Raw genomic sequence first — 42400 nt, forward strand, 5'->3', positions numbered from 1 at the left:
ACGCCGGGCCGCCCCCCCGGGCGGGCCGCACCCCCCACCTCGCGCCGGGCTCCTCAGGCATGCCCGGCACCTGGCACCGAAAGCAATGGATGGGAGAACCATGAACGCCGGTCTACTGGTGAGCGGAGCGGTCGCCGCTCTGTTCGCCTCGGCACTGCCCGCGCAGCACAGCCCGTCGGGGATCACCGACCCGCCACCCGACAAGATCGTCATCGACGTCGCGACCGTCAACGGCTCGGGATGCCCCCTGGGCACCGCCGCCGTCGCCGTCTCGGAGGACAACACCGCCTTCACCGTGACGTACAGCGACTACCTCGCCCAGGTGGGCGGCGGCTCCTCGCCCACCGCGTCGCGCAAGAACTGTCAGCTCAACCTCGTCGTCCACGTCCCCCAGGGCTTCACCTACGCCGTCGCCAGCGCCGACTACCGCGGCTACGCCTCGCTGCAGGCCGGCGCGAGCGGTACGGAGAAGGCCTCGTACTACTTCCAGGGATCGCCGAACACCGCCTCGCGGACGCACACGTTCCGGGGCCCGTACGAGGACAACTGGCAGGCCACCGACCAGACCGACTGGGCCCAGCTGGTGTGGGCGCCCTGCGGGGTGCAGCGGAACTTCAACATCAACACCGAGCTGCGCGTCAGCGCGGGCGCGTCGGCCCCCGCGGCGACGAGCTACATGACCATGGACTCGACGGACGGTGACATCAGCACGATCTACCACCTGGCGTGGAAGGAGTGCCCCGGACGCTGACCGGGGGAACGGACCACCGTGAAGGCCCCGGCCGGGCAATCCCCCTCCCGGCCGGGGCCGTCCGGTCCATCGGACCGGCGTCAGTGTTCCTTGTCCGGACCGTCCGCCGTTCCCTCGGCGCCGGGCTGCTCGGCCGCCGCCGGATCCAGCAGCCGCATCAGGAAGTCGCGCGTCCGCTCGTGCCGGGGGTTGCCCACGACCTGCTCCGCCGGGCCCTGCTCGACGATCACTCCGCCGTCCATGAAGACCACCCGGTCGGCGACCTCCCGGGCGAAGCTCATCTCGTGCGTGACGACCATCATGGTCATCCCCTCGGCTGCCAGCCGGCGCATGACCGCGAGGACGTCGCCGACCAGTTCCGGGTCGAGCGCCGAGGTCGGCTCGTCGAAGAGCATGACCTCGGGGTCCATGGCCAGCGCGCGGGCGATCGCCACCCGCTGCTGCTGACCGCCGGACAGCTGCGCGGGAAACGCGTCGGCCTTGTCCGCGAGACCGACCCGCTCCAGGTTGCGCCGGGCCACCTCGGCTGCCTTCGCCTTGTCCCGGCGCAGCACCCGCCGCTGGGGCAGAGTCAGGTTCTCCGTCACGTTCACGTGCGGGAAGAGGTTGAACTGCTGGAAGACCATCCCGATCCGGCGGCGTACCGCGTCGATGTCGACGTCGAGGTCGGTGACCTCGGTGCCGCCGACGAAGACCTGGCCCTTCGAGGGCTCCTCCAGCAGGTTCACACAGCGCAGCAGCGTCGACTTCCCGGACCCCGAGGGGCCGATGACGCAGACCACCTCGCCCGCCGCGATGTCGAGGTCGATGCCGCGCAGGACCTCGTTGTCGCCGAAGGACTTGTGGAGCCCGCGGATCTCGATCTCGGGGCGGCCCGTGTCGCTCATGCTCCCGCTCCCCGCCTGTGTCGGCTTCTTGGGCATCCGTTCCTCACTTCGCCCTGTCGGCGCGGGCTTCGAGGCGGCGCACCACGAAGCTCAGCGGCACGGTCACCAGCAGATAGCACAGGCCGGCGACCAGGATCGGTGTGGAGTTGGCCGTCTGGCTCGCCAGGTCCCGGCCGAACTTGGTCAGTTCCCGTTCGTTCAGCGTGACGCCGAGGAACAGCACGAGCGACGAGTCCTTGAAGAGCAGCACCAGTTCGTTGGTCAGCGGCGGGATCACGATGCGGAACGCCTGCGGGATGATCACCGAGACCATGGCCCTGGCGTGCGAGAAGCCCAGCGAACGGGCCGCCTCCATCTGCCCCTTGGGCACCGCCTGGATGCCCGCCCTGATGGTCTCCGCCATGTACGCGGCGGCGACCAGGCCGAGGCCGAGGGCGACCTTCCCGTACGTACCGCCCGGGATCTCCGTGCCGGGGAAGGCGAGCGGGACCGCGACACCGACGAAGATGAAGATCAGCAGCGCGGGCAGTCCGCGGAAGATCTCGATGTAGACGCCCGCCACCCACCGGTAGGGGGCGACGGACGACAGCCTCATCAGCGCGATGACCAGGCCGAGGACCAGGCCGAAGGCGAATCCGGAGACGGTGTAGACCACCGTGTTGCGCAGCGCGGTGGTGATGATGTCCGGGAACAGTTCCTCGGCGAGGTCCTGCTGCGCGAACTGGTTCTGCAGGCGGTCCCAGTCGGCCAGCAGGCCGATGACGACCAGGACCCCCACGAACACCGCGTACTGAATGCCCTGCGAGACCCGGCGCCGCTGGCGCCGGGTGAGACGTGAGGTCACGAGCCGTCCTTGGGCAGCGGACCGATCCACTGCTCGTAGAGCTTGTCGTACGTGCCGTCGGCGCGGGCGTCCTTGATCGCCTTGTCGATCGCGGCACGCAGCTTGTCGTTGCCCTTCTTCACCGAGAAGCCGTACTGCTCACCGGTCTCGATGTTCTCCCCGAGGACGAACTGGGCGGCGTTCGCCTTGTCCTTCAGCCAGCCCTGGACGACCGGGTAGTCGATGACGACGGCGTCGACCTGACCGGTGCGCAGGCCGTTGAGGACGGCGTCGGAGCTCTCGAAGGCGACGGGGTCGAAGCCCTCGCTCTTGGCGTAGCTCTCGCCGGTGGTCTCGGCCTGCGCGCCCAGCTTCTTCTTCTGCGACTTGATGTCGGCGAGCGTCTTCACGCCGCTCTTCTTCGTCGCGAGCAGCGCCTGGGTCGCGTCGAAGTAGGGGACGGAGAAGTCCACGTTCTTCTTGCGCTCGTCGGTGATCGTCATACCGGCAGCGGCGAGGTCGCACTCGCCGGAGTTGAGGAAGGCACCGGTCTTGAAGTTCTCGAACGGGGTGTCGAGGATCTTCTGCTCCACCTTCAGGTTCTTGGCCACGAGGTCGATCAGGGCGACGTCGAAGCCGACGATCTTCCCGTCCTGCTCGAACTGGAAGGGCGGGTAGGGCAGGTGCGTGCAGGTGGTCAGCTTGCCCTTCTCGACCACGGGGACGCCCCCCGCCGCCTCACCGGGTCCGTCGTCGGAGGAGCCACAGCCGACGGCGAGGAACATCCCGGCCGCCACGGCACCTGCGGTGGCGCGGAAGCGGAAGCTGCTTCGGTGGGTGCGGTGGCCGCGGGCCGTCCCGAACACGGTGACCTCCAGTGGTGTGGGCTGGCGACCGCCGGAGCACGGCCGCCCGCCGAGATCGTAAGCCAACCGGGCCGTGCCGTGTCGCAGCGGTCCATGACGCGTTCCCTGCCCGGCCGGCGAGCGGTCACAGGTGCCGGTCCCCGTGGCCCCTCCCTGTCGCCTACGCTGAGCCGCGGCAGGGCCGGACGGCAAACGGAACGAGCGGCGAGGGGGCGGGGATGCGCGAGCGCACGCACCGGGCCCTCGCGGCGGCCCTGCCGTCCGTGCTCCTCGGCGTCCTGTCGCTGCTCCTGTCGCTCGCCGGTACGGCTCCGGGCCCGCAGGGCGCGTCGCCCGGCCCCACCGCCCGCGCGATCCCCGCGGCAGCGCAGCAGGTCCCCGCGGTCACCCGGGCGGGAGCGGGCGGCGGCGAGACCGTACGGGCGGTGCCGCCGGCGGCGCCCGGGCCCGAGAAGGCGGTGCAGCACGACGCGGCCGCCGAGCACTCGGTGCGACTGTCCGGCGCTCCTCCGCTGCTGACGGGTCCCGTGACCGCCGTGCAGCCCCTCCCCCTGCGCGGGGGCCTGACGGCCGGACCGCGTCAGGAGCGCGCTCCGCCGCGCGACGCCTACGACCCGCGGCACACCCGCGGACCTCCCTCCACCCGGCACAGCTGACGTTCCCGCGCCCGCTGTTCCGGGGCGCCGCGGCCTGCCCGCGCCACCCCGGACACGAGGCGCTCTTCCCTGTGTCCCCGTCCGCCGGCGCGGGGGTGCGCCACCGAGCGGCGCGCCCCGGTCCCGCGGACCGTTCGTGGAGCCTTCATGTCATCTCGCCGTACCACGTTGTGGCGTGCGCTGATCGCGCTCGCCGTCGTCGCCGTATCCCTCGGCGTCGCTCTCACCACCCCGGCCCGCCTCGGCCTCGATCTGCGCGGCGGCACCCGGATCGTCCTGGAGACCCGGGACTCCCCCACCGTCCGTGCCGACGCGGCGGCGACCGACCGCGCGCTGCAGGTGCTGCGCCGCCGCGTCGACGGTCTCGGCGTCGCCGAACCGTCCCTCGCCCGCTCCGGGGAGCGGCGCATCGTCGTCGAACTGCCCGGGGTGCGCGACCCCCGCAAGGCGGCCGATGTCATCGGCCGCACCGCCCAGTTGACCTTCCACGCCGTCACCGGGGCGGCGCCCGGACCGGCGAGCCGCCCCGCAGCGGACGGGTCGCGCGTCCTCGCCGACCCTGACACGCCCGGCGGCCATCTGCGGCTCGGCCCCGCTGCGCTGACCGGTGACGGCGTCGAGGACGCCGAGGCAGTGCTCGACACCCAGACGGGTCGGGGCTGGAGCGTCGATCTGTCGTTCCGCGGCGACGCGGGTGAGACGTGGGCACGTCTGACGGGCGATGCCGCCTGTGCGGGGCCGGCGGATCCGGCCCGGCGGGTGGCGATCGTGCTGGACGACCGGATCGTGTCCGCCCCGGGCATGCAGAGCAGCGTGCCGTGCGGGACGGGCATCACCGGCGGCTCCGCACAGATCAGCGGCGGCTTCGGCGCCGCCGAGGCACGCGACCTGGCCGCGCTCGTCAAAGGCGGTGCCCTGCCCGTCCCCGTGACGACGGTCGAGCAGAGCACCGTGGGACCGACGCTCGGCGCCGAGGCGATCCGGGCGAGCGCGCTCGCCGCCGTGATCGGACTGGTCTGCACCGGGCTGTTCATCGTCGTCGTGTACCGCCTTCTGGGCCTCATCGCCACCGTCGCGCTCGCGCTGTACGGGCTCGTCTCGTACGCCGCCGTCGTGGCACTGGGCGCGACCCTCACGCTGCCGGGCCTGGCCGGGTTCGTCCTCGCGATCGGCATCGCCGTGGACGCCAACGTGCTCGTCTTCGAAAGGGCCAGGGAGGAGTACACGCGGCCCGGGGGGCGGCGGACCAAGGGCCCCCGCGATCTGCGCCCGCCCCTGCGGACCGGATTCACCAAGGCGTGGAGCGCGGTTGCCGACTCGAACGTGACGACGCTGCTCGCCGCCGGTCTTCTCTTCGTGTTCGCCACCGGCCCGGTCAAGGGCTTCGGCGTCACCCTCGCGATCGGTGTCCTGGCCTCCATGGTCTCCGCCATGCTGATCACCCGGCTGCTCGCCGAATGGGCCGTGCGCACGCCCTTCGTGCGCCGGCGGCCGGCGCTCACCGGGATGGCGACCACCGGGCGGTTGCGGGCGCGACTCGCACGGCGCACGCCCCGGCTGATGCGGCACCGGCGGCGCTGGCTCGGCCTGTGCGCGGGTGCGCTGCTGCTCGCCGTCGGCGGGATCGGGGTGCGCGGGCTGGAGTTCGGCGTCGAGTTCACCGGCGGGCGCAGTGTGCAGTACGCGGCCGAGCGGCCGGTGGACGCGGACGCCGCGCGCGCGGCCGTGGTCGAGGCGGGCTTCCCGCAGGCGGTGGTGCAGAAGACCGGCGAGCACAGTGTGTCCGTGCGCACCAAGGAGACCGGTGACCGGCAGCAGGAGCGGATCCGCGAGGCGCTGGAGGGGCCGGCCGGGCGCGTCACGGTGGAACGGGACGATCTGGTCGGCCCCAGTCTCGGCAGCGAGTTGCGCACGCACGCGCTGATCGCCCTGGGCGTCGCGGTGGCGGCCCAACTGGTGTACCTGAGCGTGCGGTTCCGGTGGACCTTCGCGACGGCTGCGGTCGTCGCGATGGTGCAGGACGTGCTCCTGGTGGTGGGGCTCTTCGCCTGGCTGGGCAGGCCGGTCGACAGCGTCTTCCTGGCGGCGCTGCTCACCGTGGTCGGCTACTCGGTCAACGACACGGTCGTGGTGCTCGACCGGCTGCGCGAACTGCGCCGTACCGGCACGTCACTCCCGTGGGCGGACCTCGCGGACCGGGCGGTGGCGCAGACCCTGCCACGCACGGTGAACACGGGCATGGGGGCGCTGTTCGTGCTCGTCGCGCTCGCCGTCCTCGGCGGCGACTCGCTGACCGACTTCTCCGTTGCGCTGCTGGCCGGCGTGGTGGTGGGAATGGCGTCCACGGTGTTCACGGCCATGCCGGTCACCGTGATCCTCCAGTCCCGCCGCCCGGAGCGGTCCCGCCCGGCCGGGCGGGCGCGCGGCGGGCGCCCGGCTCGCGCCGGCGACCGCAGCGGCGCGGTCGTCTGACGACCGGTGATCCATCGGCCGCGGCCCAGCTCACGGGCCGCGGCCGATCGGGGCCGGAGCCGACGGGGACGAGGGGGACGACGTGGAGAGGGGGCGGCAGTTCCGCGCGCCGTCCCTCCATGGGTCCGTCCATGGCGTCGTCCATGGCGTCGTCCATGGCGTCGTCCATGGCGGACGGCAAAAGACAAAGGCAAGGAGGTGTGTTTCCCGCTCCTTGCCACTTTCAACCTATAGCGCACGGGGGGCCTTGCGGCAAGACCCGGGTCGTGCCGCAGAATCTCCGATCGAAGCCAGAACCTTCGGAAATACGGAATTCACGAAGTACCTGCGCTTTTGTCGATGTATGGGTCGGGTGCGGGGACGGGGCGCCCCTGTGCGGGCGCTCGCTCCACCGGTCTGCACGGAGCAGCCGGCCGAAACGCAAGGTGTCGAATTGGGGGGCATGAATGATTGACGTGATCATTGCCGGCGGCGGACCGACCGGCTTGATGCTGGCCGGAGAGTTGCGGCTGCACGGCGTGCATGTGCTCGTACTGGAGAAGGAAGCGGCGCCGACCGGGCTTTCCCGCGCGCTCGGCCTGCACGTGCGCAGTGTGGAGGTGATGGACCAGCGCGGCCTGCTGGAGCGGTTCCTCCCGCTCGGCCGGAAGTTCGCGACCGGTGGTTTCTTCGCGGCCCTCGGCACGTCGTGGCCTGACCGGCTGGACACCGCGCATTCGTACGTCCTCGGCATCCCGCAGAGCATCACCGAGCGCCTGCTGACCGAACACGCCACCGAGCTCGGCACCGAGATCCGGCGCGGCTGCGAGCTGGTCGGGCTGAACCAGGACGATGACGGGGTGACCGCCGAGCTGGCCGACGGCACGCGGCTGCGCTCGCGCTACCTCGTCGGTTGCGACGGCGGCCGCAGTACCGTGCGCAAGCTGCTCGGCGTCGGCTTCCCCGGTGAGCCCTCCAGGGTCGAGACGCTGCTGGGCGAGATGGAGGTGGCCGCGCCGCAGGAGGACATGGCGGCCGTGGTGGCCGAAGTCCGCAAGACCCATCTCCGGTTCGGCACCATGTCCCTCGGGGACGGGACGTACCGCGTCATCGTGCCCGCCGAGGGGGTGGCCGAGGACCGCACGGTCTCGCCGACCCTCGAGGAGTTCAAGCAGCGGTTGCGGGAGTTCGCCGGCACCGACTTCGGCGTGCACTCACCGCGGTGGCTGTCCCGCTTCGGCGACGCCACCCGGCTCGCCGAGCGGTACCGCGTCGGCCGGGTGCTGCTGGCCGGCGACGCTGCCCACATCCACCCGCCGACCGGCGGGCAGGGGCTCAACCTCGGAATCCAGGACGCCTTCAACCTCGGCTGGAAACTGGCCGCCGAGGTGGGCGGCTGGGCGCCTGAGGGACTGCTGGACAGCTACCACACCGAACGGCACCCGGTGGCCGCCGCCGTGCTGGACAACACCCGCGCACAGATGGAGCTGCTGTCCCCCGAGCCGGGCCCACGGGCCGTGCGCCGGCTGGTCGAGGAGCTGATGGACTTCGAGGAGGTGAACCGGTACCTGATCGAGAAGATCACCGCGATCGCGGTCCGCTACGACTTCGGCGAGGGCCACGAACTGCTCGGCCGGCGGCTGCGGGACGTGACGCTGAAGCGGGGTCGCCTCTACGAGCTCATGCGCGGCGGCCGCGGGCTGCTGCTCGACCAGACCGGCGGGCTGTCGGTGGCGGGCTGGTCGGACCGGGTGGACCACGTGGTCGACGTCAGCGAGGAACTGGACGTTCCAGCGGTGCTGCTGCGGCCGGACGGTCATGTGGCGTGGGTCGGTGAAGACCAGCAGGATCTGCTCGGCCGGCTGCCCACGTGGTTCGGCGCTGCCGTCGGCTGAGGGCGGTTACGGCTCGACGGGGCGGGACCTGTCACCGGCGGGGTGCGGCGCCGTATCCCGCCGGCCCGGGGCCCTCGCGCGGCGGGGCGGCCGCGGGTGAACTCCCGGGACGTCAGCCGGTGGACAGGCCCTCGGCCGTGAGCGCGAGGGCGTCGAGGACCGGGCGGATCAGCGGATGGCTCTCCGCGCCGCGGCGCACCGCGGCGAACACACGGCGTGTGGCGGCCGGTCCCGACACGGGCCGGACCACGGTGTCGCTCAGCTCCATCCCGCGCAGTGCCGAGCGCGGCACGAGGGCGACTCCGGCTCCCGCGCCGGCGAGGGCGACGACGGCACGGAAGTCGTCCGACAGGTGTACGAGCCGGGGCTGGAAGCCGGCCAGTTCGCAGGCGAGCAGCACCATGTCGTGGCACGGGTTGCCGGGATAGGGGCCGATCCAGTCGCTGTCGCCGAATTCCGCCAGCTCGACCTCGTCGCCGCCCGCCAGCGGATGGTCGGCGCGCAGCACGGCGTCGAACGGCTCGGCGTACAGCGGGACCCTGGCCAGCCGCCGGTCGTCCGCGCCGGGAGCGCCCCGGTACTCGACGGCGACCGCGAGATCCGCCTCGCCGTCGAGGACCAGCGGCAGACTCTCGTCGCCCTCGGCGTCCCGTACGCGCACCCGGATGCCGGGGTGGTCGGCCACGAGGCGCCCTATGGCCGGTGCCACCACCTCCGCGATGCCGGTGGCGAACGCGGCGACGGTCACCTCGCCCGCCGCCCCGCCCGCGTACGCGGCGAGCTCCGCCTCGGCACGCTCCAGCTGGGCGAGGACGGTGTGGGTGTGGGCGAGGAGGATCTCGCCCGCGGCCGTGAGGGTCACGCCCCTGCCGCTGCGGATCAGCAGGGTGTGGCCCGTCTCCTGCTCCAGCGCGTTGAGCTGCTGGGAGACGGCGGAGGGGGTGAGGTACAGCGCGGAGGCCGCGGCGGTCACCGTACGGTGGTCCGCCACGGCCCGCAGGATGCGCAGCCGTCGGGGGTCGATCACCTGGCCATTTTGCCAGCCCGGGCGCCCCCTCCGGTGTCAGCCCTTCAGCGCCCGGCGGGCGTCGGTGAACGCGGCGACGGCACGCTCGACGTCCTGGGTGGAGTGCGCGGCGGACAGCTGGACACGGATGCGTGCCTGGCCCATCGGCACCACGGGGTACGAGAAGCCGATCACGTACACGCCGCGCTCCAGCAGCAGCTCGGCCATGCGGCCCGCCTCCGCGGCGTCGCCGATCATGACCGGCGCGATGGCGTGGTCGCCGGGCAGGATCTCGAAACCGGCCTCGGTCATCTTGGTGCGGAACAGCTTGGTGTTGGCCGCCAGCTTCTCGCGCAGGTCGCCGGCCGACTCCAGCAGGTCGAGGACCTTCAGGGAGGCGGCGGCGATCACCGGGGCGAGGGAGTTGGAGAACAGGTAGGGCCGGGAGCGCTGGCGCAGCAGCTCGACGATCTCGGCGCGGGCGGCGACGTAGCCGCCGGACGCGCCGCCGAGCGCCTTGCCGAGCGTGCCGGTGACGATGTCGACGCGGTCCATCACGCCGTGCAGTTCGGGGGTGCCGCGGCCGCCGGGGCCCACGAAGCCGACGGCGTGCGAGTCGTCGACCATGACCATGGCGTCGTAGCGGTCGGCGAGGTCGCAGATCTCGGCGAGCGGCGCGACGTAGCCGTCCATGGAGAAGACGCCGTCAGTGACGATGAGGCGACGGCGGGCGTCCTGCGTCTCCTTGAGCTGCTTTTCGAGGTCGGCCAGGTCGCGGTTGGCGTACCGGTGGCGGCGGGCCTTGGACAGCCGGATGCCGTCGATGATGGAGGCGTGGTTGAGGGCGTCGGAGATCACGGCGTCCTCGGGGCCGAGCAGGGTCTCGAAGACTCCGCCGTTGGCGTCGAAGCAGGAGGAGTAGAGGATCGTGTCCTCCTGGCCGAGGAACGCCGACAGACGCTGCTCGAGCTCCTTGTGGATCTCCTGGGTGCCGCAGATGAAGCGGACCGAGGCCATGCCGTATCCCCAGCGGTCGAGCGCGTCCTTCGCGGCGGCGACGACCTCGGGGTGGTCGGCGAGACCGAGGTAGTTGTTGGCGCAGAAGTTGAGCACGTCGCCGGGGGCGCCGCCGGCCGTGACGGCGACGGACGCGCTCTGCGGGGTGCCGATGACCCGCTCGGGCTTGTAGAGACCGGCGTCGCGGATCTCGTCGAGGGTGGCGCGGAGGTCGTCGCGGACGGACGCGTACATGAGGGTTCTCCTTGAAGCGGTTACTCGGTGCGAGACCGGGACTCAGACGGTCCAGTCGAGGATGATCTTGCCGCTGCGGGCGGTCGCGGCCTCGTCGAAGGCCGCGTCGAAGTCCTGGTAGCCGTAACTGCCGGTGATCACGGGGGTCAGGTCGAGGCCGCCCTCAAGAAGCACCGTCATGGCGTACCAGGTCTCGAACATCTCGCGGCCGTAGATGCCCTTGATCGTGATCATCGAGGTGACGATCTTCGACCAGTCGACCGCGAACTCCTGCGCGGGCAGCCCCAGCATCGCGATCCGGCCGCCGTGCGTCATGTTGTCGACCATGTCCCGCATGGCCTCGGGCCGGCCGGACATCTCCAGGCCGATGTCGAAGCCCTCCTTGAGGCCCAGCTGCCGCTGGGCGGCGGCGATGCCGGTCTGGGAGACGTTCACCGCGAGGGTGGCGCCGACCTTCCGGGCGAGCTCCAGGCGGGACTCGCTGACATCGGTGATCACCACGTTGCGCGCGCCCGCGTGCTTGGCGACGGCGGCGGCCATGATGCCGATCGGGCCCGCGCCCGTGATCAGTACGTCCTCGCCGACGAGCGGGAAGGACAGAGCCGTGTGCACGGCGTTGCCGAACGGGTCGAAGATGGCGGCGACGTCCAGGTCCACCGCTGTGCGGTGCACCCACACGTTGGACGCGGGGAGCGCGACGTACTCGGCGAAGGCGCCGTCGCGGCCCACGCCGAGACCGATGGTGCTCCGGCACAGATGGCGCCGGCCCGCCAGGCAGTTGCGGCACTTGCCGCACACCAGGTGGCCCTCACCGCTGACCACGTCGCCGACGGCGATGTCCGTCACGTCGGCGCCGACCGCCGCGACCTCGCCCACGAACTCGTGGCCGAGGATGCGCGGCGTGGTGACGGCCTGCTGCGCCCAGCCGTCCCAGGACCTGATGTGCAGGTCCGTGCCGCAGATGCCGGTGCGCAGCACCTTGATGAGCACGTCGCCGGGGCCGGTCTCCGGCTCCGGCACGTCCATGAGCCACAGCCCGGGCTCGGCGTGCTGCTTGACAAGTGCCTTCATCAGGGCGGCTCCAGGCATGGGGACGGGGACTGGCCGGATACCGAAAATACGGCCCCGCTCAGTGGACGCGCTCCAATCTGCCCAGCTCGGAGCGTCGCGTCCATCGAGGTTTTCTTAAGCGGGCCCACAGTCCAGCTTCATGCGCCTGCCGTCGTCCCCGGCGAGCCGCGTGCGGTGCCCGGGAGCCGCCCGTCCCCCGCCGGGCGAGCCCCGCTCACGTCTGGGGCTGCCGATTGCGGCGGCGAAGGCGGTCGAGGAGGGTGCGGGGGTGCGTCGCGGCAGTGGCAGTGGCAGTGGCAGTGGCGAGGGTCGGCGGGTCTTGCGGCCGGGGGCCGCGTGCCGCGCCCGGCGCCCGGCTGGGCGCGGCAGGCCCACAGGCGCAACGGCGCCGCTGGGCCCGTCCGGTGACTCGGCCGTCGGGCCTGCGGCCGGCCCGGGCCTCGGAGCGGGGCCGGCCCGACGTGCCTCGCGCACTGCGTCGGCCAGGCTCACCCGGTGCCACAGGATCTCGTCGGGGTGGTCCGCGCGCAGCAGGCGGTCCACCAGGTCCCGGCCTGCCGGGGACTGGGGTCTGCCGCCGGGCAGCAGGTCGGGCCGGAGCACCCGCAGGTGGGACCGCTCGTAGGGGTCGGGGACCACCTCGGCGAGGGACACCGGGTCGAGCATCGCGGCGACGGCGGCCGCCCGCACCCAGGGGTCCGCGGTGGACCGCAGCAGGAGTCCCAGCTTCCGGCCGCGCCAGTTCCGCGGGCGGCGGTCCTCGCCCGCCTCGAGCGCCGCTCGCACAGCGGGTGGCATCCGCCCGGTGAGCAGCTCGGCGTGGTCGTGGGCGAAGTCGCGCAGCTCGCAGGCGAGATACAGCCAGACGACGGCGTGGTAGCGGTTGAGACACAAGCGCACCGGGACGAAGTGGCCCGTGCGGGCGAGGCCGGTGAAGCGGTGACGGCTGATCGCGAGGAGCTCGGCGGCCTCGCTGGTGCCGACCGTCCTGACGCGCTCCCGCAGCGTGTCCGGGAAGCCCTCGGCCGCCCGGAGCCGGTCGATCTCGGATCGGGCGATCCTGGGCGGCCCCCCGCTAGCATCCGCTGTCGAGCGCACCTTGCCCAGCTGGACGGCGAGGGCCAACTCACCGCTTTTCAGGCCCATTTCCTCTGCCGCCCGGCTCAGCGCCAGGCCGTGCGCCGCCGCCTGGGCCGTGCCGTGCGCCGCCGCCTGGGCCGTGCCGTGTGCCGCCGTGCCGTGAACCGCCGGAAGCCGAACTCCGCAGCGTGGCCCGTGCGTCGCGTCCCCTGGCGCGTACGACGGCGCGTGCTGTGTGGTCATGATGGTCTCCCCCGTAGAGCGTGCATACTCCCGGTGATGACCGTAGCCCGCCGCCGCGACCTCCCGCAGGGCCTGTGGATAAACCTTGTCCGCGCAGGTCAGACGGGGTTGCCCGGCTGACGCGCCTCGACACCGAGGTGCTCGCCGACCCGGTTGACCATCAGCGTCATCTCGTAGGCGACCTGGCCCACGTCGGCCTCGGCGTCACTGAGCACGCACAGGCAACTGCCATCGCCCGCCGCTGTCACGAACAGCAGTGCCTCGTCGAACTCGACCATGGTCTGCCGCGGCTGGCCGGCCCGGAAATGACGCCCGGAACCGCGGGCGAGGGAGTGCAGGCCGGAGGAGACCGCCGCCAGGTGCTCCGCGTCCTCACGGGCGAGGCCCGTGCTCGCGCCGGTGACGAGGCCGTCGTTGGAGAGCACGAGTGCGTGCCTTATGTGGTCGATCCGCTCCGTCAGGTCGTCCAGCAGCCAGTCGAGTCCCTTGTCCAACGCCATGGCCGGCCCCTCCCCGCTCGTACGCCCCGTGGTCTCGTTCGTGCGTAAGCCTTTCGCACGTGTGCGCCCACGGCAAGGCTGCGCCCGCTGCGAGGTGCCTCGCCGGCGACCGCCGCGTGATGCCGCACGGGCGGTCATCCGATCGAGTCCAGCATGCGTGCGGTGTGCACGCGGCCCGCGTACTCGACGACCCGGACCAGGACCTCCTTGCCGGAGTCGCGGTCTCGCGCGTCGCACAGGACGACCGGCGTGCCCCGGTCGAGATCGAGCGCGCGGGAGACCTCGTGGGCTCCGAACGACCGCGCCCCGGGGAAGCAGTTCACGGCGACGACGAAGGGGATGCGGCGGTGCTCGAAGTAGTCGACGGCCGGGAAGCAGTCGGTGAGCCTGCGGGTGTCGGCGAGGACGACCGCGCCGAGCGCGCCCTGGGACAGTTCGTCCCACAGGAACCAGAAGCGGTCCTGGCCCGGGGTGCCGAACAGGTAGAGGGAGAGCCCCGACCGGATCGTGATGCGGCCGAAGTCCATGGCGACGGTCGTGGTCGTCTTGCGGGCGACGCCCTCGGTGTCGTCGACGCTGCTCCCGGCCTCGCTGAGCTGTTCCTCCGTGCGCAGCGGCCGGATCTCGCTGACCGCTCCGACCAGCGTGGTCTTGCCGACGCCGAAGCCGCCCGCGACGAGGATCTTCAGCGCGAGGTCGGCGGATTCCCCGGCGTTGGTGTCAGTGGTGGTGGCGGACATCGGTCGTTCTCCCGGGACGGACGGGCAGGGATGGAGTGAGGTGGCACGAGGACGGGCGGGCGGCGCGATCCCGGCCGGGAACGGAAGTGGCCGACGAGTCGGGCGGGACGGCCGGCGCGGGCGCACCGGGTGGGCGCGGGATGCGCGTATTCCGCTGGCGGCCGCGGCGGCGGCCGACGATGATCCCGGCATGCGCGCCTTTCTGGAGACCTGCCGTCTGACGCTGCGGCCCTTCCGCGAGTCCGACGCGGACGACGTGCTCGCCGTCGACAACGACCCCGAGGTCATGCGCTACATCAACGGCGGTGCGCCCACGACCCGCGAGGAGGTGCTGCGCGAGAGGATGCCGGCTCTCCTGCGGCACTACGCCTGCCTGGACGGCCCGGAGGGCGTGGAGGGCCGTGGGTACTGGGCGGCGCAGGACCGGGCCTCGGGTGCCTTCCTCGGCTGGTTCGAGTTCCGCCCGCTGCGCGCCGACAGCTGCGACGAGGTCGAGCTCGGCTACCGCCTCGGCCGGCGGGCCTGGGGCGGTGGGCTGGCGACCGAGGGCTCGCGGGCACTGATCCGCCTCGGCTTCACCGAGCTCGGGGTGCTGCGGGTGACCGCCAACACGATGACGGTCAACGAGCGCTCGCGGCGCGTGATGGAGAAGGCGGGGCTCCGCTACGTGCGGACCTTCTTCGATCAGTGGCCGGACGCCATCGAGGGCTCGGAGCTCGGAGACGTCGAGTACGCGGTCACCAGGGCGCAGTGGCTGGACGGGCGGGGCGGCTCCGGCTGAGCGGCCGTGCCCGTTCGCGTACCGGCCGCCGCCGTCACAGGGCACGCAGGCCCTCGATGACCTCACGCAGGATCCTTTCGTCGGGCAGCTGTGCCGGCGGCACGGGGCGGCTGACCCTCACGTGCCCGGCCTCCAGGAGGTCGCCGAGGAGCACGCGCACGACACCGACGGGCAGGTCGGCTTCGGCCGCGAGCTCCGCGACGGACTGCTTCTCGCACCGGCACAGCGCCAGCAGCGTGCGGTGCTCGGGGCCGAGGAGCGATTCCTCTTCCGAGCCGGTCGCGGCGTCGTCCACGACGACCAGGGCGATGAGGTCGAAGCGGACATGGTTCGGCCCGGGTCTGGTCCTCCCGCCGGTCATGGCGTACGGGCGCACGAGCGGTCCCGCCTCCGCGTCGTACCACCGGCTGCCGGTGGGCTCGGCGTCGCCGCTCATGGGGCGCTGACGCGCGCCGGTGTGCGCAGGTGTTCGCCGACACGGTTGACGAGGCGGGCCATCTCGTAGGCGATCAGTCCGATGTCCGCGCTGACGGCGGTGAGCAGGGCGAGACAGGATCCGTCCCCGGCGGCCGCCACGAACAGGAAGCCGTCGTCCATCTCGACCATCGTCTGCCGAACCCCGCCGGCGTGGAAGTGGCGTCCCGCGCCCTTGGCGAGGCTGTGGAACCCCGAGGCGACGGCGGCCAGATGCTCCGCGTCCTCGCGGCACAGTCCCTCGGACGCGCCGACGGGCAGCCCGTCGTTGGACAGCACCAGCGCGTGCCGGACCTCGGCCACGCGCAGGACGAGATCGTCCAACAGCCAGTCGAGGTCGCCGAATCGGTGAGGGGCCACGGCTGACTCGTGCTCGGTCATGCTCGGTCTCCTTCGCTGCCGGGATGGGCCTGACGGCCGGGGTGGAGGTCTCGGGCCGGGAGGATCTCGGCGTCCCGGGCCCGCACGAACGCGCGGTCCCGCTCCCGCAGGTGCTCGGGGCCCGAGGGCCGGGGCGGTTCGGTGGCCTCCGGGCGCGGAGACCCGGGCGCCGCGCCGCCGCCCCTCGCCCAGCCGTTGCGGTAGGCGTTCATCCGGTCGCGCACGACGTCGGGACTGCGGTCGGCAGCGCCGTCGGCGGGCGGGCCGCCGGCACGCGGCGGATCCGCCTGCGGCGCCTGACGCAGCTGGGGCGCCAGGTGCGACTGGCGTACGCGGCGCGGAAGTTCGCCCTCGGTGGACGGCGTCGCGACGTCACGCGGACGCAGCGGACGGACGGCGGCCGGCGGCGCGGCCGAGGGCCGGCCGGGGGCCCCGGCCCGTGCCCCGGGCCCGGCCGGGACGTCCGCCGTGGACCGTACGGGGTGCGGTACGGGCCCCGGCTGTTCGGTGAAGCGGCCGGCCGACTGCTCGCCCGCCCTCGGACCGTCGGCGGGGAGCCCGGGCGTCCGCCGCTCACCGGGCGGGGCGCCGGCCGACTGCTCGCGTGCGGTCGCCTGTTCCCGGCCCCCCGCGCGCGAGCCCGCACCCGGTGTCCGGCCCTCCGCGCCCGCGGGCAGGGCCCCCTGAAGCAGCGCGGTCGGCAGCAGCACCACCGCGGTGCTGCCGCCGTAGGGCGAGGTGCGCAGCTGCGCCTTGATGCCGTGACGGGAGGCGAGGCGGCTGACGACGAACAGGCCGAGGCGGTCGCTGTCGAAGAGGTCCAGCGCCTCGGACTCCTTCAGTCTCCGGTTGGCCTCGGCCAGGGCTTGTGCCCCCATGCCCAGCCCCCGGTCCTCGATCTCCAGCACGTAACCGTTGCCGACGGGTTCGCCGGTGATGCGCACCTTGGTGTGCGGAGGGGAGAACTGGGCCGCGTTCTCCACGAGTTCGGCGAGCAGGTGGGTGATGTCGGCGACGGCCGCGCCGAGGACGGCCGTCTCGGGCAGTTGCCGGACCTCCACGCGCGCGTAGTCCTCGATCTCGGAGACGGCCGCGCGCACGACGCTGGTCAGCGAAACGGGCCTGCTCCACGCGCGGCCGGGTGCGGCGCCGGACAGGATGATCAGACTCTCGGCATGGCGGCGCATCCGGGTGGTGAGGTGGTCGAGGCGGAAGAGGTCGCCGAGTTCGCCGGGGTCGTCGGCGCGGCGCTCCATGGCGTCGAGCAGGGCCAGCTGGCGGTGGACGAGGGTCTGGCTGCGGCGGGCGAGGTTGACGAAGACCCCCGAGATGCCGCCGGCGAGTTCGGCTCGTTCGACGGCGGCGCCGAGCGCCGCCCGGTGCACGGTCGCGAGGGCCTCCCCGACCTGTCCGATCTCGTCGTCGCTCGCGGCGCCGGGCGGAACCTCGGCCCGGATGTCGATCTGCGCGCCGGTGCGCAGCCGGCTCATGGCCTGCGGCAGTTTGCGGCGGGCGATCTCCAGTGCGGTGTTGCGCAGGGAGACCAGTTCAACGACGAGCGCTCGGCCGATGCGCACGGAGATGGCGAGGGACGCGGCGACGGCGGCGAGGCCGAGGAGCACGGCCGCCCCCGCCGGTGTCAGCAGCCCGGCCGCGACGGGGTCGGCGTCGCTCGTGGCGCTGCGGCGGGCGTCGGTCGCGATGCCGCGCAGCCCGTCGCCGACGGCGGTGCGCGCGTTCGCCCAGGCGTCCACGGACACGGCCGTGGCCGCCGCACGGCCGGGACGTGCCGCGGCCACCCGCTGCTCCGCGTCGGCCAGTTGCCGGTAGGCCGGCCGGCCGGAGAGCGCGTGCCAGGCCGCGCGCGCGGGGCCCCGCAGGTCGGCGGCCGCACCGTCCGTGAGTGCCGTGCGGGCCGCCGCCGCCCCGATGAACAGGCGCAGCCGCTGTGCGTCGAAGCCGCCGGTGAGCCGGGCCGAGGTCACGAGAACGTCCTCGCGGGCGAGCATCTCGCCGGCCCGGTCGAGTTCGAGCAGGACGCGGGCGTCGGACGCGCGTCCGCTGTCCTGGACGCCGGCGAGAGCACCGCCGACGGCGAGGCCCGCGGTGACGACGTCGTTGTAGGTCTCGTACACGGTGTTCCAGGCGTTGCTGCCCTCGGCGGCCCTGCGCGCCGGTCCCAGCTTCTCCGCGAGTGTGACGAACGTGTCGAGGCGGGCGGCCACTTCGCCCGGCGTCTCGCCGCCCACGGCGACCGTGTTCCCGTCGTCGAGGCGCAGCCGGCGCGCGGTGTTGTCGGTGTGCCGGGACGCCGACCGGAGTGCGGCGTCGCGGTCGGCGGAGGGGGCGGCGACACGGTGGAGTGCGGCGCGGCGCTCGGCCTGCACGGCGGCGACGAGGGCGGCGACCGGTTCACCGATCTGCTCGTGCATGTGCTGCGACTGGCGCAGGCGCGCCACGTCCTGAGCGGTCGTCACGGTCGCGAAGCCCCAGAGGGCCAGGAGGGACAGCACGGGCACCATCAGCAACGAGATGACCTTCGCCCGTACGGTACGGGGCCGCGGCAGGAGGCGTCTTCGGCCTGCGGGACGGGCGGGAGGCCGCGGCGGCCCGGACCGTTGCCCGGTGTGTTCGACCGCGGGCGCCCCGGCGTGTGCGCGCCGTCGGCGGGCCGTCGGCCCGATGGGCGGCGGGGTCGGGGGCCGGGTCTCGTCGCCCGGGCTCCTGCGGGGTGTGCGCATGTCCTCCTCGTTCCGGATGCGGGACCGGCGGCTGTGCCGTCGGCCGGTCAGGCGGTCGCCGTGGTGCTCGGGGCGGCGGGGGGTGCGGTGTCGGGTTCGGCGGCCGCGGAAGGTGCGGTGCTGTGCGGTGCGGTCCCCGTGGCCGGGATCCGCCGGCCTTCGTCGGATTCCTCGTACCGGCCGGCCGCGGCGTAGGCGGCGCGTTCGCCCGCGGTCGGGGTGAGCGCCACGAAGGCCGAGGTGACGAAGAGGTAGGAACCGAGCCCCACGGCGAGCGGGAAGATGAACTGCATCGCTCCGGAGCCGGGCAGCCGTCCGGCGGCGGGCGTCACCTCCACGGAGACGGCGAGCATTCCGGTGTAGTGCATGCTGCTGACGGCGGCGCCCATGACGAGCGAGGCGACCGCCACGGCGAGGGGCGACTTGATGTTGAGGGCCGCCCACAGGGCCGCCGTGGCGGCGACCACGGCGATGGCGACGGACAGGGCGACCAGCAGCGGGTCGTAGCGCACGCTCCCGTGCAGCCGCAGGGCGGCCATCCCCAGGTAGTGCATGCTCGCCACGCCGAGACCGGTGGACAGGCCGCCGACGAGCAGGGCCCGTAGCCGGTCGCGGCCGTAGCCGACGCAGAAGACGCCGGCGCCGACGACGAGCACGGCGACCAGCAGGCTGAGCACGGTCAGCGGCACGTCGTAGCGGATGTCGGTGCCGCGGACGGCGAAGCCGAGCATGGCGACGAAGTGCATCGTCCAGATACCGGTGCCGATGGCGGACGCGGCGGTGATCAGCCAGTTCCGGCGGGAACGGCCGGTCGTGCCGAGGGCACGCACGGTACAGCGCAGCCCGAGGGCGGCACCGATGACGGCCATCAGGTACGACAGCGCGGGGGTCAGCACGCCGAAGGCGGCGTGGTCCAGGTGTCCCATGGCCCAGGGACGCTAGCCCTTCGGGGGACGTGCGCCGGGCGCACTTCGCAAGCTGATGGAATATGACGGACAGATGTTCCTGAACGATCGTGCACCGTCCGAACATGTGCGCAGAACGGCCGGGTGACGTGTCGCCCCTTGGTGGCAGATCATGGACGCATGGCCGACGACCACACAAAGGTTCAGGAGTTCTTCGGCGCGCGTGCCGCGGGCTGGGACAGCCGTTTCCCCGACGACGGACCCGCGTACGCCACCGCCGTCGCGGACCTCGGCCTGCGCCCCGGCGACCGGGTGCTCGACGCCGGCTGCGGCACCGGACGCGCGCTGGAACCGCTGCGCGCCGCCGTCGGCCCGCGCGGCAGCGTCATCGGCATCGATCTGACGCCCGAGATGCTGCACGAGGCGGACCGGGCGGGACGCGGGCGCAGCGGACTGCTGGTGCTCGCCGACGTGGCGCGCCTTCCGCTGCGCTCCGGATCACTGGACGCCGTGTTCGGAGCGGGGCTGATCTCCCACCTGCCGGAGCCGGCGGAGAACCTGCGCGAGCTCGGCCGGGTCGTGAGGCCGGGTGGCGCGCTCGCCCTCTTCCACCCCATCGGACGCGCCGCGCTCGCCGCCCGCCACGGCCGCGCCGTCACCGACGACGACCTGCGGGCGGAGCCCAACCTCCGTCCGATTCTCGCCGGTTCGGGCTGGCGGCTGACCTCGTACACGGACCGGGACGACCGCTTCCTGGCTCTGGCGGTGCGTGAGGCCGCGACCTGAGGGCACCGGGAGCGGCTCGGCGGCACCACCCCGTTCGGACACACGCTCCATCCCGTTCGAACCGCGTGCGAGAGTGGAACACTTGAGGAGTCGGCGGCATCCGCCGCTCCCTCTCCCAGGGGAAGGTGGTCCGAGTGTTCGCCCGGTTCCGCAAGTGGTTCCTCGCCCGTTCCGCGCGCCCGGCCCCGCCGTCCGGCCACGCGCGCCCTCCTCAGCACAACGTCTTCGAGGCCGCCGCGACCTATGTGGCGGCGAGCGTCGAGGACGACTGGGACCGGATCGACGAGGCGGCGGGCTGGGTCGCGCCCGACGCGCTCGTCTTCGGCATCAACGAGCTCGCCTGCCGCGCGGTCATCGCCCTCGCCCGTGAGCGGAACGAACCCGTGGAAGCCGTCGCACGAGGCCTGCTCGGGCTGCCCGGAGCGGAACCGTCCCGGCCGATTTAGTTCCGCCGGCCCTCGACGCACGGGTTACCCACTGGTTAAGGTGCGCCGACGAACGATCGGACGGGGAGGTTGCCGTGGCCGGGGCGGAAGAGGCCGTCGACGACGACGCGCTGTATGTGCTGACCGCGGTACTGCTCACACCCGCGCAGTTCCCCAGCGTGCTCGGCGACGACTATCCCGCTGCCTGCGAGGCCCTCGGCCTCGAACCGTACGCCGAGGGGTACGGGCTGGTCCTCGGGCAGGACGCGGACGGCGCCCGCTGGACGGTGGTGGTCGACGACGTGTCCCTCGTCGCCGTGGCCATCGCCTCCTGGGACTGCGGCATGGAGTACGACCTGTCGCCCGACGAGCGTTCGATGGTGGCCGCGCTGCCGGGCTGGCCCCTGGCCGTGGCCGTGGCCGCGCCCAACCTGCCCGCGCCGCACGACCCCGCCCCCGAGGAGGGCGACCGGCCGCCGCTGACGCCGCCGGACACGCGGCGCTGGGGTCCCGCCCAGCGCAGGCTGGGCGCGGACGAGATCGCCTTGCAGTGGGCACAGTGGCGCGAGCGGACCGGCCTCGACGGACCGGACGCCGCCGATTCCGCCGGGCCGCCAGGGCCGTCCGCCGCCGTGGAGGCGGGCGCCGGGACGGCCTCGGGCGGGCTGAGCGAGGGCGTACGCCGTGCGCTCGGCGAGGCCCGCGCCTACACCGAGTCGGTTCCGCCGCCCGGACGGGTCCGGTCGTCGTTCGCTCCCGGCGGGGCGCGGACGATCCGCGCCGACGGTCCCGGCTGGTCGATGGTCGCGAGGACCGACGACATCGCGTTCGTCCTGCTCGACGAGGAGCCCGGCGAAGTGATCCCGGTGGGACGCGGCCGCGAACTGCCGGGGCTGCTCGCGGGGTTGGAGAAGGTCGCCGTCCACCCCGCGTGACCGCCGGCCACCGCCCGGCCTGCGAGGCGCGCGGTGGATCCGGGACCGGGCCAAGCCCGGCCCCGTGCCGGTCGCGGCGGCCTCAGACCCGTTCGAGCGGACCGCGGCGGCCTCAGACCCGTTCGAGCGGACGGTGCGGGCCCTCGGGGAGCTCGACGTCGATCGGGTCGCCCGGCCGCACCACGCCGCCGGTCCTGACCACGCCCATGATCCCGGCCTTGCGCACGACGGCCCCCGACCCGTCGCGGCCGACGACCTGCTTGAGCAGGCCGTCCTGGAAGGCGTCGATCTGCAGACAGGGATTGCGCAGGCCGGTCACCTCGACGACCGCTTCCGGGCCGAGTCGGAGCAGTGTGCCGACCGGGAGCGACAGCAGGTCGATCCCCGTGGTGGTCACGTTCTCCCCGAGATCGCCGGGGGACACATCGAAGCCGGACCGGGCCACCTCGGTGAACAGCTCCTCGTGGATGAGGTGCACCTGACGGAGGTTGGGCTGGGTCGGGTCCTGCGCGACGCGCGACCGGTGCTTGACGGTGACGCCCGCGTGGACGTCGCCCTCCACCCCGAGCCCCGCGAGCAGCGTGATGCTGTCGCGGTTCGGCTTGGTGAACGAGTACTCCCCGTTGCTGCTGACCGCTGCGACTGCCGCACCCATCGTCGAGCTCCCCTCCGTTGTCGCTGATCCCGCGTGTCAAACGATCATCAACGACCCTACCTCTCCGGGCAGCATGACGATCCGCACACGGAAGCGGGCCGCACGGATGCGGCCCGCCCCGCCCCTCGGGGTCCTCGTCCGCCGGTCAGCGGCCGATCTCGCGCCGGGACACACGGCGCAGCCTGCGGCGCTGGCTCGGGTCGAGCATCAGATACGCCACGGCCGGCACGCCGAGCACCACCAGCAGCGACAGCCAGAAACCGAGCAGCGGAATCAGGAGCAGGCCGACGGCCGCTCCCCCGAGCACGATCTTCGTACGTGTCGACATCTCCGTCGCCTCCTCCGCGGCCCTGGCCGCTCCTGTGGGAACAACGTCCGCGCCCGGCCTCCGGTTCCCCGGGCGCTCGGCGCGCGGTGCGTCACGCGTCGGCGCGCAGCGGTTCGCCCACGTCGTGCAGATGCCCGAGGGCCTGTCGGTACGAGTCGATCCGCCCGGTCTCCGCGTACGGGACCGTCAGGGCGCGGCAGTGGGCACGGACCAGCGGCCGCGCGAGGGCGAGGTGGGGCCGCGGCATGCTCGGGAAGAGATGGTGCTCGATCTGGTAGTTGAGACCCCCGAGGAGCCAGTCGGTGACGGGTCCGCCCCGGATGTTGCGCGAGGTGAGGACCTGGCGGCGCAGGTGGCCCCAGTCCTTGCCGTGCTCCGCGTCGGGCATCTCCATGCCCTTGTGGTTCGGAGCGAACGCCATGCCCAGGTGGAGCCCGAGGACCATCTGGTGCAGCAGGCCGAAGACGAGGGCCCGGCCGAGCGGCATGGTGGTCAGCAGGAGGGTCGCGTACGCGGCGGCATGGGCGAGGAGCAGCGCCGCTTCGACGGCCCGTTCACGCGGGCTCTGGCGGACCGAGGGCGTACGGGAGAGGACCGCCCGGAATCCGTACACCTTGAGCGCGATGCCTTCGAGGGTGGTGAGGGGGAAGAACAGCCACGCCTGGTGCCGGGTGAGCCATCCGCGCACGCCCTCGCGGCCCGCGACGTGCGCGGTGGTGAAGACCAGGACGTCGGGTGCGACGTCGGGGTCCTTGTCCACGTGGTTGGGATGGGCGTGGTGCCGGTTGTGCTTGTCGTTCCACCATTCCTGGCTCATGCCGAGCAGCAGATTGGCGTGGAGGAGCTGGATGAGCCGGCTCCTGCGGCGGTTGCCGGTGATCTGCGCATGCCCGGCGTCGTGGCCGAAGAAGGCGGCGCGGGCGCAGAACAGGGCGAGGAGCGGAGCGAGCAGCAGCACCCACCAGGAACCGCCGGTCAGCGCCATGCCGGTGATCACCGCCGACAGGGCCAGCAGGTTCACGGTGATGCCGCGGGCGTACCAGCCCGGCCGGCGCTCCAGGAGTCCCTGCTCCTTGACGGTCCGCAGCAACGGGGCGAACTCGCTCCCCGCAGCGGCGGGGCCGGTGGCCGCGGCGGCTTCGCCGGGGGTGGGTGGCGCGGCGGCGGGTGCAGTGAGCGTGGCGGTGGCCTGGGGCATGGGGTCTCCGGTCTGTGGCTGGCGGACTGATGGCAGGGGCGGGCGCTGAGGGCTGAAGGCCGGTGGCGAGAGCGGGAAACCGAGGCGGTCGACCGCTGGTGGCGCACAGGCGTCGGGCTGTCGTGCCGGTCGCACGCACCCCGCGACGTGCACCCAACGTAGGGACCGCGGTACCGGGCGAGCCATGACGGCACCACCCGGACCGTTCGGGGGCGTGCCCGCCCCCGGAGGTGGTGCCGACCGCACCCCCTGTCGCGGCACCTGCCTGCCCGTGACCGGCGCCACACCCTGATCACGCCCGTCGGCGGCTCCCGGTGGGGTACCCTCAACGACTTCGGGTCCCGAGTAGTCAAATTTGAGGAATGCGTCTTCCTGTGCCCATGGCTCCCACGGTAACGCCGTCTCCGCCCGCCGAACCCACGCTCTCCGTATCCGCCGCCTCCGCCCTCGCCCACTGCCCCGCGCTGTTCCTGCCGGGTGATCCGGCCAGGGCCGGACGCATCGCCTTCCTGCTCCCGGAGGGTGACGACGCGCCGGCCTTCGCGTGCCGTGCCGCCCGGCGCGGCACGGTCACGGTCGTCACGGATGCCGTGCACACCGCCGACGTACCGGCACTGGTGATGTCCGTCGCCGACGCGCTGCCCGTCCTGACCCGGGCACGCGCGCTGCCCGGCGCCACCGACGCGGCCGCGTTCTGGGGCGCAGCCGCGGTGTTCGCGCTGCAACTCGGCGCACGCGGACTGCTGTTGCCCGGGCTGAGCGCCACCGACAACGACGCCTGGCGCATGGGGCCGCTCACACCCGAGGACCTGGACCGGTTGCGAACGCTCGCGGCGTCCATGCCTCCCGCCGCACACGCGGTGCCCCTCGACCTGGCAGCCGACCCGCTGATGCTGCCCGAACCGGAGCGGCTGCTGCGGGAGTTCGTCGACGCCGTGGCCGACTCACTCCCGCGCAGCCCCGCGGCACCACTCGCGGCAGGCGGCCCGGCGTTCGCTGCCCAGGGACCACTGCGGCTTCCCGACCAGCGGGAGTGGGCCGCCGACATCGCCGCCGGGCACGACGGGGGCGTGCGACTGTCCCTGCGTATCGAAGTCCCGGGCCTGGACACGGCGGACGGGGAGGACGGCACCGGCCCGTCGTTCCGGGCCGTGGTGCAGATGCACAGCGTGCGCGATCCCGCGCTGGTCGCCGACGCGGCGGACGTCTGGGCCGGCACGGGCGCATCGGCCGCCGCCTTCGGACCCCGCGCCCGGCTGGACGCCCTGCTCGCCCTGCGCCGTGCCGCGCGCGCCTGGCCTCCGCTGGCGCCCCTGCTGCACGCCGCCGTCCCGGACGCGATCGAACTCGCCGACGAGGAGATCACCGAACTGCTCGGCGACGCCACCCGCGCCCTCGCGGCGACCGGCCTCCAGGTGCACTGGCCCCGGCAACTGGCCCGGCGTCTCACCGCCCGCGCGGTCGTCGGCCCGGTCGACGGCGAATCGGCGGACGGCGCGGGCGCGGACCCGGCGGCACGGGAGTCCTCCGGCCTGCCGTCCTTCCTGTCGGCCGACGCCCTGCTCGCCTTCAACTGGCGCTTCGCGCTGGGGGACACGCCGCTCACCCGGTCCGAGCTGGACCGCCTGGCCGAGTCGGGCCGGCCTGTGGTGCGGCTGCGCGACGCATGGGTACTCGTCGACCCGCAGGAGGCGCGGCGGGCCCAGGAGAGCAGGGACCACAAGCTGGCACCGATCGACGCGCTCAGCGCCGTGCTCACCGGTTCCGCGGAGGTCGACGGCCGGCGCGTCGAGGTGACGGCGGCCGGCCCCCTGGAACGGCTGCGCGAACGGCTCACCGACCCCGAGGGCGGGCCGCAGGAGGTTGCCCAGCCCGCGGCGCTGGCCGCGACCCTGCGCGACTACCAGCTGCGGGGCCTCAACTGGCTCCACCGGATGACCTCGGTGGGCCTCGGAGCCTGTCTCGCCGACGACATGGGTCTCGGCAAGACCATCACCCTCATCGCGCTCCACCTGCACCGGCAGACGGACCCCTCGGCCGCCGGACCCGCCCTCGTGGTCTGCCCCACCTCCCTGATGGGCAACTGGCAGCGGGAGATCGAGCGTTTCGCACGCGGCACGCCGGTGCGCCGGTTCCACGGACCCCACCGCTCGCTCGACGCCCTGGGCGAGGGCGAGGTCGTCCTCACCACGTACGGCACGATGCGGCTGGACGCGGCACGGCTCGCCGAGGTGCCGTGGGGCATGGTCGTCGCCGACGAGGCGCAGCACGTGAAGAACCCGTACTCGGCGACCGCCCGGCAGCTGCGCACCATCGGCGCCAAGGCACGGGTCGCGCTCAGCGGCACACCCGTCGAGAACAACCTCTCCGAGCTCTGGGCCATCCTGGACTGGACCACGCCCGGCCTGCTCGGCCGGCTCGGTACGTTCCGGACCCGCTACGCCCAGGCGGTGGAGGGCGGCGACTCCGCGGCCGCCGCCCGGCTCTCGGCGCTCGTGCGGCCGTTCCTGCTGCGCAGGCGCAAGTCGGATCCGGGCATCGCCCCCGAACTGCCGCCCAAGACCGAGACCGACCGGGCGGTGTCCCTCACCCCGGAACAGGCCGGACTGTACGAGGCGGTGGTGCGCGAGACCCTCGCGGCGATCTCGGAGGCCGGCGGCATGGAGCGGCGCGGTCTCGTGGTCAAGCTGCTCACCGGGCTCAAGCAGATCTGCAACCACCCCGCGCAGTACCTCAAGGAGGAACGGCCGAGGATCGCGGACCGCTCCGGAAAGCTGGAACTGCTGGACGAGTTGCTGGACACGATCCTGGCCGAGGAAGCGAGCGTGCTCGTGTTCACCCAGTACGTGCGGATGGCACGGCTTCTGGAGGAGCATCTGGCGACCCGGGGCGTACCGGCCCAGTTCCTCCACGGCGGTACGCCCGTCGCAGAGCGCGAGGCCATGGTCCAGCGCTTCCAGAACGGCGAAGTGCCCGTGTTCCTGCTGTCGTTGAAGGCGGCGGGCACGGGGCTCAACCTCACGAGGGCGGAGCACGTCGTGCACTTCGACCGCTGGTGGAACCCGGCAGTCGAGGCACAGGCCACCGACCGCGCGTACCGCATCGGCCAGGACCGGCCCGTGCAGGTGCACCGGCTCATCGCCGAGGGCACCATCGAGGACCGTATCGCGCAGATGCTGGACCGGAAGAAGGAGCTGGCGGACGCGGTGCTCGGCTCCGGCGAGGCGGCGCTGACGGAGCTGACCGACGCCGAACTGGCTGAACTGGTGGAACTGCGGGGGAACGGACGATGAGCGGAACACCTGACGTGGAGCGGACGTTCGACGCGCTGCCTCCCGCGCGGGGCCAGGGCTTCGCACAGACCTGGTGGGGGCAGGCGTGGCTCAAGGCGCTGGAGGACACGGCGCTGGACGGCCGGCAGCTGAAGAAGGGACGCCGGCACGCGCGCGAGGGCGCCGTCGGCGCGGTGTCGGTGCGTCCCGGACGGATCACCGCCGTCGTCCGCGACCGGGACGGCACGGCGCACCGCAGCGACGTGCTGCTGCGCGAGCTGGACGAGGCGGAGTGGGACCGGTTCCTCGGCACGGCGGTGGACCGGGCCGGACACATCGCGGCCCTGCTCGACCGGGAGATGCCGCCGCACCTGGTGGAGGACGCCGCGGCGGCAGGCGTGGAACTCCTCCCCGGCATCGGTGACCTGGAGCCCGAGTGCACCTGCGACGCCTGGGACCACTGCCCCCACACGGCCGCGCTGTGCTACCAGGTCGCGCGACTGCTGGACCAGGACCCGTTCGTGCTGCTGCTGATGCGTGGCCGCGCGGAGCGGAGGCTGCTGGACGAGCTCCAGGCACGCAGCGTGGCGCGCGCGGGCACGCCGTCGCCGAAGTCGCCGCCGCGGGACGAGCGTGCGGAGGTCACGGGCGTACGGGCCGACGAGGCGTTCGCGGCACGGGACATCCTGCCTCCGCTGCCCCCTCCCCCGCCCCTGCCCGACGAGGCGGGACCCCCGCCGGCCCTGGACACGCAGACACAGCCGGCACCCGGGATCGACCCGGACGCCCTGGAGTTCCTCGCGGCGGACGCGGCGGCGCGCGCCCGATCGCTGCTGGCGGCGGCGCTCGCCCCGGGGCACGAGGAGGCTCCGCCACCACCGGCACTGACCGCCCATCAGGACGCGGTGCGCATGGCGGCGTCGTCCCCGGGGCCGGTCGTCGAGGGGCGGATCGCGGCGGGCACCGGACGCAGTCGTGCGGAGCTCGACCTCGCCGTACGGGCGTGGCGGTACGGCGGGGCCGCCTCGCTCGCCGTCCTGGAGGACGAGGTCACGCCCGACGCGGCGACGGCGGCACGGGGCGCGGCCGCTCTCGACGCGGCGTGGCCGGAGGGGGACGAGTCGGGGCGCCCGCGGCTGCGGCCGGCCGGCGTGGGACGGTGGACGGTGGTCGGCGCGCAGGTGCAGCTGCGCCTGGGCCCGGACGGCCGCTGGTGGCCCTACCGCCGTGAGCGTACGGTGTGGGCGCCTGCGGGCCCCGCGTCCGCGGATCCGGCGTCGGCGCTGGCGCTGGCACTGGGCGATCGCGCCGCGGAGGACTGACGCACCGGCCGTCCCCGGTCCTTGACAGATCGCACGGTTCCGGCAGGAACCGGCGGAGCGGCCGCTCCAGGGCCGTCGTACCCCTTCGCCCGCCTCGTGGGCGGCCGGCCGAACCGGACGGGGACGCCCGGCGAGTACAGCACGCTGACCGGCGGCGCGGCGGGGGCGTCGAGGCCGGCCGCGGTGATCAGGGATTCATCGCAGTGGAGCAGTTCGGCTCGGTGAAGGGGCCAGCGGGGGTGGGTGTTCGGGAGGTACAGACAGCGGCCGAAGAAGGCGGCGTGCATGCCCCAGCGGGCGGTCAGGAAGTGCTCGACGCCGGTCGGCTCCCGGACGGCGTCGCCGATCCGTATCGCGAGGTCGCTGTGCGCCCCGCGCGGGCCCGGCCAGCGGCGGCGGCTCGTGTACGTGACGGTGCGGCCTTCCTGCCGGACCGCCATCCGGGACCAGACGTACGGCAGCCGGAACCCCGCGCGGCCGACGGCGACGGGGACGAGCCGGGAGGCGTCGAGGGAGCGGAAGACGACGCCGCGGCGGCCGTGGGCGTCGACCGAGTACAGGCGGACGTTGGTCTCGGGGAAGGAGCCGAGGTACGGGATGGCGGGGAGTCGGAACCAGCCGACGCGGTGCATCCGGAAGGCGACGAGTCCGACGAACGTGACGCCGTCCAGCGTGTCCGGCCGGGTGCCGGCCGGCAGCAGCGGGGCGATGCCCACGGGGTCGACGGCCCAGTGCAGGAAGGCCAGGTCCAGCCACGACTGCGTGAGCAGGGGACGGTCGGTCACGTGGGGCGGGTCGGCGGTGATCGGCTCGGGGGCGGGCTCCGCGCCGGCGAACGACTGCTGCGGCGGCATGAGGCCAGTATCCGAGAGGCGGCCGCCGGGCCGCATCCTGGCCGGGCGGAGGCAGCGACCTGCCTGGGGAATCTCCGGCCCCGCTCCTGCCCGGCGGACTGTGAGGACGGGAGGGGGGTGCGAGGCTCGCTGAGCGACCGCGTACCGGTCGGGCACGACCGGTACGCGTCCGTCGGCCGGCAGTCCGTCAGCTGAGGGCGTCCTCGGCGTTGGCGGCCCAGGCGCTCACGGAGTTCTTGTCCGCAGAGACGTACAGGCCGGGGGTCGAGGCCTTGAGCGGGATCTGCTCGAGGTCCGACTCGGTGTTCATGGTCATGGCGATGGAGTTGACGGTCCTGCCCGTACCGTCGTTCAGCCCGCCCATGAGCCCGGCGTACGCGGACTCGCCGGGAGCGAGCCGGATGGCGTCCTCGATGGCGGGGGCCGTTCCGCGTTCGACGGCCGCGCCGTCGAGACTGCCGAAGGTCACGACGGGGTGGCCGAGGGCCTTGCAGGGCTTGGAGCTCCTGTTGGTGATCTTCAGCAAGTAGCTGCTGGTCGTCGGCTCGGCCGGGCTCGCGGTGAACGTGACGTCGAAGGTGCTGCACGGGAAGACGTCGAAGTCCGGGTCCGTGGAGCCCTTGTCGCCGGAGCCCGGGGGCTTGTCGGAGGGCTTCTTCGAGGAGGGCTTTGCGCTGGGCGCCTCGGGCTTCGCCGGAGCGGAGGGCTCCGTGGCGTCCGGGGCCTTGGTCGGCGTCGCGGCGGGCCCCGTGGGCGCGGACGCCGAGGGACCGGTGGGCGCGCCTGCCGCGCCGTCCTCCGAGGGGCCGCAAGCCGTCAGGGTCAGGGCGGACAGGGCGGCGAGAGCGACGGTGGCTCTCAGGACGTTGCTCATGTGCGGTTTCCCCCGATCGAAGAGCGCGGAGTGCGCTCGCGTGAGCACCAGAGTCGCGCGCGGATTTCACAGGTTCGTCATGACGCCTTCCCGACTCCACCACAGTTCCACCGGGGCCGTGGGCTCCTCGCCGCTCGCGGGCGACGAGGAGCCCACCCGCCCGGCGCCACGCACACCGGTCCGGGCCCGTACCGGGACTGGATCCGCTGCGTCCGGCTCGTCGGCTTCGCCTGAGCCACGACCCGGCACGTCGAGCCGTATGACCGGCGCACGGTCCTTGTCGGGCCCCGCCGGCCGGGCGACGATGGGCGCGGGAGGGCGATGTGAGCGATCCGTGGGTGGCCCTGGAACCCGGCACAGATCCGGCCGAACGCAGCGCGGCGCTGCGCCGTGCGTACGACGCCTATGTGACGGCGGGCCGTGTCGAGTTGCCGGTGCGGCCCGAGGTGGCGGACTCCTGGCGGCGCTCGGCACGCGCCCGGGTGAGCCCCGAGGGCATGGCGGGTGTGGACCTCGACGGGGAGGATCTGGGCGCGTACCGGGACAGTCACGCGCTGGCCCGGGTGATGCCGGTGATCCGTGAACTCACCGGTGCGTACGCGGCGGACGGACGGCACCTGGTGGCCGTCTGCGACGCGCACGGCCGGCTGCTGTGGGTGGAGGGGCCCCCGGCGACGCGCCGGAGGGCGAGCCGGATGAACTTCGTGCCCGGCGCCCGCTGGGCCGAGGCGGTCGCGGGCACGAACGCGCCCGGTACGGCGATCACCGTGGGGCGGCCGGTGCAGGTGTTCGCCGCCGAGCACTTCCGCAGGCCCGTCCAGTCGTGGACGTGTGCCGCCGCCCCGATCCACGACCCGGCCACGGGCCGCGTACTCGGCGCGGTGGACATCACCGGCGGGGACCAGCTGGCCCATCCGCACAGTCTCGCCTTCGTCGGTGCCGTGGCGCGGGCCGCCGAGTCGCAGCTGGCCCTGCTCGCACCGCCGCCCACGGCCGAGGCGCTGCGGCTGACGGCGCTCGGGCGGGACGAGGCGCTGCTGACCGTCGAGGGGCGCGGACTGCGGCTCAGCCGACGGCACAGCGAGATCCTCGTCGTCCTGGCCGGCCGCCCCGACGGCATCGGCGGCGACGAACTGCTGGTCGAGCTGTACGAGGACGAGACGGTCACCCCCGTGACCCTGCGCGCGGAACTGTCCCGGCTGCGGCATCTGCTCGGCCCTGGCCTGCTGCGCTCGCGCCCCTACCGGCTCGCGGCCCCGGTCGACGCCGACTTCGACACGGTGACGCGGCGGCTGGCTTCCGGTGCCGTGACCGATGCCGTGGGGGCGTACGCGGGCCCGCTGCTGCCGACGTCGCACGCGCCCGCGGTGGTCCGGCTGCGCGCCCGCCTGGAGAAGCAGCTCCGTGCGGCGCTGATCGCGCGCGGTGATCCGGCGCTGCTGGCGGACTGGGCGTACAGCACCTGGGGCGAGGACGACCTGCCCGCCTGGCGGGCGCTGGCATCCGTGCTGCCGCCCGGCCGGCGGGCGGCGGCGCTGGCGCGCGTGGCGGAGCTGGACGCCTGGCAGCGCGGGTGACGGCCCTGCGGCGGGGACGCCGGCCGCGGAGGCGACACCGCGCAACGCGGTTGCAACGTTCCGCTTCCTAGCCTCTGCGCAAGCGCCGCCCAACGGCGGGCGGCGTCCCCACCGGGAGGCACTGGACATGACCCGATACGCGAAGCCGAACGCCGAAGGCTCCGTCGTCTCCTACGCGTCGCGCTACGACCACTGGATCGGCGGCGAGTACGTCGAACCGGCGCGCGGCCAGTACTTCGAGAACCCGAGTCCGGTCGACGGCCGACCGTTCACCGAGATCGCCCGCGGCACGGCCGAGGACGTCGAGCGCGCCCTGGACGCCGCTCACGCGGCGGCGCCGGCGTGGGGCCGCACCTCGGCGGCCGAACGCGCGGGCGTCCTGCTGAGGATCGCCGACCGGATGGAGGCGAACCTCGAACAGCTCGCGGTCGCCGAGACGTGGGACAACGGCAAGCCGGTGCGCGAGACGCTGGCCGCCGACATCCCGCTGGCGGTCGACCACTTCCGCTACTTCGCCGGAACGCTGCGCGCCCAGGAGGGCGCGCTGAGCGAGATCGACGACGACACGGTGGCATACCACTTCCACGAGCCGCTGGGTGTGGTCGCGCAGATCATCCCGTGGAACTTCCCCATCCTGATGGCCGCATGGAAACTGGCACCCGCGCTGGCCGCGGGCAACGCGGTCGTGCTGAAGCCGGCCGAGCAGACCCCCGCGTCCATCCACGTGTGGCTGAGCCTGGTCGCCGACCTGCTGCCGCCGGGTGTCCTCAACGTCGTCAACGGCTTCGGCGTCGAGGCGGGCAAGCCGCTGGCGTCGAGCCCCCGGGTCGCCAAGATCGCGTTCACCGGCGAGACCACGACCGGGCGGCTGATCATGCAGTACGCCTCCGAGAACATCAAGCCGGTCACCCTGGAACTGGGCGGCAAGTCGCCCAACATCTTCTTCGACGACGTGTGGGCGGCGGACGACGACTTCCGCGACAAGGCGCTGGAGGGCTTCACCATGTTCGCCCTCAACCAGGGCGAGGTCTGCACGTGTCCCTCGCGTGCGCTGATCCAGCGCGGACGCTACGGGGAGTTCCTGGAGGCCGCGGTGGTCCGCACGGAGAAGATCGTGCCCGGCCATCCGCTCGACACGGACACGATGATCGGCGCGCAGGCCTCCAACGACCAGCTGCAGAAGATCCTTTCGTACCTCGACATCGGCCGGCAGGAGGGTGCCAAGGTGCTGACGGGAGGTCAGCGCATCGAGTACGGCGGCGAGCTGGCGGGCGGCTACTACGTCCAGCCCACGATCTTCGAGGGTGACAACAGGATGCGGATCTTCCAGGAGGAGATCTTCGGCCCGGTCGTCGCGGTCACTTCCTTCACGGACTTCGACGACGCGATCGCGACGGCGAACGACACGCTGTACGGCCTGGGCGCCGGTGTCTGGACGAGGGACGGCGGCACGGCGTACCGGGCGGGCCGGGCGATCCAGGCGGGCCGGGTGTGGACGAACTGCTACCACGCCTACCCGGCCCATGCCGCGTTCGGCGGCTACAAGCAGTCGGGCATCGGCCGCGAGACGCACAAGATGATGCTGGACCACTACCAGCAGACGAAGAACCTGCTGGTGTCGTACTCGCCGAAGAAGCTCGGCTTCTTCTAGACATCAGGAGCAAGAAACCGAGAAGGGGGCCTGACGTGTGCTTCCGCCCGTCAGGCGCCCCTCACGGCACGCCTGACCTCACCCCGGCCCGGCGAGCGGACCCGTGATCCCTCACGTGGTGGGTTCAGCCGCCGACGGCCTTCGCCCAGCCCCGGTCGACCGCCACCCTCGCCTTCTCCAGTTGCGCGTCCGTGGGGAACTGGGGCTCACCCTCGACCGTCGGCAGTTTCGCCGCGGCGTCCTCGTCGAGGGTGCCGTCCTCGCGCATCGTCTCCATCAGCACCGGGCGGGCGTAGCCCTTGAGCCGGAGGTTCTGGCCCGTCGCGCTGAAGAGATACTCCTGCCACAAGCGGGCCGCCGCCGGGTTCGGGGCGTTCTTGTTGACGGCCAGGGCGTAGTACTGGGCGAAGCTGCCGTCGAAGGGGATCGCGACCCGCCAGTCCACGCCCCTGCCGCGGAACCGGTCCGCGTAGTCGAGGTTGACGTAGTCCCAGTCGATGCTGATGGGGGTCCTGCCGGCCTCCACCGCGGCCGAGGTCGACTCGACGGGGTTGAAGTTGCCGCGGTCGTTCAGCTCGGCGAAGAACTCGAGGCCGGGGCGGATGTCGTCGAACGTCCCCCCGTTCGCGAGGGCGGCCGCGTAGACGCCGGCGAAGGCGGCGTTGGAACGCGTGGGGTCGCCGTCGAGCGAGACCTTCCCCTTGTACCGGGGTTCCAGCAGATCGGCGAAGGTCCGGGGGCAGGGTTCGACACGGCTGGCGTCGCAGCCGATGGAGATGTAGCCGCCGTAGTTGTTGTACCAGCGGGCCTCGCTGTCCTTCTGGTTGTCCGGGACGGAGTCGTACGCGGCGACCCTGTACGGCGCGAGCAGGCTCTGCCGGACCGCTGCCCGGGCGAACGTGTCCCCCACATCGATGACGTCGGGGGCGTCGGCGCTCTTCCCGCTCTTCTTGATGGCGTCGATCTCGTCCTGGCTGGATCCCTGGGGATCGTCGACGGTGACCTTGATCCCGTACTTCTTCTCGAAGTCGTCGATCAGACCGCCGTAGTTCGCCCAGTCGCGCGGAAGCGCGATCGCGTTGAGCTCGCCCTCCTTCTTCGCCGCGGCGATCAGCTTGTTCATGCCCCCTGCCTCCTGCGCCGAGGTGGCCTCCGACGGCTTCACGGGCGTGGCCTTCGGCGTCTCGGCGCAGGCGCTCAGGACCAGGAGGGTGAGGCAGCCTGCGGCGGCCGCTGTTCGGACACGAAATGCAGTCACGATGGCTCCAGGACACAGGGGGTCGGGAAAGCGCGGGGGCGGGCACGAGCGGTTGTCACGAGGGGCGGTGCGCCGGGGGCGCGACCCGGGTCGGCGCGGCCTCCGGCCGCCGCGCCGATGGTTGCGGCCGAAGGCACGGCTACGGGCCGAAAGCCGTGGCCGGGCCCGTGGGGTGTGGCGGGTGAGCGGTCGTACGGCGACATCGCGATGCCCCTCACCGTGCCGCGCCGTTCCGCGCCCCGCCTTCGCCGGAAGGCGGCTCCTCCTCGTCGAGCAGGATCTCGGCGAGTCCTTCCACCGAGGGGCCGCCGCCGTGGAGGGACAGTTCGGCCCAGATGACCTTTCCGGTGGGCGTGTAGCGGGTGCCCCAGCGTTCGGCGAACCGGGCCACCAGGAAGAGTCCGCGGCCGCCCTCGTCGGTGACCTTGGCCCGCCGCAGCCGTGGTGAGGTGCTGCTCCCGTCGGAGACCTCGCAGATCAGGGCTCGGTCACGGAGGAGGCGGACGTCGATGGGCTCGCTGCCGTAGCGGATGGCGTTGGTGATCAGCTCACTGAGGACGAGCTCGACGGCGAAGTCGACCTGCTCGAGGCCCCATTCCCGGAGCCGCCGGACACAGGCGGCGCGGACCGGGGCGACCGCCGCCGGGTCGCGGGGCACCTGCCATTGGGCGATCCGGGTGGGATCGAGCCGGTGCGTGCGGGCCACCAGCAGCGCGATGTCGTCCCGGGGCCGGTCCGGCATCATGGCGTCGAGGACAGCGGCGCAGGTGTCCTCCGGGGAACGGTCGGGTCCGGCCAGCGCGTCGCGCAGGGTCGCCACGCCGACGTCCAGGTCGCGGTCCCGGGCCTCGATCAGCCCGTCGGTGTAGAGCACGAGCCGGGAGCCTTCGGGCACGGTCAGTTCGGCGCTCTCGTCGGGCAGTCCGGTCCCGAGGCCCAGTGGTGGGGAGATCGGCAGCTCGGGGAAGTCCACGGTGCCGTCGGGGTGGACCACCGCCGGTCCGGGGTGGCCGGCGGTGGCGACCGCCAGTTGCCCGGAGGCGGGATCGTAGACGGCGTACAGGCAGGTCGCGCCGGTGATCCCCTGACCTTCCCCGTCGGTGGCGGCCTCGTCGCTGTCGATCTGGACCACCAGCTCGTCGACGCGGCCGAGCAGTTCCTCCGGCGGGATGTCCAGGACGGAGAAGTTGTGCACGGCGGTGCGCAGTCGGCCCATGGTGGCCGCCGCGTGCAGGCCGTGCCCCACGACGTCGCCGACGACCAGCGCGACCCGGGCACCCGACAGCGGGATGACGTCGAACCAGTCCCCGCCCACCCCGGCCCGAGCGGGCAGATAACGGTAGGCCACCTCCAGGGCCGTCTGCTCGGGCACCCGGCTGGGCAGCAGGCTGCGCTGCAACGTGACGGCCATGGTGTGCTCGCGGGTGTAGCGGCGGGCGTTGTCGATGCACACCGCCGCCCGGGCGGCCAGCTCCTCGGCGAAGGACACGTCCTCCTCCTCGAACGGCGGGGAGGCGTTCGCCCGCCAGTAGTGGGCCGCTCCGAGCACCACCCCCCGGGCGCGCAGCGGGACGAGGATCAGGGAGTGGATGCCGTGCTCCAGGACCCGGCGGGCGCGGTCGGGGTCCTGGGCCCGCCAGCCCTCGGAGGCGCTCAGGTCCTCCACCAGGACCGCTCGGCCGTCGGCGGCGCCCGCGGCCATGGGGTGGGCGGCGCCGAAGCGGATCAGCTTGCCGGCCGGGTAGAGCAGATGGTCCCCCTCCAGCCCGACGACGGCGGCGCGGCGCATCTCGGTACTCACGCCGGAGGGCTCCTCACCGTGCAGGACCGGGTCCAGGAGTTCGACGGTGACGACGTCGGCGAAGCGGGGGACCGCGACCTCCGCGAGTTCCTCAGCGGTGCGCGTGACATCCAGGGTGGTCCCGATCCGCACGCCGGCGTCATAGAGCAGCTCCAGCCGTCGGCGCGCGGTCTCGGCTCTGCCGGAGAGCGCCTGCAGTTCGGTGGTGTCCCGCAGCGTCACCACCACGCTCGCCGGGCCCTGGGAGGCGGTGAACCGCTTGTTGACGGCGAGGAGTCGGTCGGCGGCCAGATGCACCTCGTCGGTGGCCGGGCGATCGGACGTGAGCAGCCCTGTGAGATCGGCGTTCAGCCCCAGCGCGCTCACGTGGCGGCGTTCCGCGTCCTCCGGCAGGTCCAGCAGGCGGCGGGCCTCGTCGTTGGCCAGCAGCAGCCGGCCGTCACCCCCGACGATCAGCACTCCTTCCCGTACGGCGTGGAGGACCGCATCGTGGTGCTCGTACATCCGCGTCATCTCGGCCGGGCCCAGGCCGTGGGTCTGCTTCTGGAGGCGACGGCTCACCAGTGCCGAGCCGCCCGCGGCGAGGGCGAGCGACCCGGCCGCGACCCCGAACAGGACCGGCAGTTGCTGGTTCACCCTGTCCTGCACGTTCCCCACCGTGACGACGGCGGAGACAATGGCGACGGCCGCGTTGCCGGTGTCCTTGACGGGGACGGCCGAGATCACGGAGAGTCCCAGGGCACCCTGGAAGGTCCTGGTGAACGACTTTCCTGCCGCCGCTTCCGCGTAGGGGCCGATGACGTGCTTTCCGATCTGCCTCGGATCGCTGTGGGTGAGGGTGATCCCGTCCGGCCGGTAGACGATGACGGCGTCGACACCGGCGGCCCTGCGAACCGCCTCGGCGCTCGGCTGCAGCATCGCTGTGGGGTCCGGACTCTCCAGTGCCGAGAGGAGCCCTGGTGAGGTGGCGAAGGTCTCGGCCGCGGTGAGCGTCCGGATCCGGGCATCCGCCATGCTGTCGCGTCGCGCCTGGAGCACGAGGGCCGCCAGCGCGGCAACGACGACCAGCACCACAACCGCCAGTTGCAGGAGGAACACCTGGCCGGCGAGGCTGCGCACGCTCAGCAGGGAGCGCAGGCGCCGCAGCGACCGCCGCGCGCTCCACGTGCCGGGCGCGTGATCACTCCCGGGCGACTTGGGTGACCGACGCCCGAGTCGCCCCAGAAACTTATACATGGAACATTTCTATCGTTTTCGGCTACCGATCAGGGGGCGATCGGGGGGAGGGCCGGTCAGTGTGGAGCCGCCGGGCGTTTCGGCCCGCCGCGCCCGGACGGGCGTCCGCCCCCGAAGTCGCCCGCCGGAGGTCGTGCGCGCGTGATCGGGTCCTGTCCGGCAGGGAAGTGGCCGCCCTCGCCGAGTACCGGACCGCCTCCACGCCGATGCCGAGAGCGGCCGGCACCGTGCGGACGATCCCCTCGGCGTCACCGAGGGGCGGCAGCGCCCAGGGGGACATCGACCTGGAGTTCATGGCGGCGGGCATGTCGCTGCCGCCGTGCATCCCGCCGCTGCCCGGCGGACCGCGCGTTCCTGGCCGGAAAAGGGCGCCTGCCCTGGGCTTTCGCCCGGCAGGCGCCCTGACGGTTCCTCACCGTGCGCGCCCGGCCCGCGTGTCCGGGCCATGGCCCGCCCCACCGCGCAACGGACATCGCCGTGAGGAGTACCCGGAGTCAGAGGGAACGGGCGTCGGCCGCCCCGGGCTCCTGCACGGTTCGGCGGCCGCCCTCGGGGATGACGAGGGGCGTGCCCGCGATCGGGCACTCGATGACGGCGGCGCGCAGGCCGAAGACGTCGTGGACGAGGTCCGCGGTGACGACCTCGTTGGGCGGGCCCGCGGCGACGACCTCGCCGGCGCGCATCGCGACGAGGTGGTCGGCGTAGCGGCAGGCGAGGTTCAGCTCGTGCAGGACCATGACGACGGTACGGCCCTCGGTGCGGTTCAGGTCGGCGACCAGTTCGAGCACGTCGACCTGGTGGGCGAGGTCGAGGTAGGTGGTCGGCTCGTCCAGGAGGAGCACCGGGGTGTCCTGGGCGAGGGCCATGGCGATCCAGACGCGCTGACGCTGGCCGCCGGAGAGCTCGTCGAGGGTGCGGTCGGCGAGCCCGGCCGTGCCGGTGGCGTCGAGCGCCCGGTCGACGACGGCGTCGTCGGCGGAGGACCACTGGCGCCACCAGCGCTGGTGGGGGGTGCGGCCTCGGGTGACGAGGTCGCGGACGGTGATGCCGTCGGGCGCGGTCGGCGTCTGCGGCAGCAGGGAGAGCCGGAGGGCGAGGTCGCGGGAGGCAAGGCCGGCGATGTCCTGGCCGTCAAGGTGGACGGCGCCGGCGGCCGGCTTCAGCAGCCGGGCGAGCGCGCGCAGGCCGGTGGACTTGCCGCAGGCGTTGGGGCCGACGAGGGCGGTGACCTGGCCCGCCGGGATCTCCAGGTCGAGTCCGTCGGCGACGATGCGCTCACCGTAGGCCAGGCGGAGCGCCGTGCCGGTCAGCGTGGCGCGGTGGGTGTCGGGCGCGGCGGTCATGTCAGCCTCCCTTTCCGGCCCGGTTGGCACGGGCGAGCAGCAGCAGAAGATACGGGGCGCCGACGGCGCCGGTGACGATGCCCACGGGCAGTTCGACGGGTGAGAAGAGGAGCCGTGCGGCGAGGTCGGCGAGGAGGAGCAGCACCGCGCCGGTCAGTCCGCTGAGGACGAGCGGGACGCCTGCGGTGCCGGCGAGGCGGCGGGCGATCTGCGGAGCGCCGAGGGCGATGAAGGCGACGGGTCCGGCGGCGGCGGTGGCGAGCGCGGCGAGGCAGGTGGCGAGGACGAGCAGCGCGATCCTCGCCCGGTGCAGCGGGATGCCGAGCCCCAGGGCGGTGTCGTCGCCGAACTGCAGGAGCTGGTACGGCCGGGCGAGGGCCAGCGTCAGCGGCACGAGGACCAGGAGGGCGACTCCGGCCCACTCGACGTGCTCGTAGCCGCGGCCGTTGAGGCTGCCGGTGAGCCAGACCATGGCGCGGGAGGCCTGGTCGATGTCGGCCTGCGCCACCATCCAGCGGGTGAGGGCGGCAAGGGCGCCGTTGGCGGCGATGCCGACGAGGACGAAGCGGTAGCCGGTGACGGTGCCGCCGCGGTAGGCGAGCAGGTAGATGGCCGCCGCGGTGGCGAGGGCCCCGGCGAGCGCACCGAAGGGGACGGCGCCGAAGCTGCCCGCTCCGGCCGCGGTGACGCCGCCGACGACGATGGCGCCGACGGCGCCCGCGCCCGCTCCGGCGGAGATGCCGATGAGGTCGGGGCTCGCGAGCTGGTTACGGGTGACGGCCTGATAGACGGCGCCGGCGACGCCGAAGGCGATGCCGACGAGCACGGCCGTCAGGGCGCGGGGCAGCCGGAGTTCACGCACGATCAGGTAGGTGTCCGCGCTGTCGTCCCCGAACAGCGAGGCGACCACATCGGAGACGGGGAGAGCGAAGGTCCCCATCGCGACGGAGGCGACGAGCCCGGCGAAGCCTGCCAGCACGAGCGCGGCGGCGGTCGCGGCCACGCGGGGGCGCAGTCGCAGCCCGAAGGGCCCGGACTCGAGTCTCATCGGGTGTGCTCCTTGAGCTTGCCGCGCTTGACGAGCAGCGCGAGGAAGGGGGCGCCGATCAGGGCGGTGACCACCCCGGCCTGGAGCTCCGCGGGGCGGGCGACGACCCGTCCGACGACGTCGGCGCCGAGCAGCAGAATCGCTCCGCCGAGCCCGGAGCAGGGCACGAGCCAGCGTGCGTCGGGCCCGCTGAAGGCGCGGACGACGTGCGGTACGACGAGGCCCACGAAGGTGACGGGCCCGCAGGCGGCGACGGCGGCGCCGGTGAGCAGGACCACCGCGACCGCGCCCAGGGCCCGGGTGGCGGTGACCTTGGTGCCGAGGGTGGCGGCCAGGTCGTCGCCGAGGGCGAGCGCGTTCAGCCGGCCGCCGAGCGCGAGGGCCAGGACGAGTCCGGCGACGATGAACGGCGCGAGCTGGAGGCCGAGATCGGCGTCCCGGCCGGCGAGGGAGCCGACGGCCCATGAGCGGTACTGGTCGAGGGTACGGACGTCGAGCAGCACGAGGGCGTTGGTGAAGGACTCCAGGAGCACGGTGACGGCCGCACCGGCGAGGGCGAGTTTGGCGGGCGTGGCGCCCCCGTGTCCGCTGCCGCCGACGACGTACGCGAGCAGACCGGCCAGGGCGCCGCCGGCGAACGCGAACCAGACGTACTGGTAGGAGCTGGTGAGCCCGAACAGGCCGATGCCGGAGGCGACGGCGAAGGCGGCACCGGCGCTGACGCCGATGAGACCGGGGTCGCCGAGCGGGTTGCGGGTGATGTCCTGTGCGACGGCTCCGGCGGCGCCGAGGGCGAGTCCGGCCAGGAGCCCGAGGAGCGTGCGCGGCATGCGCAACTCCCGTACGACGACGGCATCTCCGTCGGTCGAGCCGCCGATCGCGGCCAGGACGTCGACGAGCGGGACGGACTTGGTGCCGATGGCGAGTGAGGAGCAGAGGACCACGGTCAGGACGGCGAGCAGCGTGAACAGGACAGTGAGGTGCCTGTGGGCGCGGAGTCGCGGCGACGGCACAGAAGCCGCCGGGGCTTCGGCCGCAACAGCTGGGGAGGGGTGCGGGGACACGACCAACAAGGTAAGGCACACCTAAGTCCAGTTGTGAACCACCCCCGTGAACAGGGTCTGAAATCGGCAGGTTATGCTCACCTCGCCCTTACTCAGGTAAGGCTTCCCTAACTCCCCCTCCGCTCTGGGAGCTCCCCATGTTCACCCTCACCTCCGGACGCCGCAGGGCCCGCCTCGGCGCCCTCGCCCTCACCGCGGTCCTGGCCGCGGGCCTGACAGCCTGCGGCAGTGGCTCGGACGGTTCCGACGCGAAGCCGGGCGGCAGCACCGCCCCCGCCGAGAAGGCCGCCGGATTCCCGCGCACCGTCGAGCACGACAAGGGCAAGACCGAGATCAAGGCCAAGCCGCAGCGGATCGTTGCTCTCGACAACAGCCTCGTCGAGGCCGTCGTCGCGCTCGACGGCAAGCTGGTCGGCGGCATCGGCTCGTACCGCGACCAGGACGACTTCCCGCCGTACCTCGGCGACGCGGTGAAGGACACCAAGGACGTCGGCCCCCTCGACAGCCCCAACCTGGAGCAGATCGCCCTGCTCAAGCCGGACCTCATCGTCTCCGCGACCGTCCGCCACGACGAACTGTACGAGAAGCTGAGCCAGATCGCGCCGACCGTCTTCGTGAAGACCACGGGCCCGCTCTGGAAGGACAACATCACCCTCCTGGGCAAGACGCTCGGTGAGGAGCAGAAGGCGAAGGCCGAGCTCGCCGCGTACGAGACGCGGGCGAAGAAGATCGGCGACGCGATCAACGCCAAGAAGAAGAACCCGACGGTCTCCATCGTCCGCTTCGTCGACGGCCCCACGCGCATCTACCTGCCCAAGAGCTTCAGCGGCATCATCCTGCAGGACATGGGGCTGGCCCGGCCCAAGAACCAGCAGGACCCGGAGAACTTCAACCTGGAGATCAGCGAGGAGCAGATCCAGCAGGCCGACGCCGACATCATCTTCTACAGCGCCTTCTCCGAGGGCGAGGAGCGGGAGAAGAAGTTCCTCGCCAACCCGCTGTGGGGGCGCCTGACCGCCGTCAAGAACGGCGACGTCCACAAGGTCCGCGACGAGATCTGGATGACCTCGGTCTCCCTCCAGGGCGCCGACCTGGTCCTCGACGACATGGCCGACCTCTTCGACGTCGACCCCGCCAAGTAGCGGCCCCTACGCCGCCCCTGGCCCGCGTGCCCGCCTCACCGGTCCCCCGGAGAGGCGGGACGCGCTGGAGGTCACGTCCGACCACACCTTCGTCTACGCGCTGCGGTCCGCCGCCGCGGCGGAGCCGGC

Annotated in this window: 35 protein-coding genes and 1 pseudogene; 13 read left to right on the top strand and 23 right to left on the bottom strand. The window is 73.1% G+C overall.

Features of this window, described 5'->3' with window-relative positions; all coding sequences use genetic code 11:
* Nucleotides 1-100 precede the first annotated feature (100 nt).
* Complete coding sequence (locus tag AB0K02_RS13825; RefSeq protein WP_365992606.1) at nt 101-751, top strand: DUF4360 domain-containing protein; 651 nt, start codon at nt 101-103, stop codon at nt 749-751.
* 80 nt (nt 752-831) lie between these two features.
* Here AB0K02_RS13825 and AB0K02_RS13830 read toward each other — a convergent pair whose 3' ends face one another.
* The 3 genes from AB0K02_RS13830 to AB0K02_RS13840 are packed head-to-tail and all read right to left on the bottom strand — an operon-like array spanning nt 832 to nt 3246.
* On the bottom strand, nt 832-1638 hold the full coding sequence (locus AB0K02_RS13830; RefSeq protein WP_365992607.1) for an amino acid ABC transporter ATP-binding protein: 807 nt from the start codon (nt 1636-1638) through the stop codon (nt 832-834).
* Nucleotides 1639-1681: 43 nt separating this feature from the next.
* The gene (locus AB0K02_RS13835; RefSeq protein ID WP_365992608.1) at nt 1682-2512 is read right to left on the bottom strand and encodes an amino acid ABC transporter permease; all 831 of its coding nucleotides are present in this window, start codon (nt 2510-2512) and stop codon (nt 1682-1684) included.
* On the bottom strand, nt 2479-3246 hold the full coding sequence (locus AB0K02_RS13840; protein WP_365992783.1) for an ABC transporter substrate-binding protein: 768 nt from the start codon (nt 3244-3246) through the stop codon (nt 2479-2481). Before AB0K02_RS13840 ends, AB0K02_RS13835 begins: the two co-directional genes overlap by 34 nt.
* A gap of 299 nt (nt 3247-3545) precedes the next feature.
* Here AB0K02_RS13840 and AB0K02_RS13845 point away from each other — a divergent pair, with 299 nt between their 5' ends.
* The 3 genes from AB0K02_RS13845 (at nt 3546) to rox (ending at nt 8329) form a co-directional block, all read left to right on the top strand.
* Nucleotides 3546-3983, top strand: coding sequence for a hypothetical protein (locus AB0K02_RS13845; protein WP_365992609.1), 438 nt, complete (start codon nt 3546-3548; stop codon nt 3981-3983).
* 147 nt (nt 3984-4130) lie between these two features.
* Nucleotides 4131-6455 carry a protein translocase subunit SecD gene (secD, locus tag AB0K02_RS13850; RefSeq protein ID WP_365992610.1) on the top strand — a complete coding sequence of 775 codons (2325 nt, stop codon included), beginning with the start codon at nt 4131-4133 and terminating at the stop codon, nt 6453-6455.
* Between the two features lie 446 nt (nt 6456-6901).
* Nucleotides 6902-8329, top strand: a complete 1428-nt coding sequence (gene rox, locus AB0K02_RS13855; RefSeq protein WP_365992611.1) for a rifampin monooxygenase — start codon at nt 6902-6904, stop codon at nt 8327-8329.
* A gap of 112 nt (nt 8330-8441) precedes the next feature.
* Here the strand turns inward: rox and AB0K02_RS13860 are convergent, their stop codons facing one another.
* From AB0K02_RS13860 to AB0K02_RS13885, 6 genes are all read right to left on the bottom strand, one after another.
* A complete protein-coding gene (locus tag AB0K02_RS13860; RefSeq protein WP_365992612.1) occupies nt 8442-9356 on the bottom strand; it encodes a LysR family transcriptional regulator in 915 nt (304 codons plus the stop codon).
* A 36-nt stretch (nt 9357-9392) separates the two neighbouring features.
* Nucleotides 9393-10586 (bottom strand): glycine C-acetyltransferase, encoded by a 1194-nt coding sequence (locus tag AB0K02_RS13865; RefSeq protein ID WP_365992613.1) that lies wholly within the window; start codon nt 10584-10586, stop codon nt 9393-9395.
* A gap of 42 nt (nt 10587-10628) precedes the next feature.
* Nucleotides 10629-11657, bottom strand: a complete 1029-nt coding sequence (gene tdh / locus AB0K02_RS13870) for an L-threonine 3-dehydrogenase (RefSeq protein WP_365992614.1) — start codon at nt 11655-11657, stop codon at nt 10629-10631.
* Between the two features lie 114 nt (nt 11658-11771).
* On the bottom strand, nt 11772-12980 hold the full coding sequence (locus AB0K02_RS13875; RefSeq protein WP_365992615.1) for a DUF6397 family protein: 1209 nt from the start codon (nt 12978-12980) through the stop codon (nt 11772-11774).
* Between the two features lie 98 nt (nt 12981-13078).
* Nucleotides 13079-13480 (bottom strand): roadblock/LC7 domain-containing protein, encoded by a 402-nt coding sequence (locus AB0K02_RS13880; protein ID WP_365992616.1) that lies wholly within the window; start codon nt 13478-13480, stop codon nt 13079-13081.
* A 134-nt stretch (nt 13481-13614) separates the two neighbouring features.
* Nucleotides 13615-14220: an ATP/GTP-binding protein gene (locus AB0K02_RS13885; protein WP_365992617.1), complete on the bottom strand. Its 606-nt coding sequence runs from the start codon at nt 14218-14220 to the stop codon at nt 13615-13617.
* Between the two features lie 190 nt (nt 14221-14410).
* On the opposite strand from AB0K02_RS13885, the gene AB0K02_RS13890 reads away from it, so the two are divergent.
* Nucleotides 14411-15001 carry a GNAT family N-acetyltransferase gene (locus tag AB0K02_RS13890; protein ID WP_365992618.1) on the top strand — a complete coding sequence of 197 codons (591 nt, stop codon included), beginning with the start codon at nt 14411-14413 and terminating at the stop codon, nt 14999-15001.
* Nucleotides 15002-15035: 34 nt separating this feature from the next.
* On the opposite strand, the gene AB0K02_RS13895 is transcribed toward AB0K02_RS13890, so the two are convergent.
* From AB0K02_RS13895 to AB0K02_RS13910, 4 genes are read right to left on the bottom strand one after another with little or no spacing between them, the layout of a single operon-like run.
* A complete protein-coding gene (locus tag AB0K02_RS13895; protein WP_365992619.1) occupies nt 15036-15437 on the bottom strand; it encodes a DUF742 domain-containing protein in 402 nt (133 codons plus the stop codon).
* Complete coding sequence (locus AB0K02_RS13900; protein ID WP_365992620.1) at nt 15434-15856, bottom strand: roadblock/LC7 domain-containing protein; 423 nt, start codon at nt 15854-15856, stop codon at nt 15434-15436. The genes AB0K02_RS13895 and AB0K02_RS13900 overlap by 4 nt, the downstream gene beginning before the upstream one ends.
* Nucleotides 15853-18597 (bottom strand): nitrate- and nitrite sensing domain-containing protein, encoded by a 2745-nt coding sequence (locus tag AB0K02_RS13905; RefSeq protein ID WP_365992621.1) that lies wholly within the window; start codon nt 18595-18597, stop codon nt 15853-15855. Before AB0K02_RS13905 ends, AB0K02_RS13900 begins: the two co-directional genes overlap by 4 nt.
* Before the next feature lie 47 nt (nt 18598-18644).
* The gene (locus AB0K02_RS13910) at nt 18645-19523 is read right to left on the bottom strand and encodes an MHYT domain-containing protein (RefSeq protein ID WP_365992622.1); all 879 of its coding nucleotides are present in this window, start codon (nt 19521-19523) and stop codon (nt 18645-18647) included.
* A gap of 159 nt (nt 19524-19682) precedes the next feature.
* Between AB0K02_RS13910 and AB0K02_RS13915 the strand changes: the two genes are divergently transcribed.
* The 3 genes from AB0K02_RS13915 to AB0K02_RS13925 all read left to right on the top strand — a co-directional run bounded on the left by AB0K02_RS13915 (nt 19683) and on the right by AB0K02_RS13925 (nt 21648).
* Nucleotides 19683-20288, top strand: a complete 606-nt coding sequence (locus AB0K02_RS13915) for a class I SAM-dependent methyltransferase (protein ID WP_365992623.1) — start codon at nt 19683-19685, stop codon at nt 20286-20288.
* A 125-nt stretch (nt 20289-20413) separates the two neighbouring features.
* Entirely contained in the window at nt 20414-20734 is a 321-nt protein-coding gene (locus tag AB0K02_RS13920; RefSeq protein WP_365992624.1) for a hypothetical protein, read from the top strand.
* 74 nt (nt 20735-20808) lie between these two features.
* On the top strand, nt 20809-21648 hold the full coding sequence (locus AB0K02_RS13925; protein WP_365992625.1) for a hypothetical protein: 840 nt from the start codon (nt 20809-20811) through the stop codon (nt 21646-21648).
* A 112-nt stretch (nt 21649-21760) separates the two neighbouring features.
* On the opposite strand, the gene AB0K02_RS13930 is transcribed toward AB0K02_RS13925, so the two are convergent.
* The 3 genes from AB0K02_RS13930 to AB0K02_RS13940 form a co-directional block, all read right to left on the bottom strand.
* The gene (locus AB0K02_RS13930; protein ID WP_365992626.1) at nt 21761-22303 is read right to left on the bottom strand and encodes an MOSC domain-containing protein; all 543 of its coding nucleotides are present in this window, start codon (nt 22301-22303) and stop codon (nt 21761-21763) included.
* Between the two features lie 145 nt (nt 22304-22448).
* Nucleotides 22449-22631 (bottom strand): hypothetical protein, encoded by a 183-nt coding sequence (locus AB0K02_RS13935; RefSeq protein ID WP_365992627.1) that lies wholly within the window; start codon nt 22629-22631, stop codon nt 22449-22451.
* A 91-nt stretch (nt 22632-22722) separates the two neighbouring features.
* Nucleotides 22723-23829, bottom strand: a complete 1107-nt coding sequence (locus AB0K02_RS13940; protein WP_365992628.1) for an acyl-CoA desaturase — start codon at nt 23827-23829, stop codon at nt 22723-22725.
* 380 nt (nt 23830-24209) lie between these two features.
* Here AB0K02_RS13940 and AB0K02_RS13945 point away from each other — a divergent pair, with 380 nt between their 5' ends.
* Together AB0K02_RS13945 and AB0K02_RS13950 are read left to right on the top strand one after the other, a co-directional pair.
* Nucleotides 24210-27122 carry a DEAD/DEAH box helicase gene (locus AB0K02_RS13945; RefSeq protein ID WP_365992629.1) on the top strand — a complete coding sequence of 971 codons (2913 nt, stop codon included), beginning with the start codon at nt 24210-24212 and terminating at the stop codon, nt 27120-27122.
* Nucleotides 27119-28423 carry an SWF or SNF family helicase gene (locus AB0K02_RS13950; protein WP_365992630.1) on the top strand — a complete coding sequence of 435 codons (1305 nt, stop codon included), beginning with the start codon at nt 27119-27121 and terminating at the stop codon, nt 28421-28423. The genes AB0K02_RS13945 and AB0K02_RS13950 overlap by 4 nt, the downstream gene beginning before the upstream one ends.
* Before the next feature lie 101 nt (nt 28424-28524).
* Here the strand turns inward: AB0K02_RS13950 and AB0K02_RS13955 are convergent.
* Nucleotides 28525-29277: pseudogene (locus AB0K02_RS13955) on the bottom strand (DUF2071 domain-containing protein); the annotation flags it as partial.
* 187 nt (nt 29278-29464) lie between these two features.
* Entirely contained in the window at nt 29465-30151 is a 687-nt protein-coding gene (locus AB0K02_RS13960; protein WP_365992631.1) for a DUF4232 domain-containing protein, read from the bottom strand.
* Between the two features lie 323 nt (nt 30152-30474).
* Here AB0K02_RS13960 and AB0K02_RS13965 point away from each other — a divergent pair, with 323 nt between their 5' ends.
* A complete protein-coding gene (locus tag AB0K02_RS13965) occupies nt 30475-31728 on the top strand; it encodes a GAF domain-containing protein (protein WP_365992632.1) in 1254 nt (417 codons plus the stop codon).
* Nucleotides 31729-31855: 127 nt separating this feature from the next.
* Entirely contained in the window at nt 31856-33379 is a 1524-nt protein-coding gene (gene adh, locus AB0K02_RS13970) for an aldehyde dehydrogenase (protein ID WP_365992633.1), read from the top strand.
* 124 nt (nt 33380-33503) lie between these two features.
* Here adh and AB0K02_RS13975 read toward each other — a convergent pair whose 3' ends face one another.
* The 5 genes from AB0K02_RS13975 to AB0K02_RS13995 all read right to left on the bottom strand — a co-directional run bounded on the left by AB0K02_RS13975 (nt 33504) and on the right by AB0K02_RS13995 (nt 41129).
* Nucleotides 33504-34502, bottom strand: a complete 999-nt coding sequence (locus AB0K02_RS13975) for an extracellular solute-binding protein (protein ID WP_365992786.1) — start codon at nt 34500-34502, stop codon at nt 33504-33506.
* Nucleotides 34503-34851: 349 nt separating this feature from the next.
* Complete coding sequence (locus AB0K02_RS13980; protein ID WP_365992634.1) at nt 34852-37557, bottom strand: SpoIIE family protein phosphatase; 2706 nt, start codon at nt 37555-37557, stop codon at nt 34852-34854.
* A 611-nt stretch (nt 37558-38168) separates the two neighbouring features.
* On the bottom strand, nt 38169-39017 hold the full coding sequence (locus tag AB0K02_RS13985; protein ID WP_365992636.1) for an ABC transporter ATP-binding protein: 849 nt from the start codon (nt 39015-39017) through the stop codon (nt 38169-38171).
* 1 nt (nt 39018) lies between these two features.
* Nucleotides 39019-40065, bottom strand: a complete 1047-nt coding sequence (locus AB0K02_RS13990) for an iron chelate uptake ABC transporter family permease subunit (protein WP_365992637.1) — start codon at nt 40063-40065, stop codon at nt 39019-39021.
* The gene (locus tag AB0K02_RS13995) at nt 40062-41129 is read right to left on the bottom strand and encodes an iron ABC transporter permease (protein ID WP_365992638.1); all 1068 of its coding nucleotides are present in this window, start codon (nt 41127-41129) and stop codon (nt 40062-40064) included. The genes AB0K02_RS13990 and AB0K02_RS13995 overlap by 4 nt, the downstream gene beginning before the upstream one ends.
* Before the next feature lie 137 nt (nt 41130-41266).
* Here AB0K02_RS13995 and AB0K02_RS14000 point away from each other — a divergent pair, with 137 nt between their 5' ends.
* Nucleotides 41267-42271: an iron-siderophore ABC transporter substrate-binding protein gene (locus AB0K02_RS14000; protein WP_365992639.1), complete on the top strand. Its 1005-nt coding sequence runs from the start codon at nt 41267-41269 to the stop codon at nt 42269-42271.
* Nucleotides 42272-42400 lie beyond the last annotated feature (129 nt).

Source organism: Streptomyces sp. NPDC049597, from assembly GCF_040675505.1.
Taxonomy (GTDB): Bacteria; Actinomycetota; Actinomycetes; order Streptomycetales; family Streptomycetaceae; genus Streptomyces.

Bases quoted from the DNA above. Each gene is read 5' to 3' on its own strand.
- AB0K02_RS13950 (WP_365992630.1), top strand. From the start codon at position 27,119: ATGAGCGGAACACCTGACGTGGAGCGGACGTTCGACGCGCTGCCTCCC.
- secD (WP_365992610.1), top strand. From the start codon at position 4,131: ATGTCATCTCGCCGTACCACGTTGTGGCGTGCGCTGATCGCGCTCGCC.
- AB0K02_RS13875 (WP_365992615.1), bottom strand. From the start codon at position 12,980: ATGACCACACAGCACGCGCCGTCGTACGCGCCAGGGGACGCGACGCAC.
- AB0K02_RS13830 (WP_365992607.1), bottom strand. From the start codon at position 1,638: ATGAGCGACACGGGCCGCCCCGAGATCGAGATCCGCGGGCTCCACAAG.
- AB0K02_RS13960 (WP_365992631.1), bottom strand. From the start codon at position 30,151: ATGAGCAACGTCCTGAGAGCCACCGTCGCTCTCGCCGCCCTGTCCGCC.
- AB0K02_RS13905 (WP_365992621.1), bottom strand. From the start codon at position 18,597: ATGCGCACACCCCGCAGGAGCCCGGGCGACGAGACCCGGCCCCCGACC.
- AB0K02_RS13985 (WP_365992636.1), bottom strand. From the start codon at position 39,017: ATGACCGCCGCGCCCGACACCCACCGCGCCACGCTGACCGGCACGGCG.
- AB0K02_RS13880 (WP_365992616.1), bottom strand. From the start codon at position 13,480: ATGGCGTTGGACAAGGGACTCGACTGGCTGCTGGACGACCTGACGGAG.
- AB0K02_RS13940 (WP_365992628.1), bottom strand. From the start codon at position 23,829: ATGCCCCAGGCCACCGCCACGCTCACTGCACCCGCCGCCGCGCCACCC.
- rox (WP_365992611.1), top strand. From the start codon at position 6,902: ATGATTGACGTGATCATTGCCGGCGGCGGACCGACCGGCTTGATGCTG.
- AB0K02_RS14000 (WP_365992639.1), top strand. From the start codon at position 41,267: ATGTTCACCCTCACCTCCGGACGCCGCAGGGCCCGCCTCGGCGCCCTC.
- AB0K02_RS13945 (WP_365992629.1), top strand. From the start codon at position 24,210: ATGGCTCCCACGGTAACGCCGTCTCCGCCCGCCGAACCCACGCTCTCC.
- AB0K02_RS13915 (WP_365992623.1), top strand. From the start codon at position 19,683: ATGGCCGACGACCACACAAAGGTTCAGGAGTTCTTCGGCGCGCGTGCC.
- AB0K02_RS13890 (WP_365992618.1), top strand. From the start codon at position 14,411: ATGCGCGCCTTTCTGGAGACCTGCCGTCTGACGCTGCGGCCCTTCCGC.
- AB0K02_RS13865 (WP_365992613.1), bottom strand. From the start codon at position 10,586: ATGTACGCGTCCGTCCGCGACGACCTCCGCGCCACCCTCGACGAGATC.
- AB0K02_RS13975 (WP_365992786.1), bottom strand. From the start codon at position 34,502: ATGAACAAGCTGATCGCCGCGGCGAAGAAGGAGGGCGAGCTCAACGCG.
- AB0K02_RS13885 (WP_365992617.1), bottom strand. From the start codon at position 14,220: ATGTCCGCCACCACCACTGACACCAACGCCGGGGAATCCGCCGACCTC.
- AB0K02_RS13990 (WP_365992637.1), bottom strand. From the start codon at position 40,065: ATGAGACTCGAGTCCGGGCCCTTCGGGCTGCGACTGCGCCCCCGCGTG.
- AB0K02_RS13930 (WP_365992626.1), bottom strand. From the start codon at position 22,303: ATGGGTGCGGCAGTCGCAGCGGTCAGCAGCAACGGGGAGTACTCGTTC.
- AB0K02_RS13900 (WP_365992620.1), bottom strand. From the start codon at position 15,856: ATGACCGAGCACGAGTCAGCCGTGGCCCCTCACCGATTCGGCGACCTC.
- AB0K02_RS13935 (WP_365992627.1), bottom strand. From the start codon at position 22,631: ATGTCGACACGTACGAAGATCGTGCTCGGGGGAGCGGCCGTCGGCCTG.
- adh (WP_365992633.1), top strand. From the start codon at position 31,856: ATGACCCGATACGCGAAGCCGAACGCCGAAGGCTCCGTCGTCTCCTAC.
- AB0K02_RS13910 (WP_365992622.1), bottom strand. From the start codon at position 19,523: ATGGGACACCTGGACCACGCCGCCTTCGGCGTGCTGACCCCCGCGCTG.
- AB0K02_RS13895 (WP_365992619.1), bottom strand. From the start codon at position 15,437: ATGAGCGGCGACGCCGAGCCCACCGGCAGCCGGTGGTACGACGCGGAG.
- tdh (WP_365992614.1), bottom strand. From the start codon at position 11,657: ATGAAGGCACTTGTCAAGCAGCACGCCGAGCCCGGGCTGTGGCTCATG.
- AB0K02_RS13845 (WP_365992609.1), top strand. From the start codon at position 3,546: ATGCGCGAGCGCACGCACCGGGCCCTCGCGGCGGCCCTGCCGTCCGTG.
- AB0K02_RS13840 (WP_365992783.1), bottom strand. From the start codon at position 3,246: ATGTTCCTCGCCGTCGGCTGTGGCTCCTCCGACGACGGACCCGGTGAG.
- AB0K02_RS13825 (WP_365992606.1), top strand. From the start codon at position 101: ATGAACGCCGGTCTACTGGTGAGCGGAGCGGTCGCCGCTCTGTTCGCC.